This is a genomic window from Pseudomonas sp. CFBP13509, from assembly GCF_005233485.1.
GTDB lineage: Bacteria > Pseudomonadota > Gammaproteobacteria > Pseudomonadales > Pseudomonadaceae > Aquipseudomonas > Aquipseudomonas marginalis.
In genome coordinates this window covers 1-55,277 of the sequence record NZ_QGAA01000015.1, presented here as the reverse complement: position 1 = coordinate 55,277, position 55,277 = coordinate 1, and the positions used below count along the sequence as shown (strand labels likewise).

Genomic DNA, 55,277 nt, shown 5'->3' with positions numbered 1-55,277 from the left:
TGATCCGCTGTGACTTGCTTGTCGGCGCCGATCCCTTCGCGCTTGCCGTTGAGCTTGTGCATGATTCGCTTGAACACGGTGTCTTCCTTTGGTTGGTCAAGGGTTACCCGATTTGCGCTGCGGTTCAGGGCGCGTCCATGTGCCCCATTTGCTTTCAAAGTACGCCTGGTTCTTGTCCCACAGCGCTTGATACTCGCCGCTGGCAATCAGCTTCTTGAAGGACGCCTGCCCGTAGTGGTGGATAAAGGCATCCTCGGCACACACGGTCCTGAGGCCGGCCGCCTGGATGCGCCGGCTGTAGTCATCGTCTTCGAACATGCCGATGCCGAACGCCTCATCCAGCCAACCGATGCGTTCCAGCACCTCGCGGCGCATGGCCACGCAGAACATGGCGAGCATGCTGATATCGAAGGTGCGACCGCGATGCCGCGCGACGTGTTGATCGGCGAAGGCCTCCATGTGTTCGAGGCCGACGTAGTCGACGAGCACTTTCGCTTCGTTGCCTACCGAGTTGGTCATCGGGCCGACCAGGCCAATCTGCGGGTCTTGCAGGTGGCGCAGCAACGGGTCGACCCAGCCCTTGGGCACCACGGTATCGTTGTTGAGCAGCACCAGGTATTCCCCGGCCGCCAGGCGCAGCCCCTGGTTATTCGCGGCGGCGAAGCCCAGGTTGCGGTCATTGAGCACCAGGGTGACGTTCGCGTGGGTGCGGCCCAGATAACGCAGGTAGTTGCGCGTGTCGTCCGAGGACGCATTGTCGACAATGATCAGTTCGTAATCGGGGTACGTGGTGTTGCGCAACAGGCTTTGGATGCAGCCCTGGGTCAGTTCGACATTGTTATAGGTGACGATCACGATCGACACTTTCGGGTGCAAGGACTTCAGCGCACTGAGGTTGGCGTCGAAGCGGTGGCGCCAGTCATTGGCGCTGGCGAGTGCCACGCGCCGGCTGGCGGCCTGGGTATCGGTTTCGTTCAGGGCGCGCTCGATCTGCTCGATGAAGGCCTGCGGTTCGCTGGCGAAATACACGAAATCCGCGTAGATCTGCATTTCTTCCAGTGGCACCGACACCACCGGTTTGCCCGCGCTGATGAATTCGTAGAACTTCACCGGGTCGACCGCATGGGTCACGTTATACAGGCGAAACGGGATCAGGCAGACATTGAAGTGGTAGAGGTACAACGGCATCTGTGCATAGGGCTTCCTGCCGAGTAAATGCACATTGGGCAGGCGGTCCAGCCCGGCCAGGTCCTTGACGAAAATGTCGCCGATCAACACAAAGTTCCAGTCCGGCCGCAGCCGGGCGATGCCCGCGATCAAGGGCAAATCGACCCATTCGGCCAGGGCACCGTAGAAGCCGATCAGCGGCCGCTCGATCTCCGCCATCAAGGGGTTGGGCACACAATTGCGCTCGAAGAACTCGACATCCACGCCATTGCGCAGCAACAGGCAGTTGCGGCTCATCGCGGCCCATTTTTCCTGCAGCAGGGCGGCGGTGACCGTCACCAGGTCGGCGTCTCGGACCAGGGTGTGCTCTTCCTCCAGCAACGTCGCGCCGATCCCCGGAAAGCCCACCCAGTCATCCATGCAGTCGTACTGGATTTTCCAGCCGTGGGTGCCGCGCAACCGATGCGCGAGCGCAGACCAGAACGCCAGGTGCACCACGCTGACTGCGGTTTTTATGCGCCAATCCTTGGCCAGCGCATCGATTGCGTTGGCGTAGGTTTGCAGGTGTTTTTCCGACATGCGCTGGGTGTAGCAGTCTACGAACTCGTCGCGCTGCAATGTCACCTCGAATACCCCGGGTGCCACTTCCAAGGTGCTGTAGGCCTGGCCAGGCTCGGCGCTGCGGGAGGGCATGATGTAGAACACGCGGTGGCCGTGACGGGCGAACTGGCTCATCAACTGCTGGGGCCGCTGGAAGCGTGCGGCCCAGTCGATGTTGGCGAAGCAGAGGATGTCGAAGCGCGCCTCTGGTGATGCTGAATCAGCCGATGGCGACAGTGTTTTTTTCGATGCAGTGTGCAACGGCAGATATTGCCCGTGCAGGAAGTCGGGCGTGTCGGCTTCTGTGTGCGGCGCCCGATACCTCAACCAATGCAGCAGCGCCCGCAAGGGCTTGGTGATCCGCCACGAGCGGGTATTTTTCAACATGGCGATGTAGGCCAGCGCCGCGTCTCGCTCCCTGATGGCCGCATCGCGTTCCATGCGAACGCTTTCGCGCTCAAGGGTGGCCAGAGTGTCCTTATCCATGATGCCGTCCTTCATGAAAACCTTGTGTTGTGCTGTTCGCCGTAAGCGTGCAGAGGTGTCGGGTCGTTGTCCGGCCACATCGAGCTGGTAGAGCCGGGGCGGTAAAACGTCACCGTCACGCTGCGCCTGGAAGAACGACAACCCTCGACCACCCGTGAAACCGCATGCCAGGAGTTGTCGGCGCGCACCAGAATCGCCGAGTTGCCGACCTCGGGCGTCACTTGCGCGACGATATCGGTGGGCCTGGCAGAGCCGAGGATCTGCAGGCAGCCGCCATCGGCGGGGTCCCAGGTCTGATTGAAGTACAAAATGTGCGTGACCAGTTTGTCGTCCAGGTCCGGGTGCGGCCCGAGGTTGGCCCCGGGGCCGTAGTGGAACAGGTTGGCCTCCATGGGGACCTCGGTCACGTCCACCCCGGTCAGCGCGGAGAGGGCCTGGCGGTACTGCGGCGAACAGAGGCTGTGGGCCAGTGCCAGCCATTGCGGGCTCAAGGCTTGTGGATTGACCACTTCGTGGCTGCCCATGGCGATCAATTGCCGCGCCTCGTATTCGTAGTCCTTGGCCCCGCCGTAGCCGGAGACCGTCTTGAAGTGGTCGTGCGGGTAGGTTTCGGCCAGCGCCTTGGCATCGTCGGGGGTGTAGAGCGCACCGATTTGCGCCCAGGAAAAAGGCACGGTCTGCAGGCGGTGGGCCGTCAGTTTGCTCAGGTCAATCATGTCGAAGGGCTCCCAGCCATTTGTTCAGGGTTCGGCGCAGATGGCGCAATGGCGCCGTCAGCTTGAACGAGTTGGAGCGGTACAGCTTTTCCAGTGCCTGTTGATGTTGCTCGCGTTCGTGTTGCCGCTCGGCGGCCTGGCTTTCGAGGAGTGAGTGCAGGTCTTCGAGAACACCCGGCAAGGCTTGCCAGTAGCGGTTGAGCGCGGGCTGCGTGGGCCTGCGACCTTCGCGGATCAACTCGGCCACGCGGTCCCAATGTGCGTCGATCTGTACCATCGCGTCGGCGGTCACCTGGGACACCGGTTGCTTGCCCAGCTGTGCGCGAAACCACTGCGGATCAATCGGCTGGTCCCGGCGTAATTGGAATATTCGTCCATGGCTCGGCAGCGCAGTGTATTTGCCGGTGCCTAGGTCCGCCGAGCAGAAGATCGGCACACCAAAGGCCAATGCACTGATCGCCAGGTGGTAGCTGTGTCCGATTACTCCTTCGGCATGGGCGAGCAGTTCTGCCAGCAGCAGGGGCTCTGGCCAGAAGGGCAGGCAACGCGCGCGCGCAAGGCCGTCGCCCAGTACGGATTCGTGATCACCCAGTACTGGCCCTATGGGCAGCAGCAGCAGTTGCACGTCCTCGAACTGCCCGGCATGGGTTTGCCACAGCTGCAGGAAGCTGTTCAACCCCCACATCGCATGCACCACCAGATAGGGTTGGGTCAGGCCGGCGCTGCTGCACAGCTCCAGGAACGGGGCAGAAGGCGATTGAGGGTCGAGCAGGCGTGGCAGGCCAAAGGCCGTGTCGGGAAGCACCTCGACCTGGGCCGTCGGTGACAGTTGGGCCAGGGCCGATTGGGACAGCGCATCGCGTACCCTGATGTGCGGGCTGTGTTCGAGGGTCAGTTGCACCAGTGGTGCGGCCCACGGCGGGATGTCGTTGCAATGCATGCCCGGCGCATTCCAGATCAACGGGATGCCATGTTGCAGCGCGATCAGCGCGGGCGTCAGCCAGTAGCCGGTGGGGTGGTGAATGGCGGCATCCGGGGGGTAATAACCGCTTGCCACCAGCTTGTCGAAACGCACAATGAAACCACCGCCGATCAATACTCCATCCAACTGACCGGCGATGTCCGGCAAACGGCTCAGTGAGGTGACCTCGTACGGCCATTCGGACGGCGTTTTCCCGTGATAGGAAAACCGGTGCAGCGTTATCGTGCCCAGGCGCCGGGTCAATTCCGCCTCGGCGAGGATGGGAAACAGCAAGTCGCCATAATTGGCGACATCGAATGTGCCGAAGATCCCGACCTGCCACTCTCGGCTCATTGCAGCACCCCCGGTTCATTCGTGTGAGGGGCAGGACCGGCCTCTATTCCCAGATCGACGAAACCAAGGAATTCCCGGGGGCCCGGCAAGGTGTCGAACGCCAGCAGCGCGACCTGCTTCTCGATAAGCTGCGCGGTTTCTTCGAGGTGGCCATTCATCAGTTTCAGCGTGATGTGGTACTTGCCCGCCGCAAGGTTGGCGGGGAAGCGGACGTTGAGCGTCGCCTTGCGCCAGCCCTCGTGCGCTGCCTCCAGGTGCAGCGGCAGGTTGGCGCCGCCGATCACCAGCAGCCGGGCCTCCTGGATCGTCACGCTGAGGGTCGGCAGCTCGATGCTTTCGCGTACCCGGGTTTCGATGCGCAGCTGGATGGTCTCGCCATACACAAAACTCGAATACAGGCTGTCCGTGTTGGTAAAGCAGGCCGCAACGATATGCCCCTCATCGGTGCCAAAGGCGATGCCTGCCTGTTGGGCAAGAAACGCCTTGGGGGCGACCGCCACCGCGCCGCCGCTGGCCCAGCGACGCTGTTCGTCACGCATCTCCAGCAGGTAGAGTTCGGCCATTTCTTCGGGAGAGCCACTGGCACGCACCTGGCCTTCGCGCAGGTAAATCACTCGATTGCAAAAGCGCTTGACCATGGCCATGTCATGGGACACGAACAGCAGCGTCGTGCCTTGCTGGGTGAGCGCTTCCAGCCGATTGAGGCACTTGAACTGGAAGGACGCGTCGCCCACTGCCAGGGCTTCATCGACGATCAGGATGTCGGGGTCCACGCACACCGCGACGGCGAAGGCCAGTCGCACCAGCATGCCGCTTGAGTAGGTCTTGGTGGGTTGGTCGATGAAGTCGCCAATATTGGCAAAGTCGGTGATCTGGGCAAAACGGGCGTCGATTTCCGCGTGACTGAGCCCCAATACCGCACCGTTCATATAGACGTTTTCACGCCCGGTGAAATCGTGATTGAAGCCCGAGCCCAGCTCCAGCAACGCCGCCACGCGGCCATGGCTCTCAATGCTGCCGGAGGTGGCACTGAGCGTGCCGCAGATCAGTTGCAGCAGCGTCGATTTGCCGCTGCCGTTGCGACCGATGATCCCTACCGTTTCACCTTTGCACAGTTGCAGCGACACGTCCCGCAGTGCCCAGAATTCTCGATAGAACTGCTTTTGCCCGCGAGACAACAGCTGCCACAGGCGATCCCTGGGTGTGTCGTAGATGTGGTAGCTCTTACTCAGGTGGGCCGTTTGTACGGCGATGTCAGAGCACATCGGCAAATCCTTTGCGGGTTTTCTGGAACCAGGTGAACCCCAGCCAGGCGATACCCCCGGCCACCAGCAGGCCGCAGACCCAGGTGAAAGGGTCCGGTATCACGCCCCAGAACAGCACGTCACGGGCCTGTTCGACCACCAGGGTGAGCGGGTTGAGGTGAAGAATGCCCTGGTAGGCCGGCGGAAATGCGCTGGTCGGGTAAAAAATCGCCGAGACAAACATCAATGCCGTGGTCAGCACGCCCACCACCTGGCCGACATCACGCAGGTAAACCCCCAGCGCTGCCAATAGCCAGGTGACTCCCAGTGTGAAGAGCGCCAGCGGCAATAACACCAGGGGCAGCAACACACTGGTCAGGGGCGGCCAGCCGAAAAACACCAGGTGGAAGACCAGCCAGATCACCAGGCTGGCCAGGGTGTGGAACAACACGGCGCCCAGCACCACCCACGGCAGGATCTCGAGGGGGAACACGACTTTCTTGACGTAGTTGGCATTGGCGATGATCAGGCCCGGCGCACGCCCCACGCATTCGGCGAACACGTTGAACACCAGCAGGCCGGCAAATACCAGCAGCGCGAACTCGGTGCGCGAACCGTCGCCCGCGGGCCAGCGCAGCTTGAACATCACGCTGAACACGAAGGTGTAGACCAGCAACATGAATAGCGGGTTAAGGAACGACCACAACAGCCCCATGATGGAGCCTCGATAACGCCCAATCACTTCCCGCTGGACCATGGAAAACAACAACTCCCTGTGTCGCCACGGGCTGGAAAACATCCCTGCCCGCGCGTTTGTTTCACTCATGCAGCGATTCCCATTGCCAGTGCAGTGCGCCCATGAGTCTAGTCAACAATTGTCGTTTCGCTATGTGGCGTTGAGTGATTGTTCGACCTAGGGGGATGCTCATTGCGTCAGCCTGTCTGCACGCAATCACAGCAGCGGATAAATTTTTTTGCTGGCGCTGCTTGAAATTTTTTCCCCTGAACCTACTTAGGTTTTACGCGATGCCGAATACGGGTCGCGTGTCAAATCACTTGGAGAAAACTCAGGAGATTTTGCAATGGCTACTACTCTTTCGTTGGCCCCACTGTTCCGTCATTCCGTCGGCTTTGACCGCTTCAATGACCTTTTTGAATCGGCGCTTCGCAGCGAGGCCGGTACCACCTACCCACCTCACAACGTCGAGAAGCACGGTGAAGATCACTACCGGATCGTCATCGCGGCGGCAGGCCTGGTGGAGGATGACCTGGAGATCCAGGTGGAAAAAGGCGTGTTGACCGTCGCCGGCGGCAAGCGCGAACACGATGAGGGTATCACCTACCTGCACCAGGGCATCGCCCAGCGCGCGTTCCGTTTGTCGTTCCGCCTGGTCGACCACATTGAAGTGCAGGGCGCACAACTCGCCAACGGGTTGCTGAGCATCGACCTGCTCAGGGTGGTACCGGAGGAAGCCAAGCCTAAGCGCATTGCGATTGGCGGTGCTGCCAAGGCCGAGGTGAAATCCATCAGCGAGCAGTAAGGCTGGAATGAATAAAGGCGCTCTTCGGAGCGCCTTTATTCGATGTGGCGAGGTCAAAATGTGGCGCCTTTGTAGTGAGCGGGCTTGCCCCAATGCCGGTCAGTTAAAGAGGAACACTGTACCTGTGGCGAGCGGGCTTGCCCCGCGTTGGGCTGCGCAGCAGCCCCAAAACCAGGCGAAGAGGAGTGCCTGATACACCGCATTCGTCTTCATCAGGGGCGCTTCGCACCCCAACGCGGGGCAAGCCCGCTCGCCACAGAAGCCCAGCAGCCACTTCATTCCATCTGCACATTTTGCGCTTTCTGCTGCCGCCCGGCCCGCCCCTCACGCCCCTCCCACTTGGCAATCACCAACGGCGCCAGCGCATTGCCCAGCACATTCAGCGCCGTGGTCGGCATCTCCATCAAGCGATACACCCCAGCGATAAACGCGATGCCTTCCAACGGCAAACCCGCGCTGGCCAGGGTGGCCGAGAGGATCACGAACATGAATCCCGGTACTCCGGCGGCCCCCTTGGAGGTGAGCACCATGGTCACCACCAGCAAGGCCTGATCGCCCAGGCTCAGGTCGATGCCGTACAACTGCGCGACGAACAGGGTGCCGATGCCGAGGAACAGGGAAGCGCCGTCGAGGTTGAACGAGTAACCCACCGGCACCACAAAGCTCACCAGCGAAGGGGGTACGCCGTAGGTTTCGAGTTTTTTCATCAGTTGCGGCATCACCGCCGCCGAGCTGGCGGTGGAGAAGGCCAGCACCAGCTCATCCTTGATATGGCGCATCAGCGCGAACAGGTTGATCCCGCACACGCGCGCCACCAGGTTGAGCACCACCAGCACAAAGAACGCGATGGCCACATAGCTGACCATGATCAGCTTGGCCAACGGCAGCAATGAGCTGAAGCCGAAGTTGGCCACGGTCACGGCGATCATGCCGAACACGCCGATGGGCGAGTAGGCCATGATCATCGAGGTGACCTTGAACATCGCGTCGCTGACCCCGCGCAGCAGCGCGATCACCGGGTCCTTGCGCTCGGCGGGCAGGCGCGCCACGCCCAGGCCGAACATCACCGCAAAAAACAGCACCGACAACAGGCTGCCCTGGGCCATGGCGTTGACCACGTTGTCGGGGATGATGCCGACGATGATCTGCCCCAGGCTATGACCGGCGCCGTTGCTGGTGGGCAGGGTGATATTCGCCGCGTGCAGGCTGGACAGTTCAGTGCCGGCGCCGGGCTTGAGCAGGTTGCCCATGACCAGGCCGATGATGATCGCCAGGGTGGTGATGCAGAAAAAATAGCCCAGGGATTTGACCCCGATACGGCCCAGGGATTTGCCGTCACCGTGGCCGGCAATGCCCACCACCATGCAGGCAAACACGATAGGCACCACGATCATCTTCATCAGCTTGATAAAGATATCGCCCGCCGGTTGCAGGAGATTGTCCACCAGCCACGGTCGGGACTCGGGAAAGCGGTGCAGCAGGGCACCAATGGCGATACCGGCGAGCAAGCCGATCATGATTTGCCAGACCAGCGCGATACGGGGCGTGTGCATGGGAATGCCTCATTTGAGATCAATGATTTTTAAGTTGTTGTTCTAGGCAGTCAAAAGGCGACCGTCCGCTGGTCGCCGGGTGTTACGGGTGGCCGTCAGCGCAGGTCATGGCATGCGTCTTTGAGGCGACGGCACCCTTCTTCGATCACGTCCAGGGCGCTTGCGAACGACAGGCGCACATACGGCGACATGCCGTAGGCCGCGCCGCTGACCGTGGCCAGGCCGTAGTCGCGCAGCAGGTAGTCCACCAGTTGGGTGTCGCTGTCGAGGCGATCACCCTGGGGGGTGAGCTTGCCCATCAGGCCGCTGACGTTGGCGAACACATAAAACGCGCCATCGGGCGGGATGATGCCCAGGCCTGGAATACCCGCCAGTCGCTCCAGCATCAGGGCACGACGCTGCCGGTATTCCCCGCGCATCGCCGCAATAGGCGCCTGGTCACCGGCGAATGCAGCCACGGCGGCGGCCTGGCTCACTGAGCTGGGGCAGGTAGTGGTCTGCGACAGCAGCTTGGCGATGGCCGCGATCAGCCACGCCGGCCCGGCGCCAAAGCCCAGGCGCCAACCGGTCATCGCATAGCCCTTGGACGCGCCGTTGACGATCAGCGTGCGTGGCTTGAGGTCGGGCGCCAGGCGTGTCAGCGGCACATGTTGGGCGTCGCCGTAGACGAAGTGTTCGTAGATCTCATCGGCCATGACCAGCACATGGGGGTGGCGGCGCAGCACCTGCGCCAGGGCCAGCAGCTCGGCTTCGCTGTACACCGCGCCGCTGGGGTTGTTCGGGCTGTTGAGGATCACCCATTTGGTGAGTGGGGTGATCGCCTCTTCGAGGGCGGCGGGCGACAGCTTGAAACCCAGGCTTTCATCGCCCGGGATGATCACCGGCGTGGCATCGTTGAGCCGTGCGATGTCCGGGTACGACACCCAATACGGCGTGTGCACGATGACTTCATCGCCGCGATTCAAGGTGGCGGCCAACGCGTGATAAATGATGTGCTTGCCGCCGCAACCGGCGACGACTTCGTCCAGGCCATACACCAGATCATTGTCGCGCTGCAGTTTCAGGCAGATGGCCTGGCGCAGCGCGAGGGTGCCGGTGGTGGCGGTGTAATGGGTGTCACCGCTGCGCATCGCCTGGCTGGCGGCCTCGAGAATGTGCGCCGGGGTGTCGAAGTCCGGCTCGCCCACGGTGAAGTTGACGATGTCGCGGCCCTGGGCACGCAACTCGGTGACCAGGGCGTTGGCGGCGATGCTGGGGGAGGGTGCGATGCCCAGGACGCGGTCCGACAAAAATGCAGTGCTCATCTCGGACTCCTTCACGCCAGGCCGGCGTTGTTGAGGGCCTTGTCGATCCAGCTCTGGCGCACCGCACCGCTGGCGATCTCTGCCTTGACCGCTTCTTCATGTTCGGCATGTTGTGCGGCACGGCGCAGCACTTCGGCGGCGTCGGCCTGGGAGAACGCGACCAGGCCGTCTTCATCACCCACCAGCAGGTCGCCGGGGTTGACCACCATGCCGCCGATGGAAACCGGCACGTTCACTTCGCCGGGGCCGGTCTTGTACGGGCCGGTGTGCACCACGGCGCGGGCGTAGCAGGGGGTGTCCTCGAAGCTGGCGACATCGCGAATCGCGCCGTCGATCACAAACCCCACGCAACCGCGCTGTTGGGCATACAGCTTGATCAACTCGCCGATCACCGCGTTGTTGGTGTCGCCCTGGCCGTCCACCACCAGCACATGGCCGGGTTGCAGCAGGCTCATGGCCTTGTAGATCAGCAGGTTGTCACCGGGGCGGGTCTTGACCGTGATCGCCGTACCCACCAGCTTGCCGCTGCGGTTGTAGCGGGTCAGGCCACGGGCGCCGATATGGCGGCCGAGGTTGTCGCTGATATGCGGGGTGACGACATGGGCAAACGCCTCGACCAGTTCGGCCGGCGCCATGGGCGCGTTGGGAAGGATGCGTGAACCGGGCAAGGACATGGCAAATCTCCAGAATTGTTGGATAGCGATGGGCTATGGCCGGATCTTAGGAGTGATGACGGGAGAGTTTTAGCGATATTTTATGATGTGATATCATCGCTTTTTTTCATGAGTTGGTCGCCATGATCACCTTCAAGCAAATCGATGCGCTGTATTGGATCGCCGAACTCGGCAGCTTCGAAGCGGCGGCGAACAAGCTGAACATGTCTCAGTCGGCCATCTCCAAGCGCATCCAGGAGCTGGAAGACACCTTCGACGTCGAGATTTTCGACCGCAGCAAGCGCAACGCCCGGCTGACGGAGAAGGGCGGTGAGCTGCTCGACTATGCCCGCGACCTGCTCGACAGCCGCGACCAACTGCTCGAACGGGTCAGCGCCCGCGAGGTGCTGGTGCGCCGTTTTCGCCTCGGCGTCACCGAACTCACCGCCTTGACCTGGCTGCCGGCGCTGGTGGAAGCGTTGCGCCAGGCCTACCCCAAGGTGCAGATCGAACCGTCAGTGGAACTGAGCAGCGAACTGTTTCGCAAGCTGGAAAGCGACCAACTCGACCTGGTGATTGTGCCGGACGTCTACAGCGACCCGCGCTTCCACAGCACCGTCCTGCAAAGCGTGGAAAACGCCTGGATCTGCGCGCCTGGCCTGATCCCGCACCCCGACCCAGTCAGCCTGGAAGTGCTGGCCGATTACACCGTGCTGACCCAGGGTTCGCAGTCGGGCACCGGCCTGATCTACGAGCGTTGGCTGGCCGCGCACAATGTGCAGATGCCGCGCACCCTCACCAGCCATAACCTGCTGGTGCAGGTGGGGTTGGCGCTGTCGGGGATCGGCGTGAGTTATTTGCCCAAGGCGTGTTTGTCGCACCTGATCGAGCGCGGTGCATTACGCGCGCTGGTCACGCAGCCGGAGTTGCCGAATATCCAGTATGTAGCGTTGCATCGCGTGGATCGACAGTTCGGCTTGAACCAGGACGTGGCGCGGATGGCGCAGGTGTGCTGCGATTTTTCGCGATTGTTGTTTTAGAGCAAGTGTGGCGCGATGCTAGTGTATTGGTGCGGTTGAACACCCTTTAAAGAGGCTCACAGGTATGGCATTCACCACCCTGATACTGGATGCACCCGGCCCGCCGTTGCTGTTCGAGGAAGTCGACCGATTCCTTGAGTTGGGCCTGGTCGTTACCCTGAATCTCTACTATTTCACCGATAAACACAGTATCCGCGAGCATTATGGCGAGCGCATCCGGTACACCGAGATCAATGGCCACGACAGGCACGCTTTCATCGACGCCGTGACCCAGGCCGGGGGGTATAGCGTGTTCAAGACGCGCCTGAATATTCCCATTGAGCGCGAGCTGATCCGCGCCGCTGCATCACCGGCCCTGCCAACGCCGCTGCGCGCCATCGCCCAGGCGGGTACAGGCGTTAACCATATCGACCGGCAAGAGGCTGAACGGTGGGGCGTGAGCGTACTCAACACACCGGGCTCCAACGCGGCGGCGGTGGCCGAATACGTCATCGCCCAGGCGTTGTTTTTATCCAGGGACCTGGACCACTACAACGCCGAAACGCATAACGGTCGCTGGGCCAAGGGCACCCTGGCGCCAGGCCGCGAATTCGGTGAACTCACGCTCGGGTTGGTCGGTACCGGCAGCATTGCCCAAGCCGTCGCACGCAAAGCGGGATCGCTCGGTATCAAGGTCATCGCCAGCGGTTCAGAGCGTTTTACGCAGCAGGTCGCGCACAGCCTTGGGCTTGAGCGACGGCAAACCCTCGAGCAATTGCTGGGGGAGGCCGACGTGGTGTCTATCCACGTACCGCTGACACCGCTGACCCAAGGCCTGTTCGGCCTTGCCCAGTTCAGGCAGATGCGCCAAGGCTCGATACTGATCAATACCGCTCGCGGCGGCATCGTCGACGAAGCCCAGTTGGCAAGCTTCATGACCGCGTTTCCCAGGCATATAAAAGCGGTTGCCATCGATACCTTTGTCCACGAAAAAGACCGCTTTGACTCGCCACTGGCAGGCATCGGCAACGCCCAACTGACACCGCATATCGCCGGCAGCACGACGACGGCGATCCGTAAGGCTTCACGGCAGATTGTCGACAAGATCCACGCGCTCAGCCTGGCTGCGGACCCAGGCTGAACATTGCCGAGCCGCTGCCGGTGCGCCTTACCAGCGATACGTCAACGAACTGACCAACTGTCGCTCATCGCCATAGCGGCAAATCGCGAATTCGCAGTAGGTGTAGCGCTTGTTGGTGACGTTATTGGCGTTCAGCGCGACTTCCCAATGCGGGTCGATCTCGTAGCTGGCGCGGGCGTCGTACAGGGTATAAGCGGGCATCGATGACGGCACGCCGGAGGCCTGGGTAGTGCCTTTGTAGCGGGCGCCGCCGCCGATGCGCAGTTGCGGGATGCCGAGCGCCGCCAGGCGGTAATCGGCCCAGAGGGCGGCCTGGTGGTAGGGGGTGTCTTCGCTGCGCTGGCCGATTTCGCTGGCGATATCGCTTTTGGTGATGCGTGCGTCGATGTAGGCGTAGGACGAGATCAGGCTGAGGTTGGGGGTGACTTCGGTCTTGGCTTCCAACTCGAAACCACGGGAGCGCACTTCGCCGACCTGTACCGAGAAATTGAGGTCGGTGCGGTCCTGGCTCAACACGTTGCGCTGTTCCAACTGGTACACCGCCGCACTCAGCAGCGTGGCGCTGCCTTCGGGTTGATAGCGGATACCGATCTCATATTGCTTGCCCTCGGTGGGCACAAAGCTTTGCTCTGCCTTGTTGGCGCCGGCCACCGGGAAGAACGATTCGCTGTAGCTGATGTAGGGCGCCAGGCCGTTGTCGGCCTTGTACACCAGGCCCGCGCGCCAGGTGGTGGCTTCATCGCTTTTGCCGCTGTCGGCGCCATTGCGGAACAGTTCGGTGTGCTGGTCCGCCCAATCATGACGGCCACCGAGCAGCAGTATCCAACGTTCGTCGAACTTGATCTGGTCCTGGAAGTAGATGCCTTTTTGCAGAGTATCGATCTGCGAGCCACGGTCGGTCGCGGGGTTTTTATTGACCACCACCGGCTGGCCGTAGTTGTAGGTCGCCAGGTTCAGCGACGGTGCGTTGCCACGGAAGTTGTGCGAATCGTAACTGGTGTCGTAGCCATCGAAACCCAGCAGGAAGGTGTGCTGCCAGTCGCCGAACTGCCATTTGCTCTCGATATTGGTGTCGCTGGCCAGGCCTCGCGAGCGTTCCTGGCGGTCGCTGTATTGGCGTCGCAGCAGGCCGGTGGTTTGTGCGGTGCCGATGTTGGTGCCGGCGATGTTGACTTGCAGGTAACGCCAGGTCACATCCGACTGGTAGTAACGCAGCTTGTTGCTGATGCGCGTGTGTTCATCGAAGCGATGTTCGAACTCATAGCCCAGCGCCGACATCTCGCCGTTCATTTCGTCGTAGTCCGGCTCGCCGATAAAGTCGTGGCGGCCGATCTGGAACCGGCCTTCGCCGACGCCTTTGGTCAACTGATAGGGCAGGGGCGCGGAGAAGCCGGTTTCGGTCTTCTGGTAGAACGACAGCAGGGTCAGCGAAGTGTCGTCGTCGGGCCGCCAGGTCAGGGCCGGGGCCACGTAGATCTTATCGTTGTTGATATGGTCGGCGGCGGTGTCGCTCTTGCGATCGAGCAGGGTCAGGCGGTAGCTCAAGGTGTCGCTGTCGCCCAACGGGCCGGTGAAGTCCGCGGACAGTTGCTTGCGGTCGTTCTGCCCGGCTTGCAGGTTGATCTCGTGGTAGGGCGTCTGGCTGGGGCGCTTGCTCACGGTATTGATCAGGCCGCCCGGCGACAGCTGGCCATACAGCACCGACGCCGCGCCGCGAATCACTTCCGCACGTTCCAGGCCATAGGGTTCCTGCACGCCGTCGTAGGAGTTGTTCTGCAAGCGCAGGCCGTCGCGCAGGGAGCCGCCGGTGGCCGATTCCACATCGAAGCCGCGAATGCGGAAGCGGTCCGAGGTGCGGTTGAAGCTGGTGGGTTGGCTGGTGAAGCCCGGGGTCAGGTCGAGGGTCTGCGACAGGGTTTCCGATTGGCGGTCGCGGATCTCGTCGCTGGTGACCACCGACAGCGATTGTGGGGTTTCGATGATCGGCGTGTCGGTCTTGGTGGCGCTGAGGTTGCGCGTGGCGACATAGCCCTGGACGTGATCGGTGCTGCTCTCTTCGATCCGTCCGGTGATCGACGTGGGCCCCAGTTCCAAGGAGCCTGTGGTGTCGATCGGCACCAGCACGTAGCCATTGGCGCCTTGCACCGCCCGCAAGCCACTGCCGCGCAGCAACTGGGCAAAACCCTGGGCCACCGGGAAGTCGCCTTGCAGGCCGGTGGTGTTGAGGCCGGCGACGGTTGTGCTGTCGAACAACAGCGCCACATGGGCCTGCTGGGCGAACAGATTCAGCGCAGGTCCCAGGGGGCCGGCGGCAATGGCATAACGCGCCGCCTCCTGCGCCGCCACCGGGCTGCACACGCCTAAGCTCAGCGCAGCCAGGCTGGCCAGGTTGATCGCCAGGGCGAGGGGTATGGGAGAACGCTTGAGGTGGCGGGGCATGGAAGAAATTCCTGTTATTGAGGTGCTTTCTTCCTTGACGGGGCAGGCGTGAAAAGCGGAACCCGGCAGGCGAAACTATTTTTCCAGGCGTTCGACCTGCAACCACAACGGGCTGAATGCGCGGATACGCACCGGCAGGCCGTCGGCAATCAATTGCAGGGCGCGCCGCGGGTTATCCAGCGGCAACACCGCGGACACGCGCAGGTCGGCCAACTGCTGGCGATCGAACTGCACGTGGCCGCCGTACTGGCGCGCGAGTTCGTCGAGTACCTCCGGTAACGGCCGGTCCTGCACCACCAATTGATGGTGTTTCCAGGCGTCGTCCGTGGCGCGTGGGTCGATCTTGCCCAACAGCGTGACCGCGTCCGGGGTGATGCGTGCCTGTTCGCCGGCGCTGACCTGGACGGCGTCATGCCGGCTGGCGTCGGTGGCGGCGACGGTGGATTCGAGCATACCCAGCAGTGTGCCCGGTGCTTCGCGCTTGACCGTGAAGCGCGTGCCGAGGGCACGCATCTGGCCGTCGTCGGTCACCACCGTAAACGGCCGCGTCGCATCATGGGCCACTTGCACGAGGATTTCGCCGCGCAGCAAGCGCACCTGGCGCTGCTGGCCGTTGAAAGTCAGGTCGACGGCGCTGTTGCCGCCGAGGGTCAATTGCGAGCCATCTTCCAGGTCGACCCGCTGCCATTGCGCCGGGGCGGTGCGCTGGTCGGCCAGCCAGTAACCGGGCGGGTAGGTTCGCAGTGCCAGGGCCACCGGCAACGCCAGCAACAGGCCCAGCAGCACGCGGCCGGCCGGGTTGCGCCGACGTACCCGTGCCGCTTCCAGCGCGGCCTGCACCGGCGCCTGTTGCGGGCGCAACGCCTGCAAACGCCCGACAAAACCCTGCAAGCGCTCAAACGCCGCCACGTGCCGTGGGTCGGCGGCCTTCCAGCGTTCGAATTGCTGTTGCTCGCGCTCGCTGAGGTTGCCTTCATTCAGGCGAATCACCCAGTTGGCGGCCTGCTGGTCGAGGTCGCTGCTCATACGTCCAACGCGTGGTTGCAGTGCATCAGTGCGTTCATCAAATGCTTGCGCACCATGCGCTCGGAAATCCCCAGGCGGCTGGCGATGTCGCTTTGGCGCAGGCCTTCGAGGAAGTACAGCAGGAACGCCTGCCGCGCATTCAGGGCCAGGCCGTCGAGCACGAAGGCGATCTGCTCCAGCGCTTCCAGGGTGACGAGGATTTGTTCCGGCGACTGTTGGCATTGCTCCATCATCTCGACGGTCTGCGCCAGTTCCCGCAGGTAGGCCTCTTCCAACCGGCGGCGGCGTGCGCGGTCGATAATCAGGTGGCGCGCCGTTGTGGTGAGAAACGCCCGGGGCTCGCGCATGCCACCGAGGGCATCGCGGGAGGCGAGGATTCGCACAAACGTATCGTGGGAAAGATCCGCGGCGTTATGGGGGCAACCCAGCTTTTTGCGCAGCCAGCCGAACAGCCAGCCATGGTGCTCGGTGTAGAGCGCATGGACAGCCTGGTTCAAGGGAAGGTTGCTTGCCGACATGGAAGAATACGTCTGCGGATAAGAATTATTCGCAAGATTAGCGGTGTGCCATCAGCGAAAGCAAGCGTGGCCCGCAGGGAGCGCCGTATTTATATCGCCGGGGCTGAACATCCGCTGGGTTATCCCCCCCATGGAAGGCGGTTATTTCGAAGGTGTGCTACGGGGAGGTACCGTTGACGCGGCAACATCCCAGCTCATCAGCAACTGGCTGATCGCCGCGTCGAGGGTGGCATGGGGCACGTTGTCCCGCGCCAAGATCGACACCCCCTGCAAAAAACTGTCAAACACACTCGCCATCACGGCGGGCTGGGTCTGTTGCGGCAACTGGCCCAACCGAACCGCGCGCTCCACGCACGCCACAATCCCCGCCCGCGTACGCAGGCGCGACTGGGTCAACCCGTCGGCCACCCGCGCATTTTCCGGGCTGGGCGCACTCATCACGCCCAGCGCCACCATGCAGCCTTTGGGGTGCCCGTCTTCGCATTGCATGCGCGCCGACTGGCGCAGCGCGGTTTCGACGGCCTGGCGCGGGGGCAGGGTGTCGTCCCACAGGCATTCGGTGACCTGGGCGTAGGTCGCCAGGTAGCGCTGCACACACTCGTCGAACAACGCCTCCTTGGAGCCGAACGCCGCGTAGAAACTCGGCGCGGAGATCCCGCCACCCAAGCCCGCCTTGAGTTGAGCCAGGGAAGTGGCGTCGTAGCCATGCTGCCAAAACAGGTGCATGGCCTGTTCCACGGCGTGTTCGCGGTCGAAGGTGCGGGGGCGGCCCATTTGTGCCATGTCAGGTCTCCGGTGGGAAAGCGAGATAAATACTAGTCGATACATAAGTCGTTGACAACGCGCACCAATCGCCCGCAACATTTATATCGATCAGTATCTATGTCTTGCCCAAGGAGTTTCCCGTGACCCCCTCACTCACTTTATCGGCCGCCTCCGAGCGCCTGCCCATCGGTGCCTTGCTCGCCCTGGCGATGACGGGCTTCATCTGTATCGTCACCGAAACCCTGCCCGCCGGCCTGTTGCCGTTGATCAGCGATGGCCTGGCGATTTCGCCGTCGATGGCCGGGCAGATGGTCACCGCGTATGCGCTGGGCTCGGTGCTGGCGGTGATCCCCATGACCATCGCCACCCGTGGCTGGCGCCGGCGCAATGTGCTGCTGCTGACCATCGTCGGTTTCCTGCTGTTCAACTCGATCACTGCGTTGTCGTCCCACTATGGCGTGACGCTGGTGGCGCGCTTCTTTGCCGGGGTGGCGGCGGGGTTGGCCTGGAGCCTGCTGGCCGGTTACGCCCGGCGCATGGTTGCGCCCCACCAACAGGGCAAGGCACTGGCGCTGGCGATGGTCGGCACGCCGATTGCGCTGTCGTTGGGAGTGCCGCTGGGCACCTGGCTCGGTGGCCTGGTGGGCTGGCGCACCACCTTCGGCCTGATGTCGGCGGTGAGCCTGATACTGATCGCCTGGGTGCTGGTAAAAGTCCCGGACTACGCGCCGCAGCCCGCCCATCAACGCCTGTCGCTGGGCAAGGTGCTGACCACGCCGGGCGTGCGCCCTGTGCTGGCGGTGGTGATCAGTTGGATGCTGGCGCACAACATTCTGTACACCTACATCGCACCGTTCGTGGCGCCGGCCGGTTTGGCCGAGCGCGTGGACCTGGTGTTGCTGGTCTTCGGGATCGCTGCGCTGGCGGGGATTTGGCTCACGGCCAGGCTGGTTGAGCCGTTATTGCGCAACACCGTGCTGGCAAGCCTGGCGAGCTTTGCGCTCATCAGCCTGGTGTTCGGCTTACTGGGAACGATGCCGCAGGTGATTTACCTCGGCGTGGCGGTCTGGGGCCTGAGCTTCGGCGGCGCCGCGACCTTGCTGCAAACCGCCCTGGCGGATGCGGCGGGAGAGGGCGCGGATGTGGCGCTGTCGCTGAACGTGGTGGCGTGGAACAGCGCGATTGCCGGCAGCGGCGTGGTCGGTGGCGTGCTGCTGGACACCTGGGGCGTGGGCGCATTTGCGTGGGCGATGCTGCTGTTGGTGGCCGTGTCGTTTGCCATTGCCTGGGTGGCCAGCGCCCATGGCTTCAAGCCGGGCGCGCGGGGTGCGGGAAAGCCGGCGTCGCTCGGGCACTAATCTGACATCTGCTAGTCCATAATCCTCGAAATATCATTCACTTGGCTCCGTACGCGGAGCCTGCCGCTTCACTTTCCTTCGAAGATTCAATCCATGTACCTACGCAACATTGCAGTTGGGCTATCGGCCTTTATCCTGTTTTCGGCCGGGGCACATGCCCGTGGTGCGATAGACCTTTATTCCACTCAGGAACGGCAGTTGTCGTTCGACAGCTGTGCCGATGTATTCCCTGGCGCGACGCCGATCAAAACCGCAACCATCCCCGCCAGCATGAAACCCCTGGCGCTGTGCTCCGACCATTTCGCCGTGCTGTATTCGCAAACCAGCAAGACGCCGCTGGTGGTGGTCGAGCGCCTCAACGCCCGCCAGCTCAAGGACGCCAAAGGCGAGGAACGGACCAACCATTTCTACGCGGACCCGCGCATTCCCAAGGGCGCGCGGGCCGAGTTGAGCGACTACCATGGCCAGCAACCGGCCATGGATCGCGGCCATCAATCCCCGGCCGCCGATGCCCCCGATGCCAAGGCCATGGCCCAGTCGTTTGCGCTGTCGAACATGGTGCCTCAGGACCCCACCAACAACCGCAAGATCTGGAGTAAGGTCGAGGCCGACGTGCGCAAGTTCGCGGTGCGCGCGGGCGGTGACGTGTATGTGTTCACCGGGCCGCTGTTCGACCCGGGCTACAGCACCATCGGCGCCAACAAGATCTGGGTGCCGACGCGCCTGTTCAAGCTGGTGTACGACGCCTCCAGCCAGCGCGCCTGGGCCTACGTGCTGCCCAACGCCGAAACGCGTATCCAGAAGCCGATGGACTACGACACCTTCGTGAAAAGCACCGGGCTCAAATTGCTGGGTAACCTTCCGGTATCGGGGTCGGTGGGGCGCTCCTGATCAAGCGGCTTACCTGGCTTTTTTCAACGCTTTCAAGCGTTGGGTTGCACGTTGCACGGCGGCCATTTTCTCGGGGCGTTTCATGCGTTTCCACTTGCGGATCTCGTCCTTGCTGCGGCCACAGCTGACGCACAGGTCGCCGCTGAGCTGGCAGGTGGAGACGCAGGGGTTTTCGATGTCTTTAGCCAAGGGGTCACCTGGGGGGGTAAAGGCTTACGCCGAACGAAACTCAATGGTGAGGTGGCTCACTTCATGCACCGCCTTGAGACGCTCGCGAAGGGTGTCGGCATCCGTGGTCGCCTGGCCGAGCACACTCACGATCGCTGCGTGGGCGTCGGGGCCCACGCGCCACACGTGCAGGTCGGTAATCCTGGCGTCGCCGGGTTGCTCGACCAACTCGCGGATCTCGGCGGCGACGTGCTCATCGGTTTGATCCAACAGCACACCGGCGGTCACCCCCATCAGGCTCCAGGCCCAGCGCGCGATCACGATGGCACCGACGATACCCATCACCGGGTCCAGCCACACCCAGCCCAGGTAACGCCCGGCCAGCAAGGCGGCGATGGCGAGGACCGAGGTCAGCGCATCGGCGAGCACATGCACATAGGCGGATTTGAGGTTGTTGTCGCTGCCGTGGTGGTGCTCGTGATCGTGCTCATGGCTGTGACCGTGGCCCAGCAACAGCGCACTGACGATATTCACCACCAGGCCCACGACGGCAATCAGGGTGGCGGTACCGAACTGCACCTCGGTGGGTTTCAGCAGGCGGATCACCGACTCGACGCCAATGCCCAGGGCCACCAGCGCCAGGATCAGCGCCGAGGCGAAGCCACCCAGGTCGCCCACCTTGCCGGTGCCGAAGCTGTAGCGCGGGCTGCGCGCATGGCGTTTGGCATAGGCATAGGCTGCGGCGGCAATGCCCAAGGCACCGGCATGGGTCGCCATATGAAAACCGTCGGCCAGCAGGGCCATGGAGCCGGTGAGGTAGCCGGCGGCAATTTCCGCCACCATCATCACCACCGTCAGCATCACCACCCACAGGGTGCGCCTGGCGTTCTCGTCGTGGGCGGCGCCGAGGAACACATGGTCGTGGGCGTGGTGGGTCGTGGGCGTCATTTGGCGTAGCGCCGGATGGCTTCGAGCAGTTCTTCGACGCCCTTGCTGCGTTCTTCCTCGCTGAGGGAGGGATCGGCCACGTGCGCCCTGGCGTGTTCTTCGATGATTTCTTCCATCAAGCCGTTGATGGCGCCGCGCGTAGCGGCCACCAGGTGCAGGGTCTTGGCGCAGTCGGCGTCCGACGCCAGGGCTTTTTCCACCGCCTGAATCTGCCCGGCGATGCGCTTGACCCGTTTTATCAGGCTGTCTTTGTTGGCTGCGATATGGCCCACGGTATACCCCCCCTACCTATAGTGCGGCGGAGTGTGTCATACCCCACCCCCCTATACAAGGTGACCGCAGCGAGAGGCTGTTGTGTAGCCAACTGGGACCCTGTGGTGAGCGGGCTTGTCCCGCGTTGGGCTGCGCAGCAGCCCCAAAACCAGGCGCGGAGGAGTACCTGATACACCACATTCATCTTCATCAGGGGCGCTTCGCACCCCAACGCGGGACAAGCCCGCTCACCACAGGAATTCGGTCAGCCTGAAATTGTTTATGCAAGACTCAAGACTTTTTTGTTAAGTTTTAATCCTTAAAAATCAATTGGTTATGTTGAATTTTAGATGGGTTATCGAGCCCTGGCGAGGCTGCGCTGGCGGTGGCATCGCTTGCATCTACGTTGCCTGACACATCGCTATCGCAGCCTCGCTGAAGATCGACAACGCCCACAGGTTATACTCGCCCCTTCGCAATCACCCCTTCAAATCAAACCGAGATACCCCATGAGCACCTCTCTTTCCCTCACCCCTGCGCGCAAGCCTGTCGCGCCGCTGGTGGCCTTTTTCATCCTGGTGCTGGGCGCCCTGTTCCTGCAAAACAGCGTCGGTTCGCGCCAGGTGCTGTTGCTGGTGGTTGGCGCCGCGCTGGGCTTGACCCTTTACCACGCTGCCTTCGGCTTCACCTCTGCCTGGCGCGTGTTTATCAATGATCGCCGTGGCGGTGGCCTGCGGGCGCAGATGGTGATGCTCGCGCTGGCGGTGCTGCTGTTTTTCCCGGCGCTGGGGGCGGGCACGTTGTTCGGGCAACCGGTGGTCGGGCTGGTGGCGCCGGCCGGGGTGTCGGTGGTGTTCGGCGCGTTTATTTTCGGCATCGGCATGCAGTTGGGCGGCGGGTGTGCCTCGGGCACGCTGTTCACGGTGGGCGGCGGTAATGCGCGCATGCTGGTGACGCTGTTGTTCTTTATCTGCGGCTCGCTGATCGCCACCCACCATGTGGACTGGTGGTTTGCATTGCCGGCGTTCCCGGCGGTGTCCATCGTCAAGAGCTTCGGCGTAGTGCCCGCGTTGCTCGCCAGCCTGGCCATGTTTGCGCTCATCGCGGCCGTCACCGTGAGCCTGGAAAAGCGCCGCCACGGCCAGCTTGAAGAAGGCGTGACCAGCGAACACCAAGGCCTGCGCCGCTTCCTGCGTGGGCCATGGCCGTTGGTATGGGGCGCGATTGGTTTGGCGTTGCTCAACTACGCCACCCTGGCGCTGGCCGGGCGGCCGTGGGGGATTACCTCGGCCTTCGCGCTGTGGGGCGCCAAGGTGGCAAACGGGTTGGGTGTGGACGTGGCCAGCTGGGCGTTCTGGCAAATGCCGGGCAACGCCAAGGCCCTGGCTGCGCCGGTGTGGGAAGACATCACCAGCGTCATGGACATCGGTATCGTCCTCGGTGCGCTGTTGGCCGCCGGCCTGGCCGGACGCTTTGCCCCCAGCCTGAAGATCCCGGCCCGCTCGCTGCTGGCCGCAGTGATCGGCGGCCTGCTGCTCGGCTACGGCTCGCGCCTGGCCTACGGCTGCAACATCGGCGCGTACTTCAGCGGCATCGCCTCGGGCAGCCTGCATGGCTGGGTGTGGCTGGTGGCGGCGTTTATCGGCAACGGCGTGGGCGTGCGCCTGCGGCCGTTTTTCTTTGCCGGTGAGCGCCGGCCCGAAGCGCTGAGCGGTTGCTGAGTTAACCCTCGGGGGACATGTCTGGCGCCTGGGCGGCCTCAGCCGCCAGCTTTTCCCGCTCGGCCTTGCTGATGTACTTATCCTTGGATTTCGGTGCCAATTTGGCGCTGGCCTTTTTGGCTTTGGCCTTGAACAGCTGTTGCAGTTTTTTCTGGCGATTCATAGGTTGTACCCGGGTTGGACAGGCCGCGATGATACCAGCTTAAAAATGGCGACAGCTCCCCACGTAGCCGCCGCACAGGCCTAGCCAGGCTGGGCCGCCAGGCTATTACTGACGTTGCGCCCCAACACCAGCACGGTGACAAAACCGCAGCCCAGCAGCGCCGTGGCCAGGCTCAACAGCACCGAGCTGCCCAACTGGTCGACGATCCGCCCACCGAAGAACGAGCCCAAGGCAATGATTACTTGGAACAAGGCCACAAACAGCGGCATGCCGCGTTCGACATCCTTGGGCGCCACCACAAACATCCAGATACTGGCACAGGCCGGGAAGGCGCCGAAGGCGAAGCCCCACAGCCCGATCAGCATCGCTGCGCCGGTCATGCCGGTGGCGAAGTGGGGGAACAGCGCGGTGCTGGTGCCGATCATCAGCGCCACCAGCAACAGGGTGTGACGCACGCTGCGGTTGGCGGCGAAACCGGCAAAGATATTGCCGAACACCCCGGCCACGCCGAAGAGCAGCAACAGCGAACCAATCGTCGGCCCGTCGAAGCCGGAACTGTATTTGAAGAACGGCGCGACATAGGTATAGGCCGCAAAGTGCGCCAGGCCGATCAACAGCACCGCGATCAACCCGATCCGCGCCTGTGGGTTGATAAACAACGCCGGCAGGTCACTGATGCGAATGGCCTTCTCCGGGGTGAGCCGCGGCAGCAGGAACACCTGCGCCAGCAGCACCGGCACGCCCAGCAACGCAGTGACCAGGAACGTCATGCGCCAGCCCATCAGGCCGCTGAGCCAGGTACCGACGGGCACGCCGAGCACGGTGGCCAGGGTCACGCCCATCATGATGATCGAGGTGGCCTTCGCGACGCCCACGCCCTTGGGCGCCAACCGCCCACTGAGGGCAATGGCCGTGGCCCAGAACCCGCCGATGCTGATGCCCAGCAATACGCGGCCGAACAGCAGCAGGTTGAAGTCACTGGCAAAGGCCACGACCGAGTTGGCGATGATCATGATCAGCGTCAGGCCGATCAGCAGGTAACGACGGTCCATGGCACCAATGCTCACCGACAGGAACGGCGCGGCGAGGGCAGCCATGATGCCCGGCAGCGTCACCATCAGCCCGGCGCGACCGGCACTGATACCGAGGTCGGCGGCGACGTCGTTGAGTACACCCACCGGCAGGAATTCACTGGTCACCAGGGCGAAGGCGCCCACCGCGACCGAGAGAATCGCCAGCCACTGCTGTTTGACGCTTTGTTGATTATGTTCGGGACGGCCGCTGGGGGCCTGGAGGGCGCTTGGCATGATGCTGGGTTCCAAGGGGGGATGTCGCCTGAGGCCAGGCGAGGGTGAAAAATTAGAAGGTTATTATAGGAATCGGGCTCGGCAACGCTAGGCGAGAGGTTCGATAGTAATCATCAGTGCTATCGATGTGATGGCGGCAGCCTGCCTGGCAGGGTGTGGCTGGTGGTGGCGTTTTTCTTTGCCGGTGAGCGCCAGCCGGTCATCGGGCAGGCTCGATGCTCACCGCGTCAAAGGCTGACGGGGCCAGGCGCTTGCGCCGCAACCGGCCGGCGTTGGACAAACGTTGCCTTGACCCTTTTGGAGAACAGTATGTAGGGGACCCAGATCGAGGTGGACACCAATCCGCGGACGGTTTCCTTGGTCGTGTTGTAGTCGAATATGGGTTCATCCACCAGAACAAGCGAGCTGAACCATGCATCAAGTGGAACGTAAACAGCCGAGGCAATGAGCGTGACGATATAAACCTTGGGGAATAAATAATGTTCGCAGAAGAACAGGTAAACCAAATAACCAAAGGCCGCGATAAAGACTGCATTGACGAGGGTTTCTGAAATCAGGATCGCGCCCCACAGGGCGTTAGTCATCGTCGGGCCGGATGAGGTGAGGGTACTAAACGCGCCATCTGCGAATATCGGGTAATACACCGCGATAAGGGCATAACCCAGACGCGCCAAGGCTATAAACAGGCCCAACCCAACCACGATCAGCCAACCGCCCAGTCCCTTCAGTGGTTTACTTTCTTGCATGTTCGCTCCGCCGTTCAATAAAGTTAAAACGATAAATAGTCAGCCGTGCTGCTGAATCACCGCCCTATACCAAGCAAGCACAATCACGCCGGTTCAATACTCCTCGCCAGCCCTGTTGCCCATGCAGCGGTCATCTTTTCCCCAACAACATCAAACTCCGGATGGGTGCTTCGATACTCCGAAAGCTCCACCATTGCACGGCTCATACCGCTGTGGACTCTGGCGAGCAATTCATTGCAACGGGCTTCTGTCAAACTGCACGAACTGCGCCCGAACTGGACCAGCATCTTACGTTTTGGCCAAGCCTTTGAACCGCCGAGCAACAGACCCATAATGTCGTTGACTTGATACACCGTGGTCGTCACAAGGTCGTAAGCTGGCGCGAGCCAAATATCGGCGTCTTCTGCGCAGTTCTCATAGAGCAGGCCGAAATTCTTCAAGTGCCCGTCTCCATTTTGTATGCCGGCGCAGAGCGCCACCATCATAAAAAAGTCCTCAAGTGCCTTGGTCACAAGAGAAGGAGAGACGTAAGTCTTGATCAACTTCGCGCAACCCTGGTAGCTACCGTCGTACTTTTTATCTGTCCCCCATCCGGATAAAACGCACATATCTTCAAAACCAAGGTAGGCGCTTTCACCGATGTCGAACCGTTTGACCACCAGAAACTTACCCTGCTGACTCAACTGGCATTCAGGCACTTCAAGGCCTGTATGAAATGCCGCGCGCATGCAGAAAAACTCATTGGCGGCCAGTTGCGCGAAGTCTGAATCATTGAAGGCCTTCACCAAGTGCGTAGCGCCACGATGGGTGAGACGCGCAACGTCAGGATTCGTATCGTCAACGTTGCGCACCAGTACCTTCGGCTGAACGCCCGAAACGCCTGAGTAGGCTGCGTAGGTTTTCATCAGGTCGTCGAACAGATCTTTCGCCCCGTCATACACGAGCAGCTCGGAGAGTTTTATTTCAGGTAGTAATTCATCCGCAGTGGCTCGGGCGACGCTGATGCGGCCCAGTTGATGGGGGCCGACGATACCCAGCAATGTGAAGTCATCAAAGCCTCGCACTGACTTGCTGAAACGTCGCACAAGCTCCGCTTTCAGGTGGCCTTCGGGGAGATGCATCTCAAACAGGGGATGGATGCCATACGCCCAGATGTAGCTCTCCAGGCGCACCGGCATGGTCAGGGAAACCGCGTTCTTTTCGGTGACTGCCGGGTTATACGAAAACACCGAATCGCGCTGGTTTTCTTCGCCGCGCCCGAGTATTCCGGCAGGCACGCCGCTGGTGCCGATGTGCAGCCGATCGCTTGGTCTAGTCATGGACGTTTTCTGCTTTCAGTTCATCCAGCGTTTTGCGTCGACGCTTAGGTGTCGCGGTTAACTCGTATCCTAACCCCTCAAGGATCGCAGCCACCTTGCGAATTCCCACTTCAGGGATGGTGTTGTTCTCGATTCCAGAGATGGTTGCACGACTCATACCGTGCCGAAGTGCGAGCTGGCTTTGGGAAAGGCCAGCTGCCTTTCGCAGGTTTTTGATCAGGAAACCTAAATCGTCCACAGTGTTTGCATCCTATACAATGCATTTGTGAGGGTTAATACACTTATGCATCGTATTTGATTCGTTTTTTCTTGAATAGCCTTTTCTTTAGTTAGGCGCTTTGCGCCCCAAAAACTCACTGATCAGCCCCACCACCTGCTGCTGAATCACCGCCCGTGGCCGAGCCCCCTCACCATCGCGGCAAATCATGCCGTCGCCTGGCGAACTCTCCTCAATCAACGCCATGCCGCCCGGCTTGCAGATCGACATAAAGCTGAAGTGGGTGGCGTCGCTGATCTCCACATACTTCGTCGTTGCTTCAGGCAGGCGCTTGACCATATCAGCGGACTCCAACTGCGGGTCCATATCTTCCGACGGCACACCCCCCGCAATCACCAGCGCCGGTACCGGCAGCGCAGCCAGGCTGGCGTCGGTGAAGCCGCGCGACAGGCCCAGGTCCAGGGACACGATGGCGGTGACGCGCTTGTCGCTCAAATCCGCCGCCAAGCGCGCTTTACCTTCTGGCGTGCCAGCGGGATTCATCTCCTGATAGCCGATGCAGCCGCCGAGCTTGGGGTGGGCGCTGCAGTCGCGGCTGAACAGCTCGGGGTCGAAGCGCGCCCCGGCGATTTCCAGCACGGTCCAGCCGCCAAGGGAATGGCCCACGGCGGCAATCTGGCCATTCGCGACCGCGCCAAATGGCTTCGGCTGGGCCAATACCGCGTCGATCACGCGGCTCAGGTCGGCCGGGCGTTGCCATAACTGCGCGGCGGTTTGCAGGTTGCGATCCTTGGTGGTGGTGCCGGGGTGGTTGACCGCCGCCACGATGTAGCCCTGATGCGCCAACGCACTGGCCAGCCACACCTGCTTGCCCCAGTTACCGCCATACCCGTGGGAGAGCACCACCAGCGGATGCTCACCGGCAGCCGGCGGGGCGTCGGGTACGGCGAGGGCACCGATGAATACCGCGTTGTCGGCGATCAGGGTGGGTTTGGCGGTGGTGGTGGCGGGGTACCAGACGACCAGTTCGAGTGGTCGGTTTTCTTGCGTATCGGGCAGGGTGACGGTCTTGAAGCCGACGGGGTTTTCGGCGGCGAAGGCGGGAGCGGTCAGGCACAGCAATAGCAGGGCGGCGAGGGCGCTTTTCACGGTTGTTATCGTCCTTGATATGAGCGACGCATCATGCACTGAATTCCCCGTTCAGTGCCATGAGCCCCGCGCCGTTTTTTTACCTGCTGCTAGCGCCTACGCATGGGTGAGCCCGGTCAACGTATCGGCAATGGTCTTGGTCCGTTGCGCCGTGCCTTCGGTGGCGCGGCTCGACGCCTCCAGCACATCCAGCATCTCCCGCAGCGCACCCACCCCGGTGGACTGGTCTTCAATCTGCTGGGCCACCCGCTGGATCTCACTCGACAACAAGTCGATATCCACACCAATTTCCGCCGCATTCTTGCGCGTGATTTCCGCCAGCTTGCGCACCTCGTCTGCCACCACCGCAAAGCCGCGGCCGAGGTCGCCGGCGCGCGCGGCTTCAATGGCCGCGTTGAGCGCCAGCAAATTGGTTTGCCCGGCGATCTGCTGGATCACCTGCACAATCGACTGAATACGCAAACTCGACCCCGCCAGCGTACGTGCGCCCTGCACCGCGACATCCGCCTGGCTCGACAGCCCCTCCACCGTGGCCCCGGCCTGGGCAGACACGCTGTTCTGCTGGCCAATCGTGCCCACCAGTTCATCCATCGAGGCGTGCAACTCGCCGGAGTAATGCTTGAGCTGCGAAGCGATGTCCTCCTGCTGACGCTCGGCCTGGGCCAACACCAGGCCCAAGTCGGCCAGGCCCTCGAAGACTGGCAGGATATTGCGGTCCAGGCCTCGGGTATTCAGGGTGTCGGTGAAGTCATTGTTCTTGAACGCGGTAATCTGCTTGACCACCACATGGTTCAACCCCGCCAGCTTCTTCACCTGACGCCGTAGGAAAAACGCCTTGAACTCGCCGTAATGGGCGATGAAATTGTCCACGTACTCATCACTGAAACTCGCACCCTTGGCCACCCGAAAGAAGAAAATCGCCGTCAGCGTCTGGTTCAGGTTCAGGCCCAAAATCTCCCCGAAGGTCGAAAACCCCGCCAACGGCACATCTCCAAAAATGCCGGCCATGCTGCCCAGCTCGGAGCCGTTGTTCAGCCGGCGCAGAATGCAGTCATTCAAAATCCCCGCCACCGGCTGGCCACCCTTACCACGCAAGAACTGCTCATAGTCCAGGCGCGTCGCCTCACGCAACGGCGTACGCCGCACCATCACCAACTCCTCGCCCGGCGCCACGTCGCAAAACAACTGCACGATCTGCTGCTCATAATCGATACGCGCGATAGACCGCACAAACAACTCACTGCCCACCCGAATCGCAAACGAATAATCCGCCAGCTTCGACTCCAACGCCTGTGGCGCGCAACTGAACGCATCACACAGCGCCTGCACCATGCTCTTGATATTGCCGCTGCTGTCGATCACCTGGTCAATCGTGCGGTCCTCCACCGACGCGGTCAGCACACTGAAGGTCAAATCCGCCGCCTTGAAATTCTGGCTCTTGAACACCCCAAACCGCACATGGGCCGCCGTCTTCAAGAACACAATCTGCGCATGGTGCTGATAACTGCGCTGGCCGTCATGAATCAGCGTCTTCTGGAAATCCGACTTACCCCCGGCCGATCCCCCCACAAACAAACACGGAAACCGCCCCGACTCATACAGCGCCTCCATGAAAAACGACTCCGACGCCGACAACCCATCGAACACCACATACGCCAACGTATCGCGATGATCGATCGACGTACGTACCTGCACCCGCTTGATATTCGCCACCAACTTGGCAATCCGCTCCTGCATCCCCAGGCGAGTGCCGCCACCGCGAATGTCCTCACACTCCAACGGCACCATCACCACCTCGGCCGAAGCGATCAGACTGTCGTCGAACAACTGCAACACCACCCGGTCCCAACGCTCGCCCGTGGCGCAATACAGCGAACCGGGCGCATTGCAGAGCTCGCCGGAGGTGGTGCACAGGCTGAGGGTGGACTGGGGGAAACGGCGTTTGAGCTTGGCGGCGATGGCGTCGATGTCCAGATGGGGGGAGATGAAGCCGGTGATCAGGGTGGGGTTGATGCGTAGGGCGGTGAGGGCGGCGTCCAGGTTGTTGGCGGTGCTGGTGAGGGTGGTGGTGCCTTGGCGAGCGGGCCGGGATTTTTTCAGGAGGGAGAGTGGATTCATGGGGTGGGCTCGGTCGGGTGGGGATGCGGGGGTAGGCATGTGATTAGTAGGGTTATCGGCAGGTTGGGTGGCGGCTGGAGGGGGAGGGTGGGGGATGCGACGGATGGACGCGGGTGTTCTTAGGTTGGTGTTTATAGAGGGGCTGCTTTTGGCCAAAAGCAGCCATTCGATGTGACTATATTCTGCATGACGCCTCAATCGCTGCTGCGCGCACGCGAGCGCCATCCCACACAGGGTAAGGGAACCCTTTCACCTTTTTGTCCTCGGCGAGGATGGCCAGACTATATTACCCAACTGCTGCCGCATCGGTGGGCGCCTGTTTAATCTGGCAACGTATGTTCGGCGAATGTGCCTTGATTTTCGCCTAGATTACCGCTGGCAACCGAATGCTGATCATGTGCCCACTACAACGTCTTGATAGCCCCCAAAGGCTTCAAAAAATAAACCACTCGCTCGGTCTCTGTGAAGCCCAAGGCCTCATGCATGGCGTGGCTTCCTTGGTTATTCAGTAGCGCATCCGAAGCCAGTTCGGTGCAGCCCATTTTTTCGGCCCACTGTTGGATTTCCGCCACGAGTTGCCGCGCTATGCCTTGGCTCCGACTAGCGGGTCGGACATACAGGCCTTCGAGAAAGGCCACGGGCGATGAGCTGGTACCGTTGACATAGTCCACCCGGATCGACGCCTCGGCAAAACCTAGAGCATTGCCATGTTCATTAACGAAGATAAGTACCACATAGCGCTCTGGTGCGTTCAGTATTATCCGTTTGTCATTCTCATTGTTCGAGGAGGAATCAGGCCACAGAGCAACACGGAGGGGCAGCCAACCATCATGGTCGAGCATAGTGCAGCGTTTTATCATTGAAGAAATACTCGAAGGAATAACTGACCAAGATCATAGGTCATCCTCGGTCAGTCTTGGAAGACCAGTTCACGCTTTCAAGGATAGTGTTACGGGTGAGTAGAGCCGCATCCATTTTGCGGGTGAAAATTTAACGTTAATACTGTGGCATAGCGGTCGCATAGAAACTCCGCTTGAAAGGCCAGGAATGACGGGCCAGTAAGGTGAATTGAATCGCCCCGGATTCTCTAGACACCTTGCAAGCTCATTGCGTAACGCTTTTCAAACTCTACCGGTGACAGATGATTGTTGAAACCATGGCGGCGTTTTACGTTGTAGAACATCTCGATGTAATCAAACACATCACTCCGAGCATCTTCCCGCGTGGTGTAGATTTTTCGCTTGATCCGTTCCCGTTTCAGAAGCTGGAAAAAGCTCTCGGCCACGGCGTTGTCATGACAGTTGCCTCGGCGACTCATGCTGGCAACCAAATTGTTTGCCTTCAAAAAGCTGCGCCAATCGGAGCTGCTGTACTGGCTGCCTTGGTCGGAATGAACCATCACCTCTTGCTTCGGTTTACGCCTCCAAACCGCCATCAACAACGCATCAATAGCCAAATCACTGGTCATCTGCGACTTCATTGACCAGCCAACGACCTGCCGAGAAAACAGATCCAGTACCACCGCCAAATATAACCAGCCTTCATACGTACGAATGTACGTGATGTCGGTTACCTCAGCGACAGGCAGCTTCTTTTCGGTCACTTGATTGACTGCTTGGATTTTGAATTCTTCGGGATAACGCGGGTTGCTCATGGCACCTCCTGATTGGCCTCATTTTAAGGCATGGAGGTGTCTACGAACCCCGGGGCGATTCAGCTTTCGGCCAGAAGCAGTCATCCCGTGATCACTCTACAACCTCTACGCGCAGTATCAGCCAAAAGAGCATCAACGCAGTGAGGAACAATACGGTGTGAGCGGTTTATAAAATGCTCTATTGCACAAGCGCGCGGATGGGGATGGATAAGCTGGCATATTTGAGGGTGTGCTGCTGAAAGCCGACGCGATTTTTGCAGAGAAACTCCCTGAAGAGCGGTTTAGATGCCTATTGAGCTGACCGTCGGGTCGTTGTTCGCCGCAATCCGACTTCTGGGCACTTTGCGTGAGACCAGCGTGATGGTTCAGCCTCCAGATGATTCTGCATCGCACAAAAGCTCCAGCAAGTCATTCGCCAGGGCCGCCGCTTCTTGTCGATAGTCGGTATTCCAGCGGCTCGACCAGTTAATAGGCTTTCCCTCATCCTCCCAATGCGCCAACGCAAGCCCGTTGAGTATTTCAAGCTCGAACCAAATACGCTGCCAGGCGACGGCGTCCTGGACTGACGCTGTGTCTTTCCACTGGAATTCTGTTTGCGCGACAAATGCCGCCCATGCGAACACATCTTCTGAGGCTCGCTCGCCGAGCGTTCGGAAGTATTTCGCGCTAGCCAATTAACGATTCCTTGTAGTCGTGCACCTGTCTAGTAAATGTCCATCCCCGGATACAGAGCTTCAGGTGGATGATAATCGGGGTCCTCAAACCTACTGTTCTGGTAATAGGTTTGGGCCGTCGGTCCATCACCGTTGTAGGTCACCTGCGGATTCGGCGTGAGATGCCAACCGTTTCCTTCTGTGTCGCGCTCAATCAGCGATGCGTACACCCTACAGCTGCCTGATGAGCCGGATGTCAGCCTGAACTGGTAATAGAGTCCGGCTTGGGGAGTAAACTTCGTCGAGATGTGGCAGGAGCGAGTGCGTGACCCCTCCCAGAAAAGATCCACCTGCGTTTCGATACCGGGTCGGATCCGCGTTTCGTAATAGTCCCATGTGAGGTCTTGCCCTGCCTTGGGCATGCCCACGTCTTGTGTATGGGTGAACGGCAGGAGGCCGGTGCGAACAGCGCCGCCCGAACGTTTACCGTTTTCGTATTGGTAAACTTCGGCATGTTGCGTGTAGTCGACGATACGTACCCAGGCAGGATTGGGCTCGTTTTCGGGCGCGGTGAAGTAGTTGGTGTGGGGCAAATACTGGCAACCTGCGAACAACGGCAGCGTCAGGAAACAGAGGGTACGGCGAATAGACATAAAACAGTCCTTTACGGGATTGTTGTACAGACCACAGAACTGCAGGTGAATTTCAAGGCTGGCTCCACTCTGAAGCAAAGTCAGCCGCCATCTGTGTGTTTCGGTGGGGGCGATGGCAAGGTGTCGGCCTCAAAAGAGGTGATTAACAGCATCAGGGCCACCAGTGCACAGGCGAGCCCGGAAACCATCATTGCCACATGAAACCCGTGCTCCATCGCGGGAACAAAAAGTGTAGAAACAATCAGCGAGTCACTTGATGCCACACCATGAGCAATCACATACCGCGCAATCTCAGGCGCTTTGGCTACCCCTTGATCACGCAGCGCGGCAGCTAGCACTCGTGACGCCTCGCTGCTCATGAGCGTGCCCAAAAAGGCGACGCCGATTGTCATGCCCATCTGACGCAACGCGTTCATCGTGGTAGAGGCCACCCCCATACGATCAATCGGTGCGGCGGTCATAACCGCCATGCTGGTGGCAGGTACTGCGAGACCGGCTCCGAGCCCCAGAAGCCCGAACAGGGTGCCCACAATCCAATAAGGGGTATGTGCTGTGAAGGTCACCATGGTAGACATCGCCAGCGCCGTCACGCCATAACCGGCCACCAGAAGTCTTCGCGATGTCATCACTGCGCTCAAGCGCCCGTACAAAATCGACACGCAGCCGGTGACCAGAAACTGCGGCATCATTCGCCAACCCGTTTCAACCACTGACAAGCCTTGAATCGTCTGTAAATAGATCGAGAAGAAGAACAGGCAGCTGTAGTACGAAAAACCCAGGGTAAAAGAGGCCAGGTTGACCACGGCAAACGAACGCCTGCGAAACAGCGAAAGTGGCAATAACGGTCGATCTACACACCGCTCTACAAACATAAACAAAATAAACACCACCAGGGCAACTGCCAGCGCCGCTATGGGTATCAAAGAGTTCAAGCCCGGCTGGCCGATACTGATGAGCCCATAAGTCAGGCTGGCAAGACACACGACGCTGAGCACTTGCCCTGCCGGATCCAGCGCTGTGCGCGCTTGCTGTTTGTGCTCCCTGATCCCCCAGATGCCCAGGCCTATGGCAATCATCCCAAGAGGCAGGTTGATAACAAAAATACTCTGCCAACCTATGCCATGGAGCAACAAGCCACCCAGCAATGGCCCCAGGATAAGCGCCAATGCGCTGAACGCCGACCAGCCACCAATGACGTGAGCACGCTCTTCAGCGTCTGGAAATGCATGGCTGAGAATTGGCAGGGCACCCGGGATCAGAAGCGCACCGGCGACTCCCTGCACCGCCCTCCCGAACAGCAGTAAATCCAGGTTGGATGCCATAGCGCAAACTGCTGAGCCGACAGTAAACACCCCTACACCTGCCAGCCAGGCCCGCTTATGCCCATAACGATCGGCGATTGGCCCCGAAGACAGCATGAAGGCTGACAAACAGATCGTGTATGCATTGACGACCCATTGAAGACCGGAAATATCCGTTTGCAACGCGTCTTGCAGTGTCGGTAGTGCCACGTTCACGACGCTGATATCCAGCGTAGCGAGAAACGTGCCGAGGTAGGCTGCACATAGCGCCGCTATGCGGGGAAAGCGGCGGGTGACCGGGTTATCTGAGGCGGAGCGATCAATGTTCATGCCTCATGATATTTGCCGACTGACCGTCGGTCAATGGATCATTCCAACTTTTTCCCACCTCGATTGGTTCCCTCCTTTACACTGATTTCCTTTGACGAATTGTTTGAAACGAGACGATGAAAACCAAAGCCCCCGTAAAAGCTCCGGCGACAGAACGTGCTCCCAAGCCCCGGACCAAACCCGCCGAAGTACGTCTGGATGAACTGATGGCGGCAGCCGAGAAGCTTTTTCTAGCTCAGGGGGTCGAGGCCACCACGATCAACGAGATCGTTGAGTCAGCTCAAGTGGCCAAGGGCACGTTTTATCACTACTTTTCTTCCAAGAACGAAATGCTTGACGCTCTGGCCGTGCGCTATACCGAGCGCTTCATGCTCAGCCTGGACAATGCAATGGCGCGCTGCGCTGCCGATGACTGGGAAGAGCGTCTTCGCGCCTGGATTCACGCCAACATCGAAACCTACGTCAAGACATATCGTATCCACGATATCGTCTACGTGAACCACCACCATCATGATCGTGCCAACGGCTCGAAGAACGCTATTCTCGAGCAATTGCTTGCGATTATTGAAGGGGGCAAGCTGGCCGGCAATTGGGCGCCAGAACATCCGAACGTTGTGGCATTGCTCATTTATGCGGGCGTCCATGGCGCGACTGATAACATCATCGCCGCTAATACCGAGGACTTCGCCCCGTTTGCCCATGCCGTTGCTGATGCTTGCCTGCTGATGTTACCCAACGGCGTCAAACAAGCCTGATCGGAGGCGGTGCTTCGGCCAGAAGCAGACGCTCGCCAGTATATTTTGGTGCCTTATCGTTCTACTTGGCGTTGCCTCAGGATATCGGTGGCTGAAGGGAGCTACCATGTGCCTCGTAACCGACCGGGGCACATGAAATGCTCAGGCTTGCCTGGCTGGAAAGGCGCTGACCTGGCGCTATGCATACGTCCCCCCGACATCTCACGCCTGTAGGCGCGAGCTTGCTCGCGAAAACCCATCAGCCCTCCAACTCGCCAGCCCGATAAATCGCAGTGTGATTGTGAGCCACCCACGCCCTCGACGGTTTGGTTTGTTAGGATCTTTACAGGTAGGTCGACTGACTTAAGTGGACGGTTACGCTGACATTTTCGCATGATCGGAAAAGCGTACGACAACGGTATACCAAGGAAGCTGCTTATGCGCAGACGTCACCTAGGAGCCATCCGCCACATCCAAATCAGTGATCCATTGCCATTGCCGCCTGTGCCGCAAAAAACACGACTGCATCGCTTCTTGCGGCAGGGCGAGTTTGCCGAAATCAGGCCTTGTGTCACTCATGCGAAATTGGCCCTCACTTGACCACTCGTTTGCATCGCATTTGACCAGCCATTTTCAACGGAGTGACCAGCACGAGTCGTGGTCATTGACGGCCACGAATTGCCATCAGCCCTAGATTACAACCGCATTGCCGATGGCCGCGATTGGACGCATACCACGACACGCGTTGCAGGGAATCATCCAGATCGCTCAATTTATCAGCTGTGACATCCTCGCCGGCCGAAAGCAGAAAGTGTAGTATCAGCGACCGATCAATCCGCTGATCTCTGATACCCAATATGCATGCAGCCAACAGAACATCGAACCGCTATGACGGTAAACACGTTGTAATTGTGCATGGTTATACTGCCTCGCCCAATGTGAACTGGTTTCCTTGGTTGGCGGAGGTGCTACGGGAGCAAGGCGCGCAAGTTAGCATTCCAGCTATGCCTGATTCGTTCAATCCTGATCCAATAAAATGGGCATTGGCGTTGCAGCAATCACTGCCAGCAGCTGACACAAACACGATCCTCATAGGGCATAGTCTTGGATGCATCGCTGCTCTACGGCACTTGTTGTCCTTACCCGCACACACCCTAACTGGCGGAGTCTTGCTGGTCTCCGGCTTCGATAGAACGGTGTCTACGTTGCCAGAGCTACACGCCTTCACAGATGCACCGCTGGACCACGCGGAAGTTTGCCGTCGTACACAGAAAATCATCTCGCTGTTTTCCGACAACGATTCAATTGTTGAGCCGGCAGCATCTATCGAACTGTCCCGCAACCTCAAAGCCGAGCAAGAAGTCGTTAGTGGTGGGGGACATTTTCTCGACCGCGAGGGATTTGTACAGTTTCCAGAAATATGTACGGTTATTGCGAGGCTTCTTGGGCACGAGACACAGATTTAGCCGCTGGCGTATCCACGGGACACGCACTCGTTACTGCTATGTCTCGGCGAAGTTCACGCTCCAAGCCGGACGCTATTACCAATTCATGCTGACATCCGGTTCGGGCGGGACATGTACGTTGTATCCGTCGCTGATCGAACGCGACAAAGATGGGACCGGATGGCATCTGACTCCCAATTCTGAGGTGACGTACGAAGGCGAGGGGCCTACTGCCAAAATGCATTACAACAATAGTCGTTTTGAAGATCCCGATTACCACCCACCTGCGGATCTTTATCCTGGCATCGATGTTAACTGAAGGGCGTGTGATTCACGCCTAGCCGATGGCTGCCACTTACGGATCAATGTCAGGGGATATTTTATGGGTGCCAGGACGTACTGGCTCAGCGAGAGCGAACAAGCGTCGGAGAATCTCTTTGCATGGTCGGCTTTTGTCGCGCAAACCATCGCGCAAATTCTGCACTGAACCATCCACGAAAGGTTCGAACGAATCCAAGCCCAAGCCGTTCTGGTCTCGGCGTGTAAAAGACGCAATGGCAGTTTCGGATCGGACGCTGCCTAGGGCATTAGGCAACCTTGACAGCTTTAAGTGCAACGTCGAGCTGCGATCTGGCATTCGACTCATAGCGGCAGGCGAGCAGTCAAATTACCGAACTCTACAATGTCCGAAACGGATTCCTTCTGAGGCCTTGAGGGCTGCAACGTCTTGCGAGCGATCATCGGAAGGGGCTCCTCTTGATCAGTTGCGGTTCTCACTCGTCTTTTAACGCCGAGTCAGGAACAGGCCCGGTAGCTGCTCTAGCTACCATGTAATCCGATCAATTTCCTCTTGGTTCATCGCACGCCAATCAGTCTGGTGGATACCGTAATCAGCTTGAGCGTACTCAAGTGCCTCCTCCAGCGAAAGCATCAGATGGTCCCCTTCAATCTGCTGGCTGGTGTAATCAATGAAGCGAATCTCCATATAAACCGGTGGTTCGTCCTCACCCTCAACCTCGAGACCAAACAGCACGATAGCCGTAACACTGGGGCGATACTCACAAATGCACCGCACCTTGGCAAAGAGGTACAAGGGGGGCTTTTTCATATAGGGACTCCTTCACTGCTCAAGTGGTGCATGGGGTACAAGCGACAGCACAGGGTCGGTTGCAGCCTATCTCTACCGGCAGCTGACGACCCACAGGTGTCAGCAACCAGAGTCAGAGCGGAGGCCGGGGCTCGCGTCGTATAGCCATCGCGTTCCTGGCTACCACACCAAGATGGGAAATATATCGTGCCGCGTACTCACGACATAAGACTCCAATCCATTTTTCTCAGGATGGATTTGCAAGATCATTTGCGTACTGAAGGTGATGGTGAAAACCCCAAAACTATCAATTGAAAAAGCTTCTACATCGTGGTTTAGAAAGTCGAAAAGTAAAGGGCTTGTGGCAGCATCTTCACCATGCCCCCACTTGCATACCCTATTGATATCACAAGCGAATGGGCACTGAATTAACACGCTAGCCATATCGCCAAAAAGCAGGATCTGCGAACCGATCCCGACAGTTACACCTGTTAGCGCGGAAGGAATCATTTCGGCCAAATCTGAATCATTTATCATCGTGCCGTGCTCTTTTCATACAGGTGGTTGTTGAAGAAGCATAGGCCTGAATCGGCTCTCATTTAGTAGGCAGATCATATAACCATTTGTTAGCGCGGCCACCCAGGCTGACCGTCCGACGTTAGCGGAAGCGGCTTGGGTGACGTCAGCTTTTGGCCGTTTTCTGCCTGTCGCAAGAGGCAAAAAACGACCCAAAGTTGACTGTCGATAAGAGGCTGAATCAGCTCAAGCAAACAGCAATTTTTGAGCTATACATTCCTTGCAGGAATGCGTCACATAAAATTAATGAATTTTTATTATTGCTGTGTCTGACGTAGCTTGATTTCAGGACATGGAGAACCGCATTGAAATCATCCCCTTTCGACTCAGCTGAAAAATTTGATACCTCACGAGCTAATGAGTACGGACGACAGAGCCGTATTGCCCTAGCTGGATATGACGCCTGCCAAGACTTGGCTGCGTGCATGCTGGCGGCAAGCCTGGGCAATGCAAGTTCGGCAAAAATACTGGTCGTTGGCGCTGGCGGTACGGCGCAGGAGATTATTGCGATGGCCAAGCTTGAACCGAGTTGGCGCTTCACGGCCGTTGACCCATCCGAACCGATGCTGGAGGCAGCGAAGCAGCAGTTAGAGGCAAACAACTTGCTTGAAAGAACGGCCATGCATCTTGGGCAAGTTGAAGACCTGGCAGCAGACGAGTCATACGACGCAGCGACCTTGATCGGTGTACTCCATCATCTCGATGGAGATGACGCCAAGCGACAAATTTTACGATCCATTCGGGCTCATCTAAAACCGGGTGCGCCGCTGATTGTCGCGGGGAATCAATACGCTTACGCCAGCCAGCCGTTACTGCTTGCGGCCTGGGGGCAGCGGTGGCGGCAGCATGGGGCCAGCGCGGATGAAGTGAAGGTCAAGCTTGGGAAAATCCTTCAAGGCGCTGATCCTCCACATTCCGAGGCGGCGGTTCAGAAACTATTGCATGACGCCGGATTTGGAGACGCTACCCGTTTCTTCAGCAGCCTTTTCTGGGGGGCGTGGTTGACTTGCAAAGTGGTCTGAACATGGCCGCGAATGATTGCTTCTGGCCGGAAGCAGTCGATCACGAACTCGGGTGAAGACGGGTTAGGATATGGGTCTATTTATTCCGAAAGAAAATCGCCGAGTCTTTGCAAAGTGAGTCACAACGACTCAGCGATCTATCGAGTTGGTGGAAGGTTAGGTGCCCGCTCCAGCAGCCCCCTCCCGCTCCATCAACTTATCCACCAACAAAACCCCCAACTCACTCAGTTGGTGAATCGCCAACGCCACATCCCGCTGCTTCCCCGTCAGCTCATCCGACAGGTCCAGCAACAACGCAGTCACCGAAGAAAAAGTCTCATAGCTATTGGCAATCAGCACTTCACTGCTGACATCGTCCGCAACGCTGAACAGCGTATTCGAAGGTGGAGGAGGCGGCCCTGGCGGTTCGGCGCTCGCGTTGAGGTAGTGATCAATCGCACGATGCGCCGCCTGATTCAGTTTCAGGTCGGGGCCGTTCGGAGGATTAGGCGTTATTTTGGACATGGTGTAATTCCTGAATGAGGCTGACACCCTTTCGCTACTACACAAGAAGGGTGGCAGCTGTACGCAGGTTAGTAGACCGGGGAATTACACAAAGCCGGCGCACCCGAAGGCGCCCTACGCACAGCCACCATCAGGTACAGACAGGAACGTCTGATAGATGAAGCTCATGCACTAAGTGTAATTGACCCTCGGGCTACTAAACCCGATCACTGAGTTGTCAGCGACCGGGCCACCTTAGAGACGCCCACTCAAGCGCACAAGCCGGCGGATTCTGACGCAACTGTAGGCAACGGAGCAAGGTGCTGCAGCTTGCTGTAGGACATGTCCAAAAGGTAGGCGCGAGCTGATGCGTGAAGAATCCTGGAGCGCCGCGTGAAACCGGAGTCGCGGCGTTATCGTTGACGTTTTTCGCGAGCGAGCTCGCTCCTACATAGGGTTGCGTTGATCACTGGAGGTTCTTGTCCAGGAACGCCCGTATAACCGGAATGATCTCCTTCCCATGGGTTTCCAGCGCAAAGTGCCCGGTGTCATAAAAACGAATATCCGCCTTGGGAATATCGCGCTTCCACGCCTCGGCGCCGGCCGGCAGGAAGAATGGGTCGTTCTTTCCCCATACCGCGAGCAGCGGTGGCTGGTACTGGCGGAAGTACGACTGGAAGGCCGGGTACATCGCTACGTTGGAGGCGTAGTCCAGCACCAGGTCGAGCTGGATGTCGGCATTGCCTGGACGGGATATTTGCAGCCCTTCCAGCGTGTAGCCATCGGGTGACACCGAGCTTTTGTCGGCCACGCCTTCCAGGTACTGCCACTTGATCGAGGCGGGGGTGGGGAAGTCGCGCAGGGCTTCACGGTTTTGTTGGGTCGGGGCGTGCCAGTAGCGTTGGATAGGGGCCCAGCCGGCGCCCAGGCCTTCTTCGTAGGCGTTGCCGTTTTGGGAAATGATCGCGGTCACTCGCTCCGGATGGGCGACGGCCATGCGCCAGCCTACGGGGGCGCCGTAGTCGTGGACCATCAGTGCGTATTTATCGAGTTTGAGCTGTTCGGTGAACTGGCCGATGGTCTTCGCCAGTTGGCTGAAGGTGTAGGCGTATTCGCCGCGCGGCGGGGCTTCGGTGAAGCCAAATGCCGGCAGGTCCGGCGCGATGACGTGGTAGCGGTCGGCAAGCTCGGGCATGAGTTCGCGGAACATAAAGGATGAGGCGGCGAAGCCGTGCAGCAGCAACACGGTCGGCGCGCTGGGGTCGCCCGCCTCGCGGTAGAACACCTTTACGTCGCCGACCTGCTCGTAGCGGTAATGCACTGTGTTGTCTGCATGGGCCGCGCCGCTGATCAGCAAGGCGGCGGTGAGTCCGGCAGCGGCCGTGGCGTTGGACGTGGTCATGATGTGGCTTCCTGTGTAACCGTTAAAGTTGGTGTTTGAAGGTTATGCCTGGGTTTGGTAACCTGTCAAACATATTTTATTGGTTACTGGCCGCCCATGAATCCGAACAGCACTGCCGCAGGCGCACTTTTTCTAGCCGACAACCTGGCCCTTGATTTCATCAACTCCGAGTACGGGGTGGGGGATCAGCGCCATGACTGCTTCACCGATGATCACAGCGTGATGAGCTGGCTGACCCAGGCGGGCCTGTTGCCCGAGCAGCTTGACCCGAAGGCGCCGAGTGGGCTGCTGGCCCTCGCTCGTACGCTTCGTGCGAGTTCAAGGGCGGTGGTGAATGCGGCAATGACAGGCGTTCCCGTCGATCTCGCGGTGATCAATCAGGTGCTTGAAGCGGGTCGCCCGGTGAGCAGGCTGGAATGGGCGCAGGAGAACAAGGCATTTCGGCTTGCCACGCGTCCTCGGGACAGCAGCCCGGCCAGCCTGCTTGGGCCGGTGGCCGAGTCGCTGGTGGGCTTGGTCACGAACGATAAGTTTGAATTCGTCCGCCAGTGCGAGGCCCACGACTGCGTGCTGCTGTTCCATGACCTGAGCAAATCACACCGCCGCCGCTGGTGCAGCATGGCGACGTGCGGCAACCGGATGAAGGTGGCGGCGTTTCGTTCCAGGAATAAACCTTGAGTCGATAGGGGGGCAGTTTTTCTTTGATTGAACTTGGTATTGCCCAGCATTGCCCCATAACTATCCCTGTCTCTATTAACCGCAAGGACAGACCATGACCAACCCAACCGAAACCGCCATCCTCGCCGGCGGCTGCTTCTGGGGCATGCAGGACCTGTTGCGACGCTACCCCGGCGTGCTGCACACGCGCGTCGGCTATACCGGTGGCGATGTGCCGAATGCCACCTACCGCAACCATGGCAACCATGCTGAAGCGATTGAGATCGTGTTTGACCCGGCGGTGATTTCCTACCGGCAGATCCTTGAGTTCTTTTTCCAGATCCATGACCCGAGCACGCCGAATCGGCAGGGCAATGATCTGGGACCAAGCTATCGTTCGGCGATTTACTACCTGAGCGAGCAGCAACGGGAGATTGCCGAAGCTACCGCGGCTGACGTGGATGCCTCCAACCTGTGGCCGGGGCCTGTGGCCACGGAAATTGAGCCCGCCAGGGAGTTTTGGCAGGCGGAGCCGGAGCATCAGGATTATCTGGAGCGGATACCCAACGGCTATACCTGCCACTTCATCCGGCCGAACTGGAAGTTGCCCACGCGGGCGTGAGCGTGAGTAGCGGCGGGGGCAAAGGTCGCGACAGGGGAGGTCGGCCTGCCCTCCGTTTCCTCATTTCGTTTCTTTTGCCTTGAATCCACTGCCCGCCTTCTAGAGAATCCCCGCCTTTGGCTCGAAAGGATGCGTGCGATGAAGTTCGAAGGGACGTTCCAATACATGGGCAATCACGGGATCGTGTTCAACGTTTCGCAGATCACCCTTACCGATAGTGAACGCGGACGCCTGCGCGAGCTGCATTTTGGCGAGGCGAAAAGTGCCCACTACGAGGTCAACAGCAAGGTCGTCGAGGTGTACGACAAGATGTTGGCCAAGAGCCTGCCGTGCGTGATGATGATCGGCATCTCCAAGCCACTGACGCGGCAACAGGGCGACGCCCTCAATGCCCAGCGCACCAGGATCGCTAACCTGGCCGCCAGTGCCTTCGCTGGCGCCACTTCTGCTGTGGCTTCCCCTTACGTGGGTGTTCCTGTTGGCGCGGGTGTGCGCATGTATGCCAATGAAATCCTGCCCACCTATCATGCCGGCGACGTACTGGTCAGCATCGAAGCGCAGGTCAACGGCGGCATCGGCCCGCAACGCAGCGCCTCGACACTGATCATCAAGACCTGACGGGAGAAGCACATGTCTGACATTACCCAGTTGGTCCTGGCCCTGGTGCTGTTTTTTCTGCTCGATCGGTTTGTCAAACCGTACCTGCTTCGCACGTGGCTGGGAGGGCTGCTGGTGGCGGCGGGGGTGGTCGGCTGCGTGGCGGCGAGCCAGGTCCGTCCATGGGGGGCTGACCTGGGGTTGCTGTCGATCTTTGCGGTAGCGCTGGGGGTGGGGTTGTTCCTGAAGCGGCGGCGGTTCGAGCGAGTCGGTTGAAGGGGGCCAGCTCATTAGCCATTACAGCTCTGCTTGTTGATTTCGAACCGTCCAACCTCTTTTACGTTTTTGCTGCCGAATATGTAAATGAAGGTGCCACCCAATGAAATGATGGACTGGTCCCTTGGCATTTGCGCGGCGCAGACAGCCTTGGTGATGCTTGATTTCATCACGCCCAAGTCAACGTCCTCGGGATGGGTATCGTAATCGACCAACGTGTAATAGAACTTGAGGGCGTGACTGTTGGCCGCTTCCGCGCGAACGAAGGTTAGATGCTCGTCGATCTTTCGATTCCCGGGCGTCGTTCGTGCGGTCACGATGATGAGGTCGCTGAGGAAGGTGGTTTTACTGGGCTGGGGTGTTTCCTGGAAGGCCTGTATGACTAAAACCCCGACCAGGCTCAAAAACAGTAGCCCCCATGCCGAATACACAAACGCCTTTTTGGTTTTTGCTGTTGCCATGTCCTGGTTTCCTTGCGTTTGAGGCCCGCAGTGGCGGCGCGACGGCCTCACAGAGTCAGTGGTGCGGGGCATGAACCTGCGAAATTGATCAGACGTGCGCCGTTGGTGGCGTGAGGTCGGTTTCTTGCGCTTCGGGCGCGTCAGCAAGTTGCGTGGCCGACAGCGCTTTCAGCTTGAAATAGGGGCCTGTGAAGCGTGTGCCTCCATCCAGTGTGGTGAGCGTGATCCGCTCTGAATCGCACCGATGGAATGGGGTGAACATACGTTTCTTGGGGCAGTAAACGCCTTCCTGCGTCTCGGAATACTTCAAGGCAAGCATCGCGTTTTGCAGCGCCGCAGGGCTGACAGGGCTGGCCATGCACCACTCGGAAAGGGCGGCATCGTGGTACATCCTGTAGGTCGCCCCTATGCATGCACCCAGGGTGCCTCCATAGAGGACGTTGCTCTTGAATGTGTCGGTTAGGCCGACGCTTTGTGCAACGAACAGCATAAGGGCCGTCGTTACCAAACAGAGGAGGGTGCTTTCCAGCAGTGCCAATGCCTTGTAAGGGTCTACGGCCAGCTGGTCTTTGAGCTTAAGTCGTGTGACGGCCGTGTCGGCGTGTTGTGACGCGTGGGTGTCAAGCGGTTTCAAGCGGTACCCCTCCTGGGTTGAGTTTTCCTGATCGAGAACGGCTCGCATTTTACGCAAAGTGAAGCGGCTGTGCAGGACGTTTTCTTTGGGCTTCATCTCTATCATTTGCCGCCTCAGTTTGCCGCCGATGGCGGAGTGTCAGCCACCGTGATAGCGGGCGAATGCGCAGGTGCTGAGGTGTGGTGAAGGTTAGACACAGGCGCTAATAGTATCGATCGGCTGCTCATGCGAGCGCTGGACTAGGATTTTTCTTCCGGAGTATTCCGGACTCAAAATTCACTGGCATCGACAAGGAGTAGCCAGTAGGCTACAAAAAATTCTGTGACCAATCTGATCGGCAGGACGCCGGAGTTCGATACATGGCTCGACGGCATGAGCGATATTTATGGAAAAACCGCTGTTCTCACACGGTTAGACCGAGCCGAGGAAAACAATTTCGGCGATTGTGCGCCCGTAGGCGATGGGGTGAGTGAAATGCGTGTGTTTGTCGGGCCCGGCTACAGAATTTACTTTGTGCGTACGGGCATCACTGCTTACCTGATGCTCTGGGGCAGTGATAAAACCGACCAGAACAGAGGAATCAAACGGGCAAAAGAGATCCTTGATGCCCTGAGAGGTAGATGAAATGAGCGAATCGAAATTCAAACCAGAGGACATGCCGATCCTCGATCTTGATACCTCCGGTACCAGCGTCTATGAAGCGTCGCGCTTCCTCGATAGCCCGGAAACCATCAGCGCTTATCTGGCGCAGAGCATGAAATCTCAAGACCCGCAGGTGCTCATGAAAGCGCTTGCCGAGGTCGCCAAGGCCCAGGGCGTGAACAAGGTAGCGGAGTCTGCGGGGGTTAATCGCGAGAGCCTGTATAAGACGCTGAAAGGCGGTTCTAAAACGCGCTATGAGACGATTCAGAAGTTGATGCTGGCGTTAGGCGTGGAACTGACTGTGCAGCCGATTGCGGCGGTGGCAGTCAAGAAAACTGCAAGAGCAAAGCGGGCTTTGGCCGGTAAACCCTGACGCGCGGTTAGCGAGCGGCCACAACCCTTGTAAAACACCGAGGACCCATGTGGGAGGGGGCTTGCCCCGATGGCGGAGTGTCAGTCGATACATGGCTGGCTGACACACCGCAATCGGGAGCAAGCCCCCTCCCACATTGGATTGATGGTGTTCTGGAGACCGAGCCGCCCCCAGAACCCAGCGCTTCAGCGCACCAGGCAAGGCTGCTTGTTGTTATAACGCCACCCCGGAATCAGGAACTGCATCGCCACGCTGTCATCCCGTGCGCCGAGGCCCATGCCTTTGTACAGTTCGTGGGCCTTGGCCACGGCGTCCATGTCGATGTCCACGCCCAGGCCGGGCTTGGCCGGCACTTTCACATAGCCGCCTTCGATTTTCAGCGGTTCGCGGGTCAGGCGTTGGCCGTCCTGCCAGATCCAGTGGGTGTCGATGGCGGTGATGTCGCCCGGGGCGGCGGCGGCCACTTGGGTGAACATGGCCAGGGAAATATCGAAGTGGTTGTTGGAGTGCGAGCCCCAGGTCAGCCCCCACTCATGGCACATCTGCGCCACGCGCACCGAGCCTTGCAGGGTCCAGAAGTGCGGGTCGGCCAGGGGGATGTCCACCGATTGCAGCTGGATCGCGTGGCCCATTTCGCGCCAGTCGGTGGCGATCATGTTGGTGGCGGTTTTCAGGCCCGTGGCGCGGCGGAATTCGGCCATGACTTCGCGCCCCGAGTAACCGTTTTCGGCGCCGCATGGGTCTTCGGCGTAGGCGAGCACGTGGTGCTGGTCGCGGCACAGGCGGATGGCTTCTTTCAATGACCAGGCCCCGTTCGGGTCGAGGGTGATGCGCGCATCGGGGAAGCGTTCAGCCAGGGCGGTGACGGCTTCGATCTCTGCGTCGCCGCTCAATACGCCGCCCTTGAGCTTGAAGTCGTTGAAGCCGTATTTGGCCTTGGCGGCTTCGGCCAGGCGCACCACGGCCTCGCTGGTCAGGGCGGTTTCATGGCGCAGCCGGAACCACGCGTCGTCGCTGTCGGCTTCGTTGCGGTAAGCCAGGTCGGTGGCGCTGCGGTCGCCGACATAGAACAGGTAGCCGAGCATTTTCACTGCATCACGCTGCTGGCCTTCGCCGAGCAGGGCGGCCACCGGCACTTCGAGGAACTGGCCCAGCAGGTCGAGCAGGGCGGCTTCCATGGCGGTGACGGCATGGATGGTGATGCGCAGGTCAAAGGTTTGCAGGCCACGGCCCGCCGAATCCCGTGAGGCAAAGGTGCTGCGCATCTGGTTGAGGACGCGCTGGTACTGGCCGATGGGTTGGCCGATCACCAGGCTGCGCGCGTCTTCCAGGGTTTCGCGGATGCGTTCGCCGCCGGGCACTTCACCCACGCCGGTGTTGCCGCTGCTGTCCTTGAGAATCACGATATTGCGTGTGAAGTAAGGGCCGTGGGCGCCGCTGAGGTTGAGCAGCATGCTGTCGTGACCGGCCACCGGGATGACCTGGAAGTGGGTGATGACGGGAGTATTCATGGCTAATTCCTAAAGAGGCTCAGAGAGATTTGCTGATGGCAGCGCCGGTGGGCACGGCGCCCGGCGAGGCCAATACGGCAGCGGGCGAGGTCTTGGCGAAGAACACCAGGATAGCGGCGAGCACCGAGGTGCCGGCCAAGCCGTAGAGGCCGCCCTGGATCGAGCCGGTGGTCTGCTCCAGAAAGCCGAAGGTGGTCGGTGCAACGAAGCCACCCAGGTTGCCGATGGAGTTGATCAAGGCAATCACGGCTGCGGCGATGCGCACGTCCAGGTAGCCCTGTGGGATGGGCCAGAACAGCGAAGACGCCGACTTGAACCCAATGGCCGCAAAGCAGATCGCCACGAACGCGAAGATCGGCCCGCCGGTGGTGGACATGAACATGCCTGCTGCGGCAATCAACAGCGCAGCCGCAACTCAGGCCTGCTGGAACTTGAATTTGCCCGACAGCGTCGCGAAGGCGTACATGGCGATGATCGAGATCAGCCATGGGATCGAGTTGAAGAAACCCACCTGCACATCGCTCAGGTCACCCATCTTCTTGATGATGCTGGGCAGCCAGAACGTCGCCGCGTAGATCGTCAGTTGAATGCAGAAGTACAGGGCGCAGAACAGCAGGATCTGACGGTCCCTGAGCAGCTTGCCGAGGGTCGGCTTGACGCTGGTCAGGGCTTCACGCTCGCGCTGTTCCTGGTCGATGGCGTTGACCAGCGCATCCTGTTCTTCGCGGGTCATCCATTTGGCGTCGTGGGGCTTGGAATCGAGCCAGAACCACACAAAGAAACCGATCACTACCGAGGCCAGGCCTTCGATGGCGAACATCCACTGCCAGCCGTGGAAGCCGAACCCTTCGATCTGCAGCAGCGCGCCTGACAGCGGGCCGGAGATCAATGAGGCCACCGCCGAGCCGCTGAGGAAAATCGCAATGGCCTTGCCGCGCTCAACCCCCGGCAGCCAGCGCGTGAAGTAGTAGATCACCCCGGGGAAGAACCCGGCTTCGGCCACGCCCAGCAGGAAGCGCAGGATGTAGAAGTGGGTTTCGTTCTGGATGAACGCCATCAGCGTGGCGACGATGCCCCAGGTGAACATGATGCGGGTCAGCCAGATGCGCGCGCCAACCTTTTGCAGCAGCATGTTGGAGGGCACTTCAAAGAGCGCGTAGCCGATGAAAAACAGCCCGGCACCGAAGCCATAGGCCGCGGCGCCGATGCCCAGGTCATGTTCCATGTGCGTGCGCACAAAGCCGATATTGACCCGGTCGATGTAGTTGAGGATGAACATGATCACGAACAGTGGGAGCACATGGCCCTTCACTTTGCTCACGGCGCGCGCGAGGACCGGATCACTTTCTGGTGCGGCAGATGCATGGCTTGAATTGTTCACAATTCAAAACTCCCCCTGATTGTTTTTATGCGGGTTTGCGTGTTTTGTTGATAGACATCATACAAGTGAGCTTCTTAGGTTCGCAATGCGGTGATGATGTTTTTGTGTTTGTAAGGGCCAGGTTTTAGTGATGATCTGGTTATTTTGCGGGTCTGTGTGGGTTTTTAAGAAGGTTGAGGAGGCTTCTGGAAAGGGTGGAGCTGGCGGCCATAAATATTAGTTGTCATACAAGTTTGGCGCTTTTTTCACTCGCGCCCTAACCTGTAGGAGCGAGCTTGCTCGCGAAAAACGTCAACGATAATGCGGGCATCCTGGATAAACGCGGCGCCCTCAGGTTTTTCGCGAGCAAGCTCGCTCCTACAGTGGGGTTACGCCGTGGGGCGGGATGTTAAGCTCGCTCCTGCCCAACCCCGTGGATTCGTAACTATGCCCATTGAAAGCGGACCTCCCATCCGTAGACGCTCCAACAACCTGGCCCAAGGCGTGCTCGACGCCCTGACCCAGCGCATCCTGCTTGGGCAGTTGAAGCCCGGTGAAAAACTGCCTTCCGAATCCACCATCGTGCTCGAGCATGGGGTGAGCCGGACCGTGGTGCGCGAGGCCCTGTCCAAGCTGCAAGCCTCGGGGCTGGTGGAGACGCGCCATGGCATCGGCACCTTTGTGCTGGCGCAACGGGCCCAGCAAGGCTTGCGCCTGCATGTGGACACCGTCGCCAGCGTGCGCAACATGCTCGAGCTGCGCCTGGGCCTGGAAGTGCAGGCGGTGGCGCTGGCCGCCGTGCGCAGGTCCGACACGCAGCTGGCCCACATGCGCGCCGCTCTCGACGACTATCAGGCCTCGCTGGCCAACAACGACAGCTGCGTGGAAGAGGACAAGCGTTTTCACCAGTTGATCGCCGAAGCCACCGGCAACACGTTCTTCACCGAGATCATGCAGCACCTGGGCAATGCGATGATTCCGCGTACCCAGGTGAAGGGTGACGAGCGCGGCGGGGCGGACTTTGCCAAGCTCGGGCAACTGGCGAACCTGGAGCATGAGGCGATCTTCAACGCGATCAAGCGCCAGGACCCGGATGCCGCAAGGGCGGCGATGGTGTTGCATCTGACCAACAGCCGGGATCGATTTTCCGGCGAATAAAAAGGAACACAGGTTGAACGAACACACCTTGTCCATGCGCCTGGAGCGCGTGGCCGCGCAGGTGCCGAGGGGCGCGCGGCTGGCCGATATCGGCTCGGACCACGCCTACCTGCCGGTGGCCTTGATGCGCCGTGGCGTGATTGAGGCGGCGGTGGCGGGCGAGGTGGCGAGCACGCCGTTCCACGCGGCGCAGCGCACCGTGCGCGACAATGGCCTGGAGCAGCACGTCACGGTGCGCCTGGCCGATGGGTTGGCGGCGATAGAGCCAGCGGACGCGATCACCGCGATCAGCGTGTGCGGCATGGGCGGCGAGACGATCCGCGACATCCTCGACAGCGGCAAGGCCCACCTCAGCGGCCGCGAACGTCTGATCCTGCAACCCAACGGCGGCGAACAGCCGTTGCGCTATTGGTTGATGAGCAATGGCTACCGCATCCTCAGTGAGGAGTTGCTGCACGAAAACCGCTTCTACTATGAAATCATCATGGCCGAGCGCGCCGAGCCCGTGGTGTACAGCGCTGAGGAGCTGTACTTCGGCCCCTTGCACCTGCAGGCCCGCAGCCCGGCGTTCCTCGCCAAGTGGCAGCGTGCGTTGCGCCTGAAAAAACGCACCCTGGCGGGCTTTGAGCAGGCTCGGCAGCGGGTGCCGCAGGCGAAGGCGCAAGCCATCGCCCAGCAGGTCCAGTGGATTACCCGACTGCTGGCGTAAATAGGCCGCCGGACTCCCTTCAAGTTCTCCCCATGGGCGGCCGATAGGCTGTGGTGATTGAGGGCGTTTCAGCGCGCGCCTCGGGCAGTCGTCTCTGCGGGTGACAATGCCTGTGTCGCGACTGAGTGCTTTTGCCCCATTTTCGCGCACGCCTCGGGCCGCTTTGGCGCGTCGCGTGCCCTGTTTCAGGGCTGTGCAGCAGCGGCCCGTATCTTGCTAGTGCCAACCTAATCAATGACATGGCATTTTGCCGTTAGTCATTTCAAGGCTTCGCCTGCCGTCTAACGCGTGGGTTGTTTTTGGGAGTGGACATGCACAGCCTTTTATCACCCGGTATCCGCCTGCTCGGACGTTTCGGCTTCGCGCGTAAGTTCCAGATCCTGTTCTTCCTGTTCATGCTGCCCCTGGCGGGCAGCCTGTGGATGATCGGCCAGGACTATCGCGACAAATTAAGCGTGATTTCCGCTGAGCAGTCCGGCCTTCGTCAACTGTTGGCCCTGGACGCGCTGGATGGCCAATTGACCGCCCAACGTAACCTGGCTGCGCGCTGGAAGGCGGCGGACATCCTGCATGCCCCGACGCCAGCGGCGAAGGCGGCGATGGATAAGGTGGATGCCAATTTCCCACTGATCCTGCAAAGCCTGCAGGCCCTCGGTGATGCCCTGAAAACCCAGAACGCCGGCGCTGACGTCCTGGCCCGCTTCGAGGCTTTGCAGGCCACGGTCAAGGGCATGGACTCGGCGTCCCTGCGCACCGTGGGTTGGTGGCCGGATGGCTACGACCGCTTCACCTCCGCGCTGACGGCGATGCAGGCCCTGCGCGAACAGATCACCCTCGACGCCGGCCTGATCCTCGATCCCTGGTTGGAAACCTACATGCTCATGCAGATGGGCACCCAGCAAACGCCCGACCTGATCGAGCGTATCGGGCGGATGGCCAGTGTGGGGCAGTCCTCGATTTCCTCGGGGCAGTTCACCTTGCAGAGCCGTTTGCAGATGCGCGACTTGCGCAGCCGCATCGGCGATGCGCGGGATCAACTGGTCAAGGCTGCGGCTTCGCTCAAGGCCAAGCAATACGCCGGGATGGAACCGTGGACAGCGCAATACGACACCAGCCTGCAGTTGTTGGATAACGAACTCAAAGTGCTCGACGACGGCGTGTTCGGCGGCAGCATCAAGCTGGATACAGCCGGTTTCGAGCGCAGTATCGACGCCATGCTCACCTCGCTTGGCGCGTTGCGTGTTCAGTCGCTGACGTCGATGGATGCGCGCCTGGACTACTACCACGAGCACGCGAACACGCAATTCATACCGATGGCGGCAACGTTCAGCCTGTTGGCGTTGGCGGCGCTGTACCTGTTCATGTGCCTGCAAGCGTCCATCCGTCGCAGCGCCAGCGGCATCACTACGCTGGCCGAGTCTCTGCGCGACGGCAACCTGTGCGTGGCCGTGACGGTAGAAGGGCGCGACGAACTCGCGGCGATCAGCACCGCGTTGAACGTCGCGGTGGTGCAATTGCGCACCAGCCTGCTCGGCGTCAATCACGAAACCCAGCAGCTTGGCTCGGCGGTGCTTACCCTGAATTCGCAATCGGGCAGCACCCTCAGCGAAGTCGAAGACCAGCAGCACCAGATCAGCCAGATCGCCGCCGCCGCCACGCAGTTGGCCGCCACGTCCATGGGCGTCGCGCGCAGCTGCGAACAGGCCTCCGGCAGTGCCCAGCAAACCCGGCGCATCGCCGAAGACAGCAGCCGCGACAGCCAGCGCACCACCGCCAGCATCCAGCAGCTCAACCAGCGCCTGACCGACACCTCGGACGCCTTGCAGCAGGTCAGCCAGCAAGGCCAGCAGATTCAATCGGTGGTCGACACCATTCGCGGCATTGCCGAGCAGACCAACCTGCTGGCCCTTAATGCCGCCATTGAAGCCGCACGCGCAGGCGAGCAAGGCCGGGGCTTTGCGGTGGTCGCCGATGAAGTGCGCAGCCTGTCGCAACGCACCCAGGCCTCGACGGCGCAGATCGCCGGCACCGTCGACAGTCTGCGCGCCACCGTGAGCCAGGCGGTGACGCTGATGGGCGCCGCGTGCGAGCAGGCCTTGACCGATGCCGAGTCCGTCACCGGCCTGGGCACGCGCCTGGGCGAGATTGCCGGCGCGGTGCAGAACGTCACCGACACCCTGGCGCAAATCGCCACGGCAGTGGAGGAGCAGGCAGCGACGGCGGATGAAGTGAGCGGCAATATCCAGCAAGTCGACCAGGCCGCCGGGCGCCTGCTGGACGGCGCCCGCGCGGTAAACCGTGCGGCAGACACCTTGAGCAAGGGCAGCCAGGCGTTGAGTGATAACACCGCACGGTTTCGCCTGAGCTGAGGCCTGTACACCCTCAAGATCCAACCCTGTGGGGGCAAGCCCCCTCCCACAGGTTCAGGTCAGTTGGCCGAGGTATGCAGCACCTCAATCCACAGCGCCCCCTTGCCCGACGCCGCTTCCCCCACCCGCTTCAACGCACCGCTGGCGCTGACTGCATAGGTGCCGACCTTGTCGCTTTTTTCACCGGTCACCAGCAGCCAATGCCCGTTGGGGGAGAATGCGATATTGCGCGGCTGCTTCTCCTCGACCGGGTAGTTGTCGACAAAGCGCAGGCCGCCGGTGGCGGTATCCACCGCAAACGCCGACACCGAACTGCTGGTGCGCTCGCTCATCAGCAACAGCTTGCCGTCCGGCGACAGGCGCAGGTCGGCCGCCCAGATGCGCGGCGTCGGGTCGTCTTTCAGGTCATTGTTGCGCGCGTCACGCACTTCACCATGGGCCAGTTTCAAACGCTCGGGAATGCCATTGGCCACGCCAATCTGGGTCAGCGCGCCGGTGCCGTCATCGATGGCAAACGCGGTGACGGTGCCGCTCATTTCACCGACCACATACAGGTACTTGCCGTCGGCCGAAAACGCCAGGTGCCGAGGCCCGGTGTTGGCTGGCACGCTCACGTAGCCGCTGCCGATCGGGGTGAGTGCGCCGGTGGCGGCGTCGAAGCGGTATTGCAGCACATGGTCCGTGCCCAGGTTGCCGGCGTAGGCAAAGCGATTGCTTGGGTCGGTGCGCAGCGAGTGGGCATGCAGGCCGGTCTTGTAGGTGTGGATAGGTTCAGGCTTGTCGATGGGCTGGACGCTGAGGGTGTCGGCACCGTAGGACGCCGCGAGCAAATAGCGCCCGGCGCGGTCAGTGGCCAGGTACGCCATGCTTTCGGCCAGTGGCGCCTTGGACTGCGGCGTCAGGCGGCCGGTAGTCGGGTCGATGCTGAAGCCCTGGACCTGAAACGGCTTGACCCGTAACGCCGCGAACAAGGTCTTGCCGTCGGGGCTGAGGGCCATGGGGTTGACCTGATCGCCGGCCGTCACTTGCTCGACCAGGCTCAGGGCGCCGTTACTTTCGTCGAGGCGGTACTGGGAAATCAGCCCGTCACCGGGGCTGGAGATATACGCAAACGTGGCGGCGTGGGCGTGGGCACTGAGGCCGCAGACAACGGCGGCGGCCAGGAGCAAAGGTTTGTTCACGGGTGATCCTTTATTGTTATGGGTGTGATCAGTCATCGTATGACTGTAGGCGGGTCTCGGCAATGATTGTTTTATCGGTGGTCGGGGCGCTGTATCTCTGCCCGCGCCAAGTGCATGATGCGCGGCATGAATAACGACCCCGTAGCACTTTACTGGCGCTTCAAGGCCCCCGATCCCGGCATCGGCCCGCGCGAACAGGCGCCGATGCTCGCCGAGGAGCAGGCCTGGGCACGGGAGCATGCAGCCGGGCATCACTTCAGTTGGATCGAAGTGCTGCTGCCGCCGCTGTGCTTTGGTGTGTTCCTGCCCAGCCTGGTGTTCATGCTGGGCGTGTGGCTGTACGGGGCCGCGTTCGCGCCTGGCCTGGACGTGGACCGAGTTATCGGCAACACCTTTGCCTGGCAGGTGTTGGCGGCGGTGGTCTTTACGGCGGCCTGGGGGCTGCGCAACTACCTGCGTGATACCCGTGACCCCATCAAGCGCTACTGGCAGGCCATGCCGGACCAGGGGGTGGTCGAGCTGGAGCGCCACACGCTGGTGTCGGGCACCAGCCTGTGGGCCTCGGACTACGATCCCGACTGCAACGCCCTGATGCAATGGAAAAACGGCCAGCTCGAACGCACCCAGAGCAGCGGGGTGTCGCAGTGGATCGTCGCCAAGACCACGGCGGGCCACTGGCTGGTATTCAAGGACGAATACCCCGGCGACTTCACCTACAACCGCGTCGGGAGCATGCCGGCCCCGGACAAACAACTGCAACCCTGCCAGGACCTGGCCTTTACCTTTGCCCCCGGCACCAACCTGATGCTGGGCCGACGTTTCGACGGCGAACCGCTGCCCTTGCTGGACACCGGGTATTGGCTGGCGGCCGATGAGCTCAAGCGCCTTACTGCAATCGCCCATCACTGGGCGTTTTTCCCGCCGGACCGCTATGGCGTGGTCAATGCCCGGAACGCGCCGTGGGTGCAGCAACTGTTGGACAAGGCGCAAGCCGATGGCGAGGTGGCCGGGGGAACGGGTTTTACGCACGCTTAGTAGTGAGCGGACTTCTTGTGGTGAGCGGGCTTCTGTGGGAGCGGGCTTGCCCCGCGCCGGGCCGCGAAGCGGCCCTCATCAAGAACACCGCGTTTTTCCAGGTGAACCCGGATGATAGATTTTGGGGCCGCTTCGCAGCCCAGCGCGGGGCAAGCCCGCTCACCACAAAAAAGCCAGGTCACTCCAGGCTGGATACATTCAGTCACCCGATGACGGGTTTTCTGCAATGGGATGATCTTTTGTGATGGGGCGCCCCCATCAAGAACACCGCGTTTTTCCAGGTGAATCCTGATAACAGCTTTTGGGGCCGCTTCGCAGCCCGGCGCGGGGCAAGCCCGCCCACCACAAAAAAGCCAGGTCACTCCAGGCTGGATACATTCAGTCACCCCGATGACGGGTTTTCTGCAATGGGATGATCTTTTGTGATGGGGCGCCCGCGTAGTGGTGAACGGACTTTTTGTGGTGAGCGGGCTTGCCCCGCGCCGGGCCGCGAAGCGGCCCCATCAAG

At 60.3% G+C, this 55,277-nt stretch carries 54 protein-coding genes and 3 pseudogenes (1 of these 57 running past the window's edge); 20 read left to right on the top strand and 37 right to left on the bottom strand.

What is annotated here, in order from left to right; translation table 11 throughout:
- The 6 genes in view from PspCFBP13509_RS22895 to PspCFBP13509_RS22870 are tightly spaced (at most 19 nt apart) and all read right to left on the bottom strand, a layout consistent with a single transcriptional unit that may run on beyond the window.
- Positions 1 to 77, bottom strand: partial view of a class I SAM-dependent methyltransferase gene (locus PspCFBP13509_RS22895; protein WP_242001093.1) — the 5' portion only. 901 nt of this gene lie to the left of the window's left edge; the window shows 77 of its 978 coding nt (coding positions 1-77); it begins with the start codon at positions 75 to 77; its stop codon lies beyond the left edge, outside the window.
- Positions 78 to 96: 19 nt separating this feature from the next.
- Positions 97 to 2,253, bottom strand: coding sequence for a glycosyltransferase (locus tag PspCFBP13509_RS22890; protein ID WP_065923922.1), 2,157 nt, complete (start codon positions 2,251 to 2,253; stop codon positions 97 to 99).
- 11 nt (positions 2,254 to 2,264) lie between these two features.
- Entirely contained in the window at positions 2,265 to 2,969 is a 705-nt protein-coding gene (locus PspCFBP13509_RS22885) for a 2OG-Fe(II) oxygenase family protein (RefSeq protein WP_065923900.1), read from the bottom strand.
- Complete coding sequence (locus PspCFBP13509_RS22880; RefSeq protein ID WP_137212739.1) at positions 2,962 to 4,284, bottom strand: polysaccharide pyruvyl transferase family protein; 1,323 nt, start codon at positions 4,282 to 4,284, stop codon at positions 2,962 to 2,964. Before PspCFBP13509_RS22880 ends, PspCFBP13509_RS22885 begins: the two co-directional genes overlap by 8 nt.
- Positions 4,281 to 5,549 (bottom strand): ABC transporter ATP-binding protein, encoded by a 1,269-nt coding sequence (locus PspCFBP13509_RS22875; RefSeq protein ID WP_065923898.1) that lies wholly within the window; start codon positions 5,547 to 5,549, stop codon positions 4,281 to 4,283. Before PspCFBP13509_RS22875 ends, PspCFBP13509_RS22880 begins: the two co-directional genes overlap by 4 nt.
- Positions 5,539 to 6,354: an ABC transporter permease gene (locus PspCFBP13509_RS22870; protein ID WP_065947619.1), complete on the bottom strand. Its 816-nt coding sequence runs from the start codon at positions 6,352 to 6,354 to the stop codon at positions 5,539 to 5,541. Before PspCFBP13509_RS22870 ends, PspCFBP13509_RS22875 begins: the two co-directional genes overlap by 11 nt.
- 256 nt (positions 6,355 to 6,610) lie before the next feature.
- Here PspCFBP13509_RS22870 and PspCFBP13509_RS22865 point away from each other — a divergent pair, with 256 nt between their 5' ends.
- Positions 6,611 to 7,069 carry an Hsp20 family protein gene (locus tag PspCFBP13509_RS22865; protein ID WP_027603994.1) on the top strand — a complete coding sequence of 153 codons (459 nt, stop codon included), beginning with the start codon at positions 6,611 to 6,613 and terminating at the stop codon, positions 7,067 to 7,069.
- 275 nt (positions 7,070 to 7,344) lie between these two features.
- Here the strand turns inward: PspCFBP13509_RS22865 and PspCFBP13509_RS22855 are convergent, their stop codons facing one another.
- From PspCFBP13509_RS22855 to PspCFBP13509_RS22845, 3 genes are all read right to left on the bottom strand, one after another.
- A complete protein-coding gene (locus PspCFBP13509_RS22855; protein ID WP_065923895.1) occupies positions 7,345 to 8,622 on the bottom strand; it encodes a cation:dicarboxylate symporter family transporter in 1,278 nt (425 codons plus the stop codon).
- Positions 8,623 to 8,717: 95 nt separating this feature from the next.
- Positions 8,718 to 9,926 (bottom strand): pyridoxal phosphate-dependent aminotransferase, encoded by a 1,209-nt coding sequence (locus PspCFBP13509_RS22850; protein WP_137212737.1) that lies wholly within the window; start codon positions 9,924 to 9,926, stop codon positions 8,718 to 8,720.
- 11 nt (positions 9,927 to 9,937) lie between these two features.
- A complete protein-coding gene (locus tag PspCFBP13509_RS22845) occupies positions 9,938 to 10,600 on the bottom strand; it encodes an RraA family protein (RefSeq protein WP_065940452.1) in 663 nt (220 codons plus the stop codon).
- Between the two features lie 122 nt (positions 10,601 to 10,722).
- Here PspCFBP13509_RS22845 and PspCFBP13509_RS22840 point away from each other — a divergent pair, with 122 nt between their 5' ends.
- Positions 10,723 to 11,619, top strand: a complete 897-nt coding sequence (locus PspCFBP13509_RS22840; RefSeq protein ID WP_137212736.1) for a LysR family transcriptional regulator — start codon at positions 10,723 to 10,725, stop codon at positions 11,617 to 11,619.
- Positions 11,620 to 11,683: 64 nt separating this feature from the next.
- Positions 11,684 to 12,739 (top strand): NAD(P)-dependent oxidoreductase, encoded by a 1,056-nt coding sequence (locus PspCFBP13509_RS22835; RefSeq protein ID WP_137212735.1) that lies wholly within the window; start codon positions 11,684 to 11,686, stop codon positions 12,737 to 12,739.
- 27 nt (positions 12,740 to 12,766) lie between these two features.
- On the opposite strand, the gene PspCFBP13509_RS22830 is transcribed toward PspCFBP13509_RS22835, so the two are convergent.
- The 4 genes from PspCFBP13509_RS22830 to PspCFBP13509_RS22815 all read right to left on the bottom strand — a co-directional run bounded on the left by PspCFBP13509_RS22830 (position 12,767) and on the right by PspCFBP13509_RS22815 (position 17,505).
- Positions 12,767 to 15,178 (bottom strand): TonB-dependent siderophore receptor, encoded by a 2,412-nt coding sequence (locus PspCFBP13509_RS22830; protein WP_065923890.1) that lies wholly within the window; start codon positions 15,176 to 15,178, stop codon positions 12,767 to 12,769.
- 75 nt (positions 15,179 to 15,253) lie between these two features.
- On the bottom strand, positions 15,254 to 16,204 hold the full coding sequence (locus PspCFBP13509_RS22825; RefSeq protein ID WP_065923889.1) for a FecR family protein: 951 nt from the start codon (positions 16,202 to 16,204) through the stop codon (positions 15,254 to 15,256).
- Positions 16,201 to 16,722, bottom strand: a complete 522-nt coding sequence (locus PspCFBP13509_RS22820; RefSeq protein WP_065923888.1) for a sigma-70 family RNA polymerase sigma factor — start codon at positions 16,720 to 16,722, stop codon at positions 16,201 to 16,203. The genes PspCFBP13509_RS22825 and PspCFBP13509_RS22820 overlap by 4 nt, the downstream gene beginning before the upstream one ends.
- A gap of 141 nt (positions 16,723 to 16,863) precedes the next feature.
- Positions 16,864 to 17,505 (bottom strand): TetR/AcrR family transcriptional regulator, encoded by a 642-nt coding sequence (locus PspCFBP13509_RS22815; RefSeq protein WP_065947625.1) that lies wholly within the window; start codon positions 17,503 to 17,505, stop codon positions 16,864 to 16,866.
- A gap of 122 nt (positions 17,506 to 17,627) precedes the next feature.
- Here PspCFBP13509_RS22815 and PspCFBP13509_RS22810 point away from each other — a divergent pair, with 122 nt between their 5' ends.
- The gene (locus PspCFBP13509_RS22810; protein WP_074847357.1) at positions 17,628 to 18,845 is read left to right on the top strand and encodes an MFS transporter; all 1,218 of its coding nucleotides are present in this window, start codon (positions 17,628 to 17,630) and stop codon (positions 18,843 to 18,845) included.
- A gap of 93 nt (positions 18,846 to 18,938) precedes the next feature.
- Positions 18,939 to 19,736, top strand: a complete 798-nt coding sequence (locus PspCFBP13509_RS22805) for a DNA/RNA non-specific endonuclease (protein WP_065947627.1) — start codon at positions 18,939 to 18,941, stop codon at positions 19,734 to 19,736.
- 9 nt (positions 19,737 to 19,745) lie between these two features.
- Here the strand turns inward: PspCFBP13509_RS22805 and PspCFBP13509_RS22800 are convergent, their stop codons facing one another.
- From PspCFBP13509_RS22800 to PspCFBP13509_RS22790, 3 genes are read right to left on the bottom strand one after another with little or no spacing between them, the layout of a single operon-like run.
- Positions 19,746 to 19,925, bottom strand: coding sequence for a DUF1289 domain-containing protein (locus PspCFBP13509_RS22800; protein WP_027604002.1), 180 nt, complete (start codon positions 19,923 to 19,925; stop codon positions 19,746 to 19,748).
- Positions 19,926 to 19,949: 24 nt separating this feature from the next.
- A complete protein-coding gene (gene dmeF / locus PspCFBP13509_RS22795; RefSeq protein WP_065923884.1) occupies positions 19,950 to 20,852 on the bottom strand; it encodes a CDF family Co(II)/Ni(II) efflux transporter DmeF in 903 nt (300 codons plus the stop codon).
- Complete coding sequence (locus PspCFBP13509_RS22790; protein ID WP_027604004.1) at positions 20,849 to 21,124, bottom strand: metal/formaldehyde-sensitive transcriptional repressor; 276 nt, start codon at positions 21,122 to 21,124, stop codon at positions 20,849 to 20,851. Before PspCFBP13509_RS22790 ends, dmeF begins: the two co-directional genes overlap by 4 nt.
- Positions 21,125 to 21,613: 489 nt before the next feature.
- Here PspCFBP13509_RS22790 and PspCFBP13509_RS22785 point away from each other — a divergent pair, with 489 nt between their 5' ends.
- Positions 21,614 to 22,825 (top strand): YeeE/YedE family protein, encoded by a 1,212-nt coding sequence (locus tag PspCFBP13509_RS22785; RefSeq protein WP_137212734.1) that lies wholly within the window; start codon positions 21,614 to 21,616, stop codon positions 22,823 to 22,825.
- A gap of 1 nt (position 22,826) precedes the next feature.
- Here the strand turns inward: PspCFBP13509_RS22785 and PspCFBP13509_RS22780 are convergent, their stop codons facing one another.
- The 12 genes and pseudogenes from PspCFBP13509_RS22780 to PspCFBP13509_RS22725 form a co-directional block, all read right to left on the bottom strand.
- Positions 22,827 to 22,988: a DUF2986 domain-containing protein gene (locus tag PspCFBP13509_RS22780; protein ID WP_065923882.1), complete on the bottom strand. Its 162-nt coding sequence runs from the start codon at positions 22,986 to 22,988 to the stop codon at positions 22,827 to 22,829.
- Between the two features lie 80 nt (positions 22,989 to 23,068).
- Positions 23,069 to 24,295: an MFS transporter gene (locus tag PspCFBP13509_RS22775; RefSeq protein WP_074847354.1), complete on the bottom strand. Its 1,227-nt coding sequence runs from the start codon at positions 24,293 to 24,295 to the stop codon at positions 23,069 to 23,071.
- Positions 24,296 to 24,522: 227 nt separating this feature from the next.
- Complete coding sequence (locus PspCFBP13509_RS22770) at positions 24,523 to 25,041, bottom strand: DUF2569 domain-containing protein (RefSeq protein WP_065923880.1); 519 nt, start codon at positions 25,039 to 25,041, stop codon at positions 24,523 to 24,525.
- Between the two features lie 83 nt (positions 25,042 to 25,124).
- On the bottom strand, positions 25,125 to 26,360 hold the full coding sequence (locus PspCFBP13509_RS22765; RefSeq protein ID WP_065923879.1) for a type II toxin-antitoxin system HipA family toxin: 1,236 nt from the start codon (positions 26,358 to 26,360) through the stop codon (positions 25,125 to 25,127).
- The gene (locus PspCFBP13509_RS22760) at positions 26,353 to 26,598 is read right to left on the bottom strand and encodes a helix-turn-helix domain-containing protein (RefSeq protein ID WP_027604011.1); all 246 of its coding nucleotides are present in this window, start codon (positions 26,596 to 26,598) and stop codon (positions 26,353 to 26,355) included. The genes PspCFBP13509_RS22765 and PspCFBP13509_RS22760 overlap by 8 nt, the downstream gene beginning before the upstream one ends.
- Positions 26,599 to 26,685: 87 nt before the next feature.
- On the bottom strand, positions 26,686 to 27,726 hold the full coding sequence (locus tag PspCFBP13509_RS22755; RefSeq protein WP_065923878.1) for an alpha/beta hydrolase family protein: 1,041 nt from the start codon (positions 27,724 to 27,726) through the stop codon (positions 26,686 to 26,688).
- Between the two features lie 96 nt (positions 27,727 to 27,822).
- Entirely contained in the window at positions 27,823 to 29,844 is a 2,022-nt protein-coding gene (locus PspCFBP13509_RS22750) for a methyl-accepting chemotaxis protein (RefSeq protein WP_137212733.1), read from the bottom strand.
- A gap of 404 nt (positions 29,845 to 30,248) precedes the next feature.
- Positions 30,249 to 30,686 carry an aminoglycoside 6'-N-acetyltransferase gene (gene aac(6') / locus PspCFBP13509_RS22745; RefSeq protein ID WP_242001092.1) on the bottom strand — a complete coding sequence of 146 codons (438 nt, stop codon included), beginning with the start codon at positions 30,684 to 30,686 and terminating at the stop codon, positions 30,249 to 30,251.
- Positions 30,687 to 30,931: 245 nt separating this feature from the next.
- Positions 30,932 to 31,417, bottom strand: a pseudogene (locus PspCFBP13509_RS22740) (IS3 family transposase); the annotation flags it as partial.
- Between the two features lie 446 nt (positions 31,418 to 31,863).
- Complete coding sequence (locus PspCFBP13509_RS22735) at positions 31,864 to 32,172, bottom strand: hypothetical protein (RefSeq protein ID WP_015885952.1); 309 nt, start codon at positions 32,170 to 32,172, stop codon at positions 31,864 to 31,866.
- Between the two features lie 29 nt (positions 32,173 to 32,201).
- A complete protein-coding gene (locus tag PspCFBP13509_RS22730) occupies positions 32,202 to 32,804 on the bottom strand; it encodes a hypothetical protein (RefSeq protein ID WP_003192635.1) in 603 nt (200 codons plus the stop codon).
- An 80-nt stretch (positions 32,805 to 32,884) separates the two neighbouring features.
- Positions 32,885 to 34,435 (bottom strand): MFS transporter, encoded by a 1,551-nt coding sequence (locus tag PspCFBP13509_RS22725; RefSeq protein WP_015885950.1) that lies wholly within the window; start codon positions 34,433 to 34,435, stop codon positions 32,885 to 32,887.
- 116 nt (positions 34,436 to 34,551) lie between these two features.
- On the opposite strand from PspCFBP13509_RS22725, the gene PspCFBP13509_RS22720 reads away from it, so the two are divergent.
- Positions 34,552 to 35,190 (top strand): TetR/AcrR family transcriptional regulator, encoded by a 639-nt coding sequence (locus tag PspCFBP13509_RS22720; RefSeq protein ID WP_003192639.1) that lies wholly within the window; start codon positions 34,552 to 34,554, stop codon positions 35,188 to 35,190.
- Between the two features lie 836 nt (positions 35,191 to 36,026).
- Positions 36,027 to 36,635, top strand: a complete 609-nt coding sequence (locus PspCFBP13509_RS22715; protein WP_003192641.1) for an RBBP9/YdeN family alpha/beta hydrolase — start codon at positions 36,027 to 36,029, stop codon at positions 36,633 to 36,635.
- Positions 36,636 to 37,437: 802 nt separating this feature from the next.
- On the opposite strand, the gene PspCFBP13509_RS31385 is transcribed toward PspCFBP13509_RS22715, so the two are convergent.
- The gene (locus PspCFBP13509_RS31385; protein ID WP_032900782.1) at positions 37,438 to 37,722 is read right to left on the bottom strand and encodes a hypothetical protein; all 285 of its coding nucleotides are present in this window, start codon (positions 37,720 to 37,722) and stop codon (positions 37,438 to 37,440) included.
- A 159-nt stretch (positions 37,723 to 37,881) separates the two neighbouring features.
- Positions 37,882 to 38,238, bottom strand: coding sequence for a hypothetical protein (locus PspCFBP13509_RS22700; protein ID WP_003192646.1), 357 nt, complete (start codon positions 38,236 to 38,238; stop codon positions 37,882 to 37,884).
- Positions 38,239 to 38,582: 344 nt separating this feature from the next.
- On the opposite strand from PspCFBP13509_RS22700, the gene PspCFBP13509_RS22695 reads away from it, so the two are divergent.
- Entirely contained in the window at positions 38,583 to 39,299 is a 717-nt protein-coding gene (locus tag PspCFBP13509_RS22695; protein ID WP_137212731.1) for a class I SAM-dependent methyltransferase, read from the top strand.
- Positions 39,300 to 39,455: 156 nt separating this feature from the next.
- On the opposite strand, the gene PspCFBP13509_RS22690 is transcribed toward PspCFBP13509_RS22695, so the two are convergent.
- On the bottom strand, positions 39,456 to 39,803 hold the full coding sequence (locus tag PspCFBP13509_RS22690; protein ID WP_137212730.1) for a DUF6124 family protein: 348 nt from the start codon (positions 39,801 to 39,803) through the stop codon (positions 39,456 to 39,458).
- Positions 39,804 to 40,248: 445 nt separating this feature from the next.
- Positions 40,249 to 41,184: an alpha/beta fold hydrolase gene (locus PspCFBP13509_RS22685; RefSeq protein WP_137212729.1), complete on the bottom strand. Its 936-nt coding sequence runs from the start codon at positions 41,182 to 41,184 to the stop codon at positions 40,249 to 40,251.
- A 96-nt stretch (positions 41,185 to 41,280) separates the two neighbouring features.
- Here PspCFBP13509_RS22685 and PspCFBP13509_RS22680 point away from each other — a divergent pair, with 96 nt between their 5' ends.
- The 4 genes from PspCFBP13509_RS22680 to PspCFBP13509_RS22665 all read left to right on the top strand — a co-directional run bounded on the left by PspCFBP13509_RS22680 (position 41,281) and on the right by PspCFBP13509_RS22665 (position 43,336).
- Entirely contained in the window at positions 41,281 to 41,862 is a 582-nt protein-coding gene (locus PspCFBP13509_RS22680; protein WP_065925042.1) for a CGNR zinc finger domain-containing protein, read from the top strand.
- A gap of 94 nt (positions 41,863 to 41,956) precedes the next feature.
- On the top strand, positions 41,957 to 42,463 hold the full coding sequence (gene msrA, locus PspCFBP13509_RS22675) for a peptide-methionine (S)-S-oxide reductase MsrA (protein ID WP_137212728.1): 507 nt from the start codon (positions 41,957 to 41,959) through the stop codon (positions 42,461 to 42,463).
- Between the two features lie 138 nt (positions 42,464 to 42,601).
- Complete coding sequence (locus tag PspCFBP13509_RS22670) at positions 42,602 to 43,081, top strand: hypothetical protein (protein WP_065925044.1); 480 nt, start codon at positions 42,602 to 42,604, stop codon at positions 43,079 to 43,081.
- A 12-nt stretch (positions 43,082 to 43,093) separates the two neighbouring features.
- Positions 43,094 to 43,336 carry a hypothetical protein gene (locus PspCFBP13509_RS22665; protein ID WP_065925045.1) on the top strand — a complete coding sequence of 81 codons (243 nt, stop codon included), beginning with the start codon at positions 43,094 to 43,096 and terminating at the stop codon, positions 43,334 to 43,336.
- Between the two features lie 14 nt (positions 43,337 to 43,350).
- On the opposite strand, the gene PspCFBP13509_RS31805 is transcribed toward PspCFBP13509_RS22665, so the two are convergent.
- Complete coding sequence (locus tag PspCFBP13509_RS31805; RefSeq protein ID WP_065925046.1) at positions 43,351 to 43,797, bottom strand: hypothetical protein; 447 nt, start codon at positions 43,795 to 43,797, stop codon at positions 43,351 to 43,353.
- An 88-nt stretch (positions 43,798 to 43,885) separates the two neighbouring features.
- Positions 43,886 to 44,536, bottom strand: a complete 651-nt coding sequence (locus PspCFBP13509_RS22655; protein WP_074847346.1) for a hypothetical protein — start codon at positions 44,534 to 44,536, stop codon at positions 43,886 to 43,888.
- 216 nt (positions 44,537 to 44,752) lie between these two features.
- Here PspCFBP13509_RS22655 and PspCFBP13509_RS22650 point away from each other — a divergent pair, with 216 nt between their 5' ends.
- A complete protein-coding gene (locus PspCFBP13509_RS22650; RefSeq protein ID WP_065947637.1) occupies positions 44,753 to 45,055 on the top strand; it encodes a type II toxin-antitoxin system RelE/ParE family toxin in 303 nt (100 codons plus the stop codon).
- A gap of 1 nt (position 45,056) precedes the next feature.
- Positions 45,057 to 45,446 carry an addiction module antidote protein gene (locus PspCFBP13509_RS22645; RefSeq protein WP_065925048.1) on the top strand — a complete coding sequence of 130 codons (390 nt, stop codon included), beginning with the start codon at positions 45,057 to 45,059 and terminating at the stop codon, positions 45,444 to 45,446.
- 185 nt (positions 45,447 to 45,631) lie between these two features.
- Here the strand turns inward: PspCFBP13509_RS22645 and gudD are convergent, their stop codons facing one another.
- Together gudD and PspCFBP13509_RS22635 are read right to left on the bottom strand one after the other, a co-directional pair.
- The gene (gudD, locus tag PspCFBP13509_RS22640; RefSeq protein WP_108573810.1) at positions 45,632 to 46,957 is read right to left on the bottom strand and encodes a glucarate dehydratase; all 1,326 of its coding nucleotides are present in this window, start codon (positions 46,955 to 46,957) and stop codon (positions 45,632 to 45,634) included.
- 19 nt (positions 46,958 to 46,976) lie between these two features.
- Positions 46,977 to 48,338: pseudogene (locus PspCFBP13509_RS22635) on the bottom strand (MFS transporter).
- 275 nt (positions 48,339 to 48,613) lie between these two features.
- On the opposite strand from PspCFBP13509_RS22635, the pseudogene PspCFBP13509_RS32030 reads away from it, so the two are divergent.
- The 4 genes and pseudogenes from PspCFBP13509_RS32030 to PspCFBP13509_RS22620 form a co-directional block, all read left to right on the top strand.
- Positions 48,614 to 48,703 (top strand): annotated as a pseudogene (locus PspCFBP13509_RS32030) (outer membrane lipoprotein carrier protein LolA); the annotation flags it as partial.
- A gap of 61 nt (positions 48,704 to 48,764) precedes the next feature.
- A complete protein-coding gene (locus tag PspCFBP13509_RS22630) occupies positions 48,765 to 49,475 on the top strand; it encodes a FadR/GntR family transcriptional regulator (protein WP_137212726.1) in 711 nt (236 codons plus the stop codon).
- Positions 49,476 to 49,488: 13 nt separating this feature from the next.
- Positions 49,489 to 50,184, top strand: coding sequence for a tRNA (adenine(22)-N(1))-methyltransferase (locus tag PspCFBP13509_RS22625; protein ID WP_065925052.1), 696 nt, complete (start codon positions 49,489 to 49,491; stop codon positions 50,182 to 50,184).
- 311 nt (positions 50,185 to 50,495) lie between these two features.
- Complete coding sequence (locus PspCFBP13509_RS22620; RefSeq protein WP_065925053.1) at positions 50,496 to 52,553, top strand: methyl-accepting chemotaxis protein; 2,058 nt, start codon at positions 50,496 to 50,498, stop codon at positions 52,551 to 52,553.
- Between the two features lie 59 nt (positions 52,554 to 52,612).
- Here the strand turns inward: PspCFBP13509_RS22620 and PspCFBP13509_RS22615 are convergent, their stop codons facing one another.
- Positions 52,613 to 53,734 (bottom strand): lactonase family protein, encoded by a 1,122-nt coding sequence (locus PspCFBP13509_RS22615; RefSeq protein WP_137212725.1) that lies wholly within the window; start codon positions 53,732 to 53,734, stop codon positions 52,613 to 52,615.
- Positions 53,735 to 53,860: 126 nt separating this feature from the next.
- On the opposite strand from PspCFBP13509_RS22615, the gene PspCFBP13509_RS22610 reads away from it, so the two are divergent.
- A complete protein-coding gene (locus tag PspCFBP13509_RS22610; protein WP_065946535.1) occupies positions 53,861 to 54,769 on the top strand; it encodes a hypothetical protein in 909 nt (302 codons plus the stop codon).
- Positions 54,770 to 55,277: the final 508 nt, after the last annotated feature.

What these genes read in the sequence shown, in the direction of transcription:
- PspCFBP13509_RS22725 (WP_015885950.1), bottom strand. Translation starts at nt 34,435, where the DNA reads ATGAACATTGATCGCTCCGCCTCAGATAACCCGGTCACCCGCCGCTTT.
- PspCFBP13509_RS22645 (WP_065925048.1), top strand. Translation starts at nt 45,057, where the DNA reads ATGAGCGAATCGAAATTCAAACCAGAGGACATGCCGATCCTCGATCTT.
- PspCFBP13509_RS22870 (WP_065947619.1), bottom strand. Translation starts at nt 6,354, where the DNA reads ATGAGTGAAACAAACGCGCGGGCAGGGATGTTTTCCAGCCCGTGGCGA.
- PspCFBP13509_RS22835 (WP_137212735.1), top strand. Translation starts at nt 11,684, where the DNA reads ATGGCATTCACCACCCTGATACTGGATGCACCCGGCCCGCCGTTGCTG.
- msrA (WP_137212728.1), top strand. Translation starts at nt 41,957, where the DNA reads ATGACCAACCCAACCGAAACCGCCATCCTCGCCGGCGGCTGCTTCTGG.
- dmeF (WP_065923884.1), bottom strand. Translation starts at nt 20,852, where the DNA reads ATGACGCCCACGACCCACCACGCCCACGACCATGTGTTCCTCGGCGCC.
- PspCFBP13509_RS22780 (WP_065923882.1), bottom strand. Translation starts at nt 22,988, where the DNA reads ATGAATCGCCAGAAAAAACTGCAACAGCTGTTCAAGGCCAAAGCCAAA.
- PspCFBP13509_RS22715 (WP_003192641.1), top strand. Translation starts at nt 36,027, where the DNA reads ATGCATGCAGCCAACAGAACATCGAACCGCTATGACGGTAAACACGTT.
- PspCFBP13509_RS22875 (WP_065923898.1), bottom strand. Translation starts at nt 5,549, where the DNA reads ATGTGCTCTGACATCGCCGTACAAACGGCCCACCTGAGTAAGAGCTAC.
- PspCFBP13509_RS22890 (WP_065923922.1), bottom strand. Translation starts at nt 2,253, where the DNA reads ATGGATAAGGACACTCTGGCCACCCTTGAGCGCGAAAGCGTTCGCATG.
- PspCFBP13509_RS31805 (WP_065925046.1), bottom strand. Translation starts at nt 43,797, where the DNA reads ATGGCAACAGCAAAAACCAAAAAGGCGTTTGTGTATTCGGCATGGGGG.
- PspCFBP13509_RS22825 (WP_065923889.1), bottom strand. Translation starts at nt 16,204, where the DNA reads ATGAGCAGCGACCTCGACCAGCAGGCCGCCAACTGGGTGATTCGCCTG.
- PspCFBP13509_RS22655 (WP_074847346.1), bottom strand. Translation starts at nt 44,536, where the DNA reads ATGATAGAGATGAAGCCCAAAGAAAACGTCCTGCACAGCCGCTTCACT.
- PspCFBP13509_RS22775 (WP_074847354.1), bottom strand. Translation starts at nt 24,295, where the DNA reads ATGCCAAGCGCCCTCCAGGCCCCCAGCGGCCGTCCCGAACATAATCAA.
- PspCFBP13509_RS22670 (WP_065925044.1), top strand. Translation starts at nt 42,602, where the DNA reads ATGAAGTTCGAAGGGACGTTCCAATACATGGGCAATCACGGGATCGTG.
- PspCFBP13509_RS22830 (WP_065923890.1), bottom strand. Translation starts at nt 15,178, where the DNA reads ATGCCCCGCCACCTCAAGCGTTCTCCCATACCCCTCGCCCTGGCGATC.
- PspCFBP13509_RS22700 (WP_003192646.1), bottom strand. Translation starts at nt 38,238, where the DNA reads ATGATAAATGATTCAGATTTGGCCGAAATGATTCCTTCCGCGCTAACA.
- PspCFBP13509_RS22845 (WP_065940452.1), bottom strand. Translation starts at nt 10,600, where the DNA reads ATGTCCTTGCCCGGTTCACGCATCCTTCCCAACGCGCCCATGGCGCCG.
- PspCFBP13509_RS22665 (WP_065925045.1), top strand. Translation starts at nt 43,094, where the DNA reads ATGTCTGACATTACCCAGTTGGTCCTGGCCCTGGTGCTGTTTTTTCTG.
- PspCFBP13509_RS31385 (WP_032900782.1), bottom strand. Translation starts at nt 37,722, where the DNA reads ATGAAAAAGCCCCCCTTGTACCTCTTTGCCAAGGTGCGGTGCATTTGT.
- PspCFBP13509_RS22815 (WP_065947625.1), bottom strand. Translation starts at nt 17,505, where the DNA reads ATGGCACAAATGGGCCGCCCCCGCACCTTCGACCGCGAACACGCCGTG.
- PspCFBP13509_RS22885 (WP_065923900.1), bottom strand. Translation starts at nt 2,969, where the DNA reads ATGATTGACCTGAGCAAACTGACGGCCCACCGCCTGCAGACCGTGCCT.
- PspCFBP13509_RS22850 (WP_137212737.1), bottom strand. Translation starts at nt 9,926, where the DNA reads ATGAGCACTGCATTTTTGTCGGACCGCGTCCTGGGCATCGCACCCTCC.
- PspCFBP13509_RS22785 (WP_137212734.1), top strand. Translation starts at nt 21,614, where the DNA reads ATGAGCACCTCTCTTTCCCTCACCCCTGCGCGCAAGCCTGTCGCGCCG.
- PspCFBP13509_RS22680 (WP_065925042.1), top strand. Translation starts at nt 41,281, where the DNA reads ATGAATCCGAACAGCACTGCCGCAGGCGCACTTTTTCTAGCCGACAAC.
- PspCFBP13509_RS22855 (WP_065923895.1), bottom strand. Translation starts at nt 8,622, where the DNA reads ATGCACACGCCCCGTATCGCGCTGGTCTGGCAAATCATGATCGGCTTG.
- PspCFBP13509_RS22620 (WP_065925053.1), top strand. Translation starts at nt 50,496, where the DNA reads ATGCACAGCCTTTTATCACCCGGTATCCGCCTGCTCGGACGTTTCGGC.
- PspCFBP13509_RS22630 (WP_137212726.1), top strand. Translation starts at nt 48,765, where the DNA reads ATGCCCATTGAAAGCGGACCTCCCATCCGTAGACGCTCCAACAACCTG.
- PspCFBP13509_RS22720 (WP_003192639.1), top strand. Translation starts at nt 34,552, where the DNA reads ATGAAAACCAAAGCCCCCGTAAAAGCTCCGGCGACAGAACGTGCTCCC.
- PspCFBP13509_RS22840 (WP_137212736.1), top strand. Translation starts at nt 10,723, where the DNA reads ATGATCACCTTCAAGCAAATCGATGCGCTGTATTGGATCGCCGAACTC.
- PspCFBP13509_RS22750 (WP_137212733.1), bottom strand. Translation starts at nt 29,844, where the DNA reads ATGAATCCACTCTCCCTCCTGAAAAAATCCCGGCCCGCTCGCCAAGGC.
- PspCFBP13509_RS22690 (WP_137212730.1), bottom strand. Translation starts at nt 39,803, where the DNA reads ATGTCCAAAATAACGCCTAATCCTCCGAACGGCCCCGACCTGAAACTG.
- PspCFBP13509_RS22610 (WP_065946535.1), top strand. Translation starts at nt 53,861, where the DNA reads ATGAATAACGACCCCGTAGCACTTTACTGGCGCTTCAAGGCCCCCGAT.
- PspCFBP13509_RS22805 (WP_065947627.1), top strand. Translation starts at nt 18,939, where the DNA reads ATGTACCTACGCAACATTGCAGTTGGGCTATCGGCCTTTATCCTGTTT.
- PspCFBP13509_RS22770 (WP_065923880.1), bottom strand. Translation starts at nt 25,041, where the DNA reads ATGCAAGAAAGTAAACCACTGAAGGGACTGGGCGGTTGGCTGATCGTG.
- PspCFBP13509_RS22730 (WP_003192635.1), bottom strand. Translation starts at nt 32,804, where the DNA reads ATGTCTATTCGCCGTACCCTCTGTTTCCTGACGCTGCCGTTGTTCGCA.
- PspCFBP13509_RS22685 (WP_137212729.1), bottom strand. Translation starts at nt 41,184, where the DNA reads ATGACCACGTCCAACGCCACGGCCGCTGCCGGACTCACCGCCGCCTTG.
- gudD (WP_108573810.1), bottom strand. Translation starts at nt 46,957, where the DNA reads ATGAATACTCCCGTCATCACCCACTTCCAGGTCATCCCGGTGGCCGGT.
- PspCFBP13509_RS22880 (WP_137212739.1), bottom strand. Translation starts at nt 4,284, where the DNA reads ATGAGCCGAGAGTGGCAGGTCGGGATCTTCGGCACATTCGATGTCGCC.
- PspCFBP13509_RS22865 (WP_027603994.1), top strand. Translation starts at nt 6,611, where the DNA reads ATGGCTACTACTCTTTCGTTGGCCCCACTGTTCCGTCATTCCGTCGGC.
- PspCFBP13509_RS22765 (WP_065923879.1), bottom strand. Translation starts at nt 26,360, where the DNA reads ATGACTAGACCAAGCGATCGGCTGCACATCGGCACCAGCGGCGTGCCT.
- PspCFBP13509_RS22820 (WP_065923888.1), bottom strand. Translation starts at nt 16,722, where the DNA reads ATGTCGGCAAGCAACCTTCCCTTGAACCAGGCTGTCCATGCGCTCTAC.